Raw genomic sequence first — 57,671 nt, forward strand, 5'->3', positions numbered from 1 at the left:
GGAAACGCGAGTGCGCCAAGCGGACCGGCACCGGCGAAACCGCCGGCGACCGGAAGTGTGTACGGGGGAGACGCCGCAAGCTCACGCCCGAGCGCTGCGACGTACGGGGCACCGCAGTCGGCTCCGGAACAGGCGGGCGAGACGCCACCACCTCAGGCTCCCCCTAAAGGCGGGACGACCTACGGCAATCGGGGCAGTGGATCGGTATACGGCTCGGGATCACCGGGACGGGGCTCGGTCTACGGTTCCGGCGGTGGGCAACAGAATGCGCCCGGTTCGGTCTATGGAGGTCAGCGTCGGGATACCGACGACGAACGCTAATGGCAGGAGCGCCGGGTGCAGCTGAGACGTCAACGTGCACCCGGCGCCCTCCCACGGTGTCGGTGGATTCCCTGATTCGTTCAGAGGGTCTACACCTTACGCATGACCGCCACCACGCGTCCCAGAATTTCGGCGTGGGTGGCGTCAATGGGGTCGTAGAGGCGGTTGGCGGGAAGCAGCCACTGTTGTGCATTTTGTTTCTTCCAGGTCTTCACCGTCGCTTCCCCGTCGATCATCGCGGCCACGATTTCTCCGTTGAGCGCGTCGGGTTGTTGCCGAACCACCACCCAGTCACCGTCACAGATGGCTGCTTCGATCATGGAGTCGCCCTTGACCTTCAACAGAAAATGGACACCTTCGCCGACGAACTCGGCGGGAAGCGGCATGACGTCGTAGTCACGTTCTTCGGCGAGAATCGGCTGTCCGGCGGCGATCTCGCCCACCATGGGAATGTAGCGCGGGCGGGGGTGCTGGGAGCAGCTCTGGACTCCGCCCGGAGTGTTCTGGCGGACGCCCACCGCGCGGGGGCGACCTGCCATGCGGGAGAGATATCCCTTTCGTTCGAGCTGCTTCATTTGATAAGCGACCGATGAGGCGGAGGCGAGTCCGACTTCGGCCCCGATCTCTCGAACGCTCGGCGGGTAGCCGCGATTGTTGATGAACTCCTCGATGTATTCGAGAACTTGCTGTTGGCGTCGGGTCAGTTTGCGTTTCTTGGACGGAACGATCGTGGTCTCGTCAGCCACGTTGGACTCCTGTATGTGACATTATTGGACGGCATGTCTGATTTCGTGAATGTATCCCACTGGTGGGTTCAAGTCAAACATGAGTGCGAGATCGGCGTGTCGCGTTGGGTGACCCCTGTATGGCATGGCACGGTGCGAAGACATGGCGGTAGGGCGTATCGGCGACTGTATTGCCTGGCACCTCCGGGTGAGTGAGATATCCGGAGGGATGGCGTCTACGTTAAGGTGTGGGACGGTCGTCCCGCGGCTGACACGCCAGTGTTCCCTGGTCAGCCGATCGTCATTGCCTCGAAGGTTGGAAATCCGGGGCCTGTGAACGCACTCCTATCCGATCCGGCCCGCTGCGAGGCACGGGAATTTTCTGCGCTATTCTGGAAGATAGACACAACATCTTGTGGTTCGATGTATTATCATTCACTAGGTGTTGGGGTTTGGTCGGTTCACTCATTTGGGGGAGTCATACTGAAACACCCCGCTCCGGGAGGAAAACCGCACCATGATCTCAACCGGGCACTGCCCCGGGAGGGACGGGAACGGTGTTCCGGAGCGGCCGTCCAGACCAATCGCCGCAGAGGAGGGACTTCCGTGAGATGTCCATACTGTCGTCATCCCGATAACCGAGTGGTGGACTCGCGGGATGTTGAAGACGGCAAACAGATCCGCCGCCGTCGTATCTGTTTGAGCTGTGACAAGCGTTTCAACACCTTTGAGGAGTTCATCCTGGAGGTCGTCAAACGTTCGGGCACCACTGAGCCCTTCGATCGCGGACGGATCGCCCAAGGCGTACTGAAGGCATGTCAGGGCCGTCCTGTGGACAGCGACGACGTAGCCAAGCTCGCTCAGGCGGTGGAGGACGAAATCCGTTCCCGTGGTGTGGCGGTGGTGTCCAGTCACGATGTGGGTTTGGCGATCCTGAACCCGCTACGGGACTTGGACGAGGTCGCCTACCTGCGCTTCGCGAGTGTGTATCGTTCGTTCGAGTCGATCGAGGACTTCGAAACCGAGATAGCCCACCTGCGCGAACACAATCGGCCGTCCCACGCCGGATGACCGTCGATCCGCCTATGCCGTATCGCTGGGCGCTCCGACACACAACCGAATAGAACCGAAACACATTAAGCACAATCCCGCGATTGTTCTGCCACGTTTGAGAGGACCGAGGCTAAGTCTCATGGCGAAAACAGCGAAAGCTACCACTGGTAAGAACACCGAAAACGCCGGAAAAGGACTTCGAGTTCACCGCGTTTTCACCACCGAGGGTGTTCACCCTTATGACGAGGTCGACTGGGAGAAGCGCGATGTCGTCATGACCAATTGGCGCGACGGCTCGGTCAACTTCCAGCAGAACGGGGTGGAATTCCCCGTGACCTGGTCGCAGAACGCCACTCAAATCGTCGCCTCGAAATATTTCCGCGGCGCCGTCGGCACGCCCGAACGCGAATCCAGCCTCAAACAGCTCATTGATCGAGTGGTGAACGCGTATTACGTCGCCGGGAAGAAGAACGGTTATTTCGCCGGAGCGAAGGACGCGCGGATCTTCGCCGACGAATTGACCTGGTTGCTGCTCCACCAGTACTTCAGCTTTAACTCCCCCGTCTGGTTCAATGTCGGTACGAATGCCCCGCAACAGGTGTCGGCCTGCTTTATTCTCAGCGTGGACGATTCCATGGAGGACATCCTGGATTGGTACAAAGAAGAGGGATTGATCTTCAAAGGCGGCTCGGGTTCCGGCGTCAACCTCTCCAAGATCCGTGGATCGACCGAACTGTTGTCCTCCGGCGGCAACGCCTCGGGACCCGTCAGCTTCATGCGCGGAGCCGACGCCTCGGCCGGAACGATCAAGTCCGGCGGTGCCACGCGGCGGGCCGCCAAAATGGTCGTCCTCGACGTCGATCACCCTGACGTGGAGGAGTTCATCGACACCAAGTCCCGCGAGGAGGACAAGATCCGCGCACTGCGCGACGCCGGCTTCGACGTGGACTTGGGCGGTTCCGACGTGGTGTCCGTGCAGTATCAGAACGCGAACAACTCGGTACGCGTCTCCGACGAGTTCATGACCGCTGTGGAGAACGGTACCGAATTCGACCTGCGCAATCGTATCGATCGCAGTTCGGCCGACAAGCGCGACGCCCGCGACCTGTTCCACCGCATGGCCAAAGCCGCGTGGGAATGCGCCGATCCGGGTATTCAGTACGACGACACCATCAACGGTTGGCACACCAACCCCAACACCGATCGCATCAACGCGTCCAACCCGTGTTCCGAGTACATGTCGCTGGACAATTCCTCGTGCAACCTGGCCAGCCTCAACCTGATGAAGTTCCTGGCCGAGGACGGCTCCTTCGACGTCGACCACTTCGTCTCCGCGGTGGAAACGGTCATCACGGCCATGGAAATCTCGATCTCCTTCGCCGACTTCCCCACCGAGAAGATCGCCGAGACGACGCGAAACTTCCGTCAGCTGGGAATCGGCTACTCCAACCTGGGCGCCCTCCTCATGGCGAGTGGCTTCGCCTACGACTCTCCGGAAGGTCGCACACTCGCCGCCTCCATTACCGCGCTGATGACCGGGGTGTCCTATCGGCGCAGCGCTGAAATCGCCGGAGCGGTGGGACCGTACGTCGGATACGAGGTCAATGCCGAACCACATGCTCGCGTCATGCACAAGCATGCCAAGGCGGTGGAGGACATCAATACCTTCGGTGACATCGACGCCACCATCGTGCAGGCGGCACGCGGCGAATGGGGTAACGGCAACAAGATCGGCGCCCAGAACGGGTGGCGCAATGCTCAGGCCAGCGTGCTCGCACCCACGGGAACGATTTCGTTCATGATGGACAGCGACACCACCGGAATCGAACCCGATCTCGCCCTGGTCAAGCACAAGAAGCTGGTCGGCGGCGGCTCGATGGAGATCGTCAATCAGAGCATCCCGCGCGCCCTGGCTCGCCTTGGCTACAGCAGCGAGCAGGCCGATGAAATCATCGCTTTCATTGCCGACAAGGGGCACGTTATCGGTGCTCCGCACCTGTCCGAAGACCACTACTCGGTCTTCGACTGCGCGATGGGGGAGCGTTCCATCTCTCCGATGGGGCACGTCAACATGATGGCGGCGGTTCAGCCGTTCCTCTCCGGTGCGATCTCCAAGACCGTAAACGTTCCCGAATCGGCCACGGTCGAAGACATCGAAGAAATCTACTTCGAGGCCTGGAAACTCGGCCTGAAGGCCTTGGCGGTGTATCGCGACAACTGCAAGGTCGGTCAGCCTCTGTCGGCCAAGAAGGAGAAGAAGGAAGAGACGCCTGAAGTGGTCGTCTCCGAGGAGCCGGTGCGCAAGAAGCTGCCACAGCGCCGTTCCTCCCAGGTCACATCGTTCAACGTGGCGGGCGCGGACGGTTATATGACCGCCTCGACGTACCCCGATACCGGTAAGATCGGCGAAGTCTTCCTCAAGATGTCGAAGCAGGGGTCGACTCTGGCCGGGGTCATGGACGCGTTCTCCATCGCGATCTCCGTGGCCCTGCAGTACGGTGTTCCGCTGGAAGAATACGTTCGTAAGTTCACCAACATGCGATTCGAACCGGCCGGGATGACCGACGACCAAGACATTCGCATGGCGACGTCGTTGGTGGATTACATCTTCCGTCGTCTGGCGCTGGACTACCTTCCGTACGAAGAGCGTGCGGCACTGGGAATCCTCACGACCGCGGAGCGGACGGCGGAACTCAACGGGGAGGACCCGGCCGGCGTGTCGGAGAGCGACGCGGTCTCCGCCGAGACATCGGAGCCGAGCGGCAATGCGGCGACGTCCACCGCGAAGGGTAAGGACACCGGATCGAGCCTTCTGTACGCCGCACAGGCACGGGAGGCCGACGCGCCCCTATGCGTCAACTGCGGTAGCCGGATGCGGCCCTCCGGCGCCTGCTACGCCTGCGAAGGCTGCGGCGCCACCAGTGGTTGCAGCTAAGGCATGGTGACGGGGACACGAGTAGTGTCCCCATGCAGAAGGGGCCGCCCGAGACAACTCGGGCGGCCCCTTCTGCATGCTCTGCTACGGCTCATCAGCCTTCATAGTTGACCACAATGCGCGTCCAGGCACCCAGATTGATGGTGGCTCCATCGCTGACCGGAATTTCGGCGTGAGGAGCAAGTGGTTCGTCCGAACCGTTGAGGAAGGTTCCGTTCGACGAACCCACGTCGACCAGCACCCAGCTATTGTCCGGCTTGGCCATCAATTTCGCGTGCCGCGCGCTCACCCCGGGATCGGCGGTGTCGCTGGACAGGTCCACGTCCGGAGTCACTCCCCGCTTGGCGGAGTAACGTCCGATCGACACTTCCGGCTTGTCCAAGGGGAAACGTTTGGGTCCTCGGAACGAGGGGAACTGCAGTTGACCGGAGTCGTCTCCGGCGGTCACCTTGTTGAAGTAGCTCTGATCGGTGTTGATCGTCACCGCCCATCGCGAGGCAGACGGTTGTCCACCACCGGGATCACCCGCAGGTGGGGCATAGGCGGCGGCCACGTCGTTCGGTTGCTGGTTCGGCATGGAGAAGCCGCCTTCGGCTCCGCCCATGGGGGGAGCGGAGGAGGGAGGTGCACCGAATCCGGCTTGCGGTGGCTGTCCGCCGTACGGGTCGGCCTGCGGTTGGCCCGTATCGACCGGGGACGGAGGCGCGCCGAAGCCGCCTTGCGGTGCTCCGCCGTATGGATCGCCTTGGGGTTGACCGCCGTAGGGGTCGCCTTGGGGTTGGCTGGGCTGCGGTGGCGCACCGTAGGGATCGCCCATGGGAGGCTGCTGGCCGTACGGGTCCTGTCCCATACCCTGCCCGCCGTAGGGGTCACCCTGTGGCTGTCCGCCGTACGGGTCGGGCTGTTGGCCGTATCCGGGTTGTTGTCCGTAGGGGTCGGGTTGTCCACCCCAAGCACCACCGGGCGGTTGACCGCCGTACGGGTCGCCTTGGGGTTGACCGCCGTAGGGGTCGCCTTGGGGTTGGCTGGGCTGCGGTGGCGCACCGTAGGGATCGCCCATGGGAGGCTGCTGGCCGTACGGGTCCTGTCCCATACCCTGCCCGCCGTAGGGGTCACCCTGTGGCTGTCCGCCGTACGGGTCGGGCTGTTGGCCGTATCCGGGTTGTTGTCCGTAGGGGTCGGGTTGTCCACCCCAAGCACCACCGGGCGGTTGACCGCCGTAGGGGTCGCCTTGCGGCTGTCCACCGTATGGATCACCTTGCGGCTGGGAACCGGCCCATGCGGGATTCGGAGTCCCACACTGCTCACAGTTGGGTCCCTGCGGAAATGCGCCACACGTGCACTGGTATCCACCAGGCTGCGGGGCACCACCGGGATGATTCGGCTGGTATGTCACTATCGTCCCCCTCTTAGCAGTGTGGTTCCTTCAGCTTCGCTGTCCACACGCAGCTTTGTTGTACCTTCTTGTATGTCAACGACAGGCTCACCTTTCGGTTGCGGTGAAGAAAGCTCGATGACAGCAACGCTAATATTGTCATGCCCACCGTATTGCAGTGCTTTACCCATCAACGCTACAGTTTTAGCGCTCACATCACCGTTTGGCAACGGCACCAGATCCTGTGCCTGCCCTAGATATCGGGACAAACCGTCACTGCAGACGATGACGTGTCCGCCGTCCAGCTCCGTTCGAATGAGATTTGGATTCAATTGCGGTGCGTCGGCTCCCAACCATGCCAGTAGTGCTTTGGCGTACGGACTCCTATAACGCTCATCATTCGGGTCGGCGCCCTGATAGTCAAGTCGAGCGGCGATGGTGTCGTCCACGGTCAATTCATTGGCCCGCTGAGCTCCGGCCCAGTACACCCGGGAATCGCCGACCCAGCAGACGATCACCTCGTTTCCCTCGACGACGGCCGACACATAGGTGGACGACGGGGGTGAATCGGGGTATTGCTCTCCCACTTCGGCCACTTTTCGGTGCGCGGCCTCCACGGCTCGCTGGGACGCGGTTTCAGCCCGTTCGCCGGCATCGAGTGCGGTGCTCATTGCCTCGGCGGAAGCCTCCACTCCCGCCAATGCGGCCCGTTCGGAGTCGGTCGCTCCCGATACGCCGTCGCAGACGACGGCGAAGGCATGGCCCATGGCACTGTGACCGATGGCGACGGCGTCCTGATTGTAGTGATGCCGTTTGCCCACGTCGGTTCCGGCGGCGACGTTCCTCTGGACGAAGTCGATGTGGTCGTCGCTTCCTCCGGGGTGTTCGGGATTGTCCACACGTGGAGACGACGACTTCCACCCGGTCGGCGGCGTGGTGGGAAGAGCGGCGGTGGCGTCCGGAGGAGTGAACGGAGTCGCCTCGTTGACGAGGTCACCGCCGCATGCTTCGCAGTACCGCCCGATTTCAGCGGGAAGGTCGCATTGACTGCATTTCATGGGGGCGATGGTCGGCTGTGCTCCTGCTTTCGGTTGCGACATGTTGGGTTCCTCTGAAGCCGGCTACAAAAGGGTGCGGGGTCGGTTGGCGTTGGCGAGGTCGACGTAGTGGACCTGTTTGGCACGATCGCTCTGTGCGTGGGCGAGTTTGCGATAGGAGTCTTCCAGAGCGAATCGCAATTCCTTCTCATTCGGATTGGTGTTGAGGACGGGCGGTCCTTCGGAGTCGCCCATGTTGGTGACGTAATGCAGGGCGTATTGCAGCAGGCGCCCTGCCACGAGTTGATGGCGAGCCGGTTCCAGCTGTAGATCCACGAGGTTATTGCCCAGGTAGTGCAGCTCGTTAAGCCCTGGCGGCTGCGGGACACGCAGTGCGCCTTGGATGGCGGCCAATTGCGCCGTCTCGTACTGCGAGGAGGTGCTGGGTATCTGCTGTAGTACCGTGATGGCCTCGGCGGGATAGTGGGAGGCGGCCAGAAGACGAGCATGGCCGAAGGCCGCCGAAATGAAGCGGCGGTCGCAACTCCAGATGCGTTGGTAGTGGATGGCGGCGGCCGTGGTGAACCCGGCCAGTTCCGCGCAGGCGGCGACGGCCAGACGGGGTGCCAACTCTCCCGGCAGGTGCGAAAAGACGGAGTCGAAGGAGTGATAGGCGCCCTGCAGGTCGCTGTTGGCCAGCTGAAGCAGGCCACCCAACCAATTGGCCTGCCAGGTGTTGCCGTGTGTCTGGATCAAGTGATTGAGCGCCTGTACGGCGGTGGCGAGGTCCCCCATTTCGATGAGCGCTTCGATGCGACGGAGATTGACCTCGTGGCTTTGCTCGGGCGCGTTGGCCAATTCGGCGAGCACCAGGGCCGGCTGGGAGGCGGTGATGGTGCTGAGAAAGACGCTGGAAGGGTCGTCGGGATCGGGGAGCGGTCGAGGAAGCGCTCCCAACACTTCTTGTGGAGTGGCGACCCGGAAGGCGTCGGCCTCGATGTCGGGAACGCCGAATACGGCCGCCTCACCCGAAAACAGAGTGGACGGTTCGTACAGGGGACGCCCTTCGGTGACCGAGAGGACCTCTCCCAGAACCCCGCGAACCTGAGCCTTCATTTCGGAGCCGCTCTGGAAGCGGGCGGCCGGAGCCGGATGACAGGTACGCTCCAGTAGGCGGTGGAAGGAGGGGAACTGCTGAAAGAGCTCGGTCTCTTCCACCGGAGGGAAGGAATTGCGGAACTTCTTGGTGAAGCCCTTGAAATCGAGCGCCAGCACCGCCATGGAACGTCCGATGGTGTAAAGGTCGGAGGTGATGGACGGCCCGGCGTTGAGGATCTCCTCGTTGGGAACCGAATAACCCGGCGTCCCGTACACCGCCGACTCCGTGTCGTCGATGCGTCGCACGGCACCGAGGTCGATGAGCTTGAGCCAGGTTTCGACGTGGATCACGTTGTCCGGCTTGAAATCACAGAACAAGAGATTGTTGTTGTGTAGGTATTCGAAGGCGGGCAGGATCTCAAGCGTGTAGGTGAGGACATTGGCCACGGCCATGGGAGCCCGTTCCCCGTTTTCGTCGGTTTGCTCTCGTATGTCACGCAAGGATTTTCCGGCCAGGTACTCCATGACCAGATAGGACTGGATTTCCCCGGAGCGTTCGTCGACGGCGGTCACGAAGTCGATGATGTTGACGACGTTGGGGTGATCGATGCCGACCAGAAAACGCCGCTCGTTGATCGCCGATTCGATGGCGTCCTCGTCGTTGGTGGAGATGAGCCCCTTGATGACCACCCAGCGGTCCTGCAGGTCGTCCTGGAAGTTGGTGTCGTTCGCCAGGTAGATCCAACCGAGACCCCCGTGGGCGATCGTACCGAGCACCTCATAGCGCTCGGCGAGAAGATCGCCCGGGCCGAGCGACGGCGTGAACCAATACGGAGTGCGGCAATGTGGACAGTAACCGTCGGTGCGTCCGGGACGTCCGGCCTGCGCTCGTCCGGCCGGTTTTCCGCAGGACGAACAGGTCCTCTTGTTCTCCGCCACCATGGGTTCGGCCATGAGTGATTCGGCGGGGTTGGCCGGTTCGATCGGGGGCATGTCGGCCATGCCTCCGCGCGCGCCGCTGGAACGGGTGGAGACCCGAATGCTCCCGCCGGGGCCCGACACCGGGGCGGACATCGGACGTGACATTGGCCCGGTAATCGGCCCCGAGGCCGGACCTGCCAGGGGATTGGCCTGTGGGGAGGGGACGGGCTGTGCAGCCGCGGCGGGAGGCCCCTGCGACTGTAGGCGCCGTCGAATCGCCATGGTGTCGGACTGTTCCATGGGCGGTGGTTGCGCGGGCGGTGCGGGAGGAGGGCCGCCGGCGTTGGGTGCGGGAGGAACGGCCGCGCTGTCGGGACGGTACCGCTGCGTATGGTCTTCGTGCTGCGCCATGTTTCCGTACCTTAATCCTGGTAGCGTGCTTTGGGGGGTTGGGAGTCGCCCAAGGTGGACGACAGCCAATCGTCATAGACGTCGTCCCAGCGCCCGTCGGAACGCATGTTCTCAAGCGTCGCATTGATGAAGCGGACCAAATCCTCATTGCCCTTGGCGACGGCGACTCCATACGGCTCGTCCGCGATGGGGTCGCCGACGACTTCCAGGTTCGGGTCCTGGGTCGACAGTCCGGCCAGGATGACGTCGTCGGTCGTGAACGCGTCGACAGTGCCGCGCTGCAGGAGCGAAATGCAGTCGTTGAAGTCATCGAGCGTCACCGCTTGAGCGGGAGTTTCGGCGATGATTTGGGGGAGGGAGGTGGAACCGGCGGAGGAGCAGACTCGATGGTCTTCGGTCAGTGCGCTCAAGCCGGAGATTCCGGAGTTGACGTCCACGAGCAACCGTTGTGTCGCCGCGTAGTATTCCGAGGAGAAATCGACGCTCTCCCACCGCTGGCACGTCATGGTCATGGTGCGAACGACGAAGTCGACCTCGTTGTTCTCCAGAGCGGGAACACGATCTTGGGAAGTCATGGGGACCCAGCGGATATTGACGTCGTCGCCACCGATGGCCTTCGCCAATTCCCGGGCGATGTCGACATCGAAGCCGCCCAGTTCGCCGCTGGCGGGATCGCGATAGCCCATGAGGTTGGTCGTCTGGCTGACTCCGATGCGGATGACGTCGGAATCGTCCAATTCAGAGCGAGCGTCGGCCGCGGTGACGCCCCCGGGATCGAAGGACTCCGTACGGTTGAACCCGCCACAGTCTTCCTCGGTGGTCGCTTCGGTGAGGTCCGGGCTGAAGTCCGCCCCTTGCGGGAGCGGTTCCGGGATGTCGACCTCGTTTATTTCCAGGCCTCCGCTCGACGAGCAAGCGGTGGCGGCGAAGAGTAGTGCCAGTGACGTTGCGGTGACTTTAAGCGGTCTCATGCGTGATACTCCCGAATTCGTTGCTGCAGTCCTATGGAGACACTGGCGATGGCGAGCGCCGCCAGCACTCCGAGGCCGATAGCGGTACCGGACAGGGCACGTTGCGCATCGTGTAGACCGTTGTCGAAGCGAGCGCCGGCCGATTCGGACGCTTGAGTGAGGGCCTCATCGACCAGGTCGAAGGAATTGGCGACCGAGCCGTCGGCCGTACCCACCGATTTATCGAGGGCTTCGGTGTAGTCTCCTTCTCTCATGAGCGAAAGAACCTCATGGTGGCGGTCCTGCCAAGTGCGCGCCGCCAAGGCGGCGTTCTCCAGGTCACTGCGAATCGACTCGTTGGGAAACTCTTCCGCCAGTCTTTGGAGCTCGGCGTCGTCACCGGCGAGGACCTCCATGTTGTCGGCGAAGTCCTGTGCGGCCGTGTCGTCTTCACCTCGGGAGACGAACAACAGTGACTCGGAGGCACGGGCTTCCTGGGCCGAGATCTGAATCGACGATATTCGTTCGTAGGGGTCACCGCCGTTGGTCTGCGCCCGATCCAGGTGGGAGGCGGTGGCCAAGGACGACAGAATCAACCATCCGGCGAGCGCGATCATGGCGATCGTCGCCCCCGTCAGCCCGAGATTGAACACCCGGTTGGTTTTGGACTTGAGCCATACCGAGACGGCGATGAGAAACACGAGCGCTACGATCGCGGCGGCGAAGGCGATCCAGGGCGTCGCGCGCGCGGTTTCCTGATCATCGTCCAATTGCGATTGAGCACTGGATCGCAGGTCCGCCGCCAAGGGGAGGATGTCGTTGCGCATCATCGTAGAAGCGAGACGGAGGTGCGCCATGTTGACCGGCTGGTCCATACGGTGGTAGGTCCGGGCGGTTTCCACCAGTCCGGTATAGGTGGTCAGTGCGACGTTCAGTTCGGCGACGGTATTGGCGTCGGATTCGCTGGACACTTGGGTCGCCGCGGATGACAGCGCCTGGGAGGCGTCCCGAATCGAAGTCTCATAGGTATCCTGCATCGACGCTGGGACACTGCCCACGATAAGGAACGTGGCGGAGGCGGCCGCGTTGGCCTCTGAGAGTGATTGGTACAGCTCGGAGGAGGTGACGGCCAGCTTCCCTGACCCGAGACGGGTGGAGTCGATCGTGTCGCTTTTGGTCAACATGGCGGTCGCCGCGGTCGTACCGGCTGTGGCGATGAGGACGATGGCGATGACCATGGCGGTGACCAACTGCCCGGGGGTTTGCGACAACTTCGCGCGTAGGGCGGATGCCCGTACCGGCTCCGGACGGGGTGCCGTCGCGCCACTGTCGTCGGTCGGGGGCGGAGGAGGGCCGACTGGAGCCTGGGGAGGGCCTTGCACTGTCAAGATGACCTCACTGCTATTGAATTCGATGATGCGTGAACGACTCTCGTTACATGGTATAAGGCCCGTACAACCGCGTTCAGTGGAGGGGTTTGTTAGGGGTGGGGCGGAGGCGACCGTCCGGACGGGTCATGAGGTGGCGCGGAAACTCCTTGTAAATCCCTTGTCTCCCAAGTATATTCAGTGCATGTTGCAGATTATCGGAGCGGGACTTCCGCGCACGGGAACCATGACGTTGAAAACCGCCCTCGAACGCCTACTGGGACAGCCCTGTCACCATATGATCGAGGTTTTTGAAAACAGAGATCGTGATCTCCCCCGGTTCAATGCCGTTCTGCGCGGCGAAGAGGCGGACTGGAGCCGAATCTTCAGTGACTACGCCGCGGCGGTGGATTGGCCGTCGTCGGCATTCTGGCGGGAACTGCTCGACGCCTTTCCGGAGGCGCCGGTGGTGTTGTCGCAGCGTGATTCTCCCGCACAGTGGTTGCGGAGCATGCAGGGGACGATACTTCCCGGGCTCATCGAGCCGGATTGGGAAAACATGGATCCGCAGCACGCTGAAATGTTGACCGGGCTGTGGGACTTCGCGACCGGAGGCATCGATCCTACCGACGAACAGGCCCTGACCCGTTTCTACGAGCAGCATCTCGACACGGTCCGAAATACCGTGCCCGCTCACCGACTTCTCGAATTTCGCCCCGACGAGGGTTGGGGGCCACTGTGCGAGGTTCTCGGCGTCGCCGAACCCGACGAGCCGTTCCCGCACGTCAATACCACGGCGGAATTTCAGGCGCGGGCCGACGAGATACGGCGGGATCGCTAGATTCGAGCGGCAGCGGTCCGTTGTGGATTCCGCACGGGCACTCCATCATCGTTACCGGTCCGCTGCCACCGTATACGGCCAACGGGTTACTCGTCGCCGCCGATACCGGCGTTGATGCGGGCGGCGAGGTTCGTGGCCGTCTCGGAGTCAAGCCCGCCGACATCGAACCGGGAGTCGTGGGGCTGGAAGATCACCGGAGCTCCGACAACCACGCCGTCCACGACCGTCGCCAGTTGCAGGCCCTGGTTGTCGGCGGCGAGTTCCTGCCACTTGAGCGCACCGTCGTCCGAAAAGTGGAAGCGTAGCCTCTCTCCTTCGTTTTCGTCGTCGGCGACGACCTCGACGTCGACCAGATGATCGGTCGTCAACGGCGCGGCTTTCAGCAGGTATTTCGTCCGAGTATTTTCTTCGGTCGTGTTTCCGCAGGTTGTCAGTGGTTCATCGGAATCAGTCGCGGCGCGCCGGTCGTCCCTCAGATGAAAACACGAGATGGTCGGAACCGTGAACTGCATTCGTTCCGGAAGCAGGTCCACCTCCTTCGGAGTCAGGTCGCAAAAAGAGACCAGCTCCGATACCACCTTGGCATCAAAGGCGTAGCGCTCCAGCTCTTCAGCTTGGTCGGCCGCTTCGCGTCCCACCTTTTCAAATACTTGATTGATCGAGGACGCGCTCGGATCTCCCTCTGGCGGTCTACAATCGTCGAGGTCCAGGTGGTCGAAATCGTCCACGGTGACGACGTCGTAATCTTCCAGAGTCACCAGGCGGAATTCGACGGTCGCGGGTTCGACGTCCTCCTCGCCTCCGGAGCCTCCTTCCGCCGATTCGCTCGAGGTGCAGGACGCCAAGAGGACGGCGACGGTGAGGGCGGGGATGGATTTTCGCAGCGAGCGGGGCACGATGGTCCTTTCCTGGTCGGGACGGGCAAACTACTTTCAGTGTGCGTTAACAACGCAACCGTGTTCGCAGCGTATCCCCGGGCCTTCCCAACGCTCGCAGGCGGGTCGGTACCGTAATCGATTCGTGGTTCGCTGTACGAAGGCTAAACCAGGCTGTCCTGCCACTGACGATGCAGCTCGGCGTACTTGCCTTGGCCCGACAACGCCAGAGTCTCCGGGCTACCGTCCTCGACGATCTTTCCGTCCTCCACAATCACCACTCGATCGGCGATCTGCACCGTGGACAGCCGGTGAGCGATGATAATGGAGGTTCGATCGGCCAGGATCGTCTTCAGGGCCTTTTGAACGAGTCGCTCCGACGGGACGTCCAACGAGGAGGTCGCCTCATCCAAGATCAAGACCCTCGGATCTGCCAGCACCGCTCGCGCGAAGACCACCAACTGGCGCTGCCCGGCGGAGAGCCGGCCACCTCGCTTGCTGACCCGTGTGTCGAATCCGTCGGTCATCTGCGAGATGAACCCGGTGGCACCCACCAGGTCGGCGGCCGCGACGACTTCGGCGCGTTCCGCTCCGGGACGGCCCAATTCGATGTTTTCGGCGATGGTGCCGTCGAACAGGAAGTTCTCCTGCGTAATGAGTGTGACGTTTCTGCGCAGGTCGGCGTCGGCGATATGGCGTAGGTCGGTGTCGTCCAAGAGAATCGACCCCTCCACTGGATCGTGGAATCGGGCCACCAGTTTGGCGATCGTGGTCTTGCCCGCGCCCGTCGGTCCCAGCACGGCCACCGTCTGACCGGCGGGAATGTGGAGGTCCAGTTGTGGGAGAACCAATTCGCCATCGCGGTAGCGGAATTCCACCCGGTCGAACGTCAGGCTGCCCCGTACCGGCGCGACGTCACGCGGCCGATCCGGATCCTTGACCGCGTTGGGTTCGTCGAGAACCCCGGAGAGCTTCTCTAGAGCCGCGCCCCCGGACTGTAGCGAATTGTAGAACATGGCCAGTTCTTGAATCGGATCGAAGAAGCGTCGCAGATAGAGGACGAAGGCCGCCAGAACCCCTAGTTCGGTGGTTCCCTCCATGACCTGCCGGCCGCCGAACAGAACGATGGCGACGATGGCGGTATTCCCGATCGCCTTGGTTCCGGACCCGAAGCGAACGCTTTGCTGCTGCCCCTTGGCCTGTGCAAGTCGATTGCGGGTATTGAGATGAGAAAAGATGTCGCGGTCGCGTTCTTCGCGGCGATTGGCCTGGACGGCTTTGATGCGGCCCATGGACTCCACAAAGTAGACAATGAGGTCGGCGATCGTTTCGCGCGATCGGCGGTAGGCGATGGCCGAGACCCTGGAAAACCACCGGGCCAGGAAATACATGGCCGGCAAAGCGGTAAAGCTGACCAGAGCCAACAGGGGATCCATGATCAACATGTACACGGCGATGATGACGATGCTGAAGGCCGCGAGTACGAGATCCTCCACTCCGTTGGCGGTCATCTCCCGGATGGAATCCATGTCCGACGTCTGTCGCGACACCACTCGTCCGGAGGTGAAACGCTCGTGGAAGGAGATGGAGAGACGCTGAAACTTCTGAAAGACCCGACGACGCAGTCGTAGGAGCATCTCCTGACTGATGTGGGCCGAGCGCACGATGAACAGGCGGGTGGCCAGATAATCCACCACCGTGATCACCACGAACCCCGCCGCGATCCAGGTCAGATAGTCGTACGAACCGTCGTCCACGATCCGAGGTATGGCGTGATCGATAGCCAACATGACGAAAAAGGGAGCCGCGAGATTGGCGACCGCACCGGTCAGCAGGATGGCGGTCAGTATGACCAGACCGCGGAGGTGCGGTCGCAGCATCCAGCCGAGGAGATGGAAACCGCGTCGCCGGATTCGTCGCAGAGAGCGGTCGTCGGTGGACTCCGCCTGGGTCCGTTCGGAGTCGTCGGTTTCGGCCCGCCCTTTCCAAGCATCGGTATCGGTGGTCAACGTGCCTCCTCGGTGGCCGAAAGGACATCGGCGTACTCGGAATTGTTACGAAGAAGTTCGGAGTGCGTGCCGACCGCGGTGATGCGGCCGTCGTGCAAGAGAGCCACTCGGTCGGCCAGGGACACCGTCGAGGGGCGATGCACGACGATCAATGCCGTAGTGGAACCGAGGACACTGTGCAACGCCCGTTCCACCAGCTCTTCGGTATGAACGTCCAGCGCCGAGAGCGGATCGTCCAGCACCAGCACCGTGGGCCGTACGATGACGGCACGTGCCAATGCCAAGCGTTGTCGTTGTCCGCCTGAGAGAGTCAGCCCCTGTTCGCCGACTCGGGTATCCAGACCGTGTGGAAGGTCCCGCACGAAGTCCGCCTGGGCCACTCGTAGTGCCTGTTCGATATCGGCCTGGGACGCGTCGGGGCGCCCCAGAGTCAGGTTTTCCCGCACGCTCATGGAAAACAGCGTCGGCTCTTCGAACGCGGTGGTGACCACCGAACGCAGGCGCGACAAGCTGAAACGGCGGACGTCGACTCCATCCAAAGTCACCTGTCCACGGGTGGGATCGGCCAAACGTGACGGCAGCTGCGCCAAGGTGCTCTTCCCACTTCCGGTTTTGCCGGCCAACGCCAGGGTTTCACCGGGCTGGAGAGTCAGGTTGACCTCGGTGAGGACCTCCTGTGCCTTCGAAGCCCCCTCGGCCTCGCCGTAGGTGAATCCGACTCCTCGGAAGGACAGTTCTCCGCGTGGCTCGGTCACCGTGACCGGGTGGACGGGGTCGGTAATGGCCGGGGGAGTGTCCAGGATGTCGTAAATCCGGTCCGAAGCGGTGGCCGCTTCATTGAGGTGCGACAGAACCCAGCCGAGTGCCTCCATAGGCCATAGAAGCATCATCTGCAGCAGCATGAATGCGGTCAGTTCTCCCACCGACAGCTGCCCGTCGGTCACCAACAGGATCCCGATCACCAGAAGAATGCCCAGCATTCCGGTGCCAATGCCGTCAAAAATCGACCATGTCCGAGAGGCGATCCGTTCTTTTGTCAAGGCGATGTCACGAGCCGTCGTTGCCTCGCCGTCGAAGCGTTGCGCCATGAGTGGACCACGTCCCATCGCCTTAACGGCACGGATTCCGAACGCCGACTCTTCGGCCTTGGAAGCGATGTCCCCAAGCTTATTCTGCAGCTTTCTGCTTTGTGGAATGTAGTCTCGGAAGAAGGCGCGACCCACCAAATACAGTGGCACTACCGAAGTCATGCTCAATAGCGCCAAACGCCAGTCGATCCAGAGCAATTGCAGAAACACCAGCAATGTGATGAAGATGCCGTGAATCAGGAATGTCATCCCGCCCGAAAAGAACCGGCGAATCATTCCCAGATCGGAGGTGGCTCGCGCCAGTAGTTGTCCACTCTGGAATCTGTCGTGGAAGCCGGTATGCAATCCCTGCAACTTTTCATAGATACCTTGGCGCATGTCGGCTTCCACCGCGTACGACGTGGCGATCTGAAAGTGGCGACGCACCCATATGGTGGCGGCTTCCAGCAGGCCCACGGCAAACAACGCCGCGGCCCATTTCCACAGGCCCACGATGTCGCCGTCGGCGATCGGCCCGTCGATCGCGAACCCGATGAGTCGCGGCAGCGTGGTCGCGAGTATGACGGTGACGATCGTCAACAGCCACAAGGTATAGAAGCGATACCGATAGGGGCGGCAATAGCTCTTGATACGCCACAGATTCGCCAGAGGGCCATGGTGAATCCAGGAGGACTTGACATCGGTCGTCGACTCCTGCCGAGGAATCGACGTTTCACTGGGAGGAGAGGTCGAAGAAGTCACCGACCTACGGTAGAGCCGTGCCTCACTTCGTGCAACCGCATTTCTCTCCTGAGAGTTCCCCTTAGTACTCCACCAGTGCCTTTCGCAGGTCCTCACCGCGGTCGAAACCAATGACATCGGCATAGGTCGCGAGGGAGACGAATCGTTCCCGAATAAGTGCGAAGGTCTGGGGAATGACGTCGGGGAAGCATTCCAGGCCACGTTCCACCTCCGGTGCGCCGTACTTTTCGTTGCGGAAGCTCTGCCATCTCCGTAGGCCGATATTGCTCAAACAGTAATCGCGGGAAATATCCTCTTCGGACACACCCACGAGGGCCAGAGCCAGAGCGATCACTATGCCGGTGCGGTCCTTTCCGGCCATGCAATGGATCAGTGTCGTCTCACCGCGAGCGATGATCTCCAGAGCCTGGCGAATGGAGTGGTGACCCGACTCCAGCATCGAGGCGTAGCGTTGGGCGATAAAGCGCTCGCGTTGCCCGTGCACGAGGGGGTCGGCTGCGGTGTCTTCGAAGTACTGCCACCAGATGTGATCGAGGCCGAGCTGGTGAACCGTCTGATCGTCAGTGGCGGGGAAGATACCGAATTTGTCCCGTTCGATCGGACCGCGCAGATCGACGATATGGCGTAGCTTGGTGTCATTGCGGATGACGGCGAGGTCGTCGTCGGTGGCGTGCATCCAATTGTCGGACCGCAGCAGTACACCTTTTCGCAAACGCCCGCCGTCGTCGGTTTCCACTCCACCGACATCGCGGAAGTTGAATACCTTAGACGTCGGATAGAACTGTTCGGGGAGGGACGAGGACGGCATGGACATCACCTTTCACCGGCACAAGATTGACACCTGGAGATTTGAGCTTATGCTCTCGGAATAGTCGGGTCAACCGCAATATTCGTCCACGCCCATGCCGCACCTCGAAATCGCGAGGAATCCGGACGGCGGGATTCGCCGTTTTCTCTCGTCACGTCCTCAAACGCAGTCATGGGGTCGAGGGACCTTCTGTGGTCCTCGACCCCATGCGAAGCATGACCGGTCTGCCCGGTTACTTGGCCGCTTGCGCCAACTCGAGGAACTGGCGCTTTGAGGCTACGTCCTCCTCGGCTTTCTTGATGCGCTTGGCGTCGCCGTCGGCTTTGGCACGTTCCAGCTTCTCCTCGGCCTCTTCCACCTGTTGCTGCATCTGAATCAACAGTGGGTTTTCCTCAACGGGAACCTTGCGCCACGCCGAATCCATGGCCTCGCGGAGTTTGTCGTCGACCTTGCGGAGGCGCCGCTGGATTTTGGCGTGAGCCTTGCGCGGGACGGGGCCGATCTCGTTCCACGTGCCCTGGATTTCGCGGAACTTCTGCTGGGCCGCTTTGGGGTCTGCGTCGATGTCGAGAGCCTCGGCCTGTTCCAGAAGGATTTCCTTTTCCTTCAGGTTCTTCTCGTATTCGGCGTCACGGGCGCTGAACACCTCCGACCGGGCGTCGAAGAATTTATCGTTCGCGGCGCGGAAACGCTTCCAGGCCTTCTGCTCGGCTTCGGGAGCCAGGCGACCGACCTGCTTCCATTCGCTCATCAGACCCTTGAGCTTTTCCGCCGTCGGACCCCAGTCGGTGGAGTCGGCGAGCTCCTCGGCGCGTTTGATGAGTTCTTCCTTTTGCGCGGCATAGACCTTGCGTTCGGAATCGAGCTGAGAGAAGTAGGCTCCACGACGACGCGCGAACGCGTCGCGCGCGGCGGAGAACTTGCGCCACAGTTTCTGATCGGTCTTGCGGTCCACTCCGTGGATGGATTTCCACTCGGTCACCATGGCGTTGAAACGTTCGCCGGTGGCCTTCCAGTGTCCTTCCCGGCGTGAGAGCTCTTCCGCCTCGGTAACGAGGGCCTCTTTGGCGGCAGTGGCGGCGGCCTTCTCGGCTTCCTTGGCCTCTTTGAACTCGGCCACGCGACTGTCGGCGTGTTTGGCGAGTTCTTCGATGCGTTTGCCGAGGCTGTCCACGTCTCCGATGACGGCGGCCGCGTCGAGGCCGTCGCCGATCTTGCGAAGCTGCTGGGCGGCTTGCTCGACATCGGCGGATTCGGAATTCAGACGAGCCGCGATCAGGTCCACCTCGGTGACCAGATCGTCGTATTTGCGTGCGAAGTGGGCAAGTCCTTCCTCAGCCGAACCTGCCTGCCAGGAGCCGATCGCACGCTCTCCGGCAGAGGTTTTCAGGTAGACAGTTCCATCGGCATCGACCCGGCCGAAGCGGGTGAGGTCTCCAACGTCACTCATCGCGCTAATCTCAAATCCTTCACACGTGTTACAAGGGAGTTCAGACCGTACTTTACGGTGGGTAATACATAACCGCCGACCGGGGTCCAACGCACCCGGTCAGAAAACCGACAAGTCTCGTCGAACGGGACAACCATCGCGGACCGTCTACTCTTCAGACCGAAAGGGTAATGAGTTGAATCGATACGGCAGTGTTAATCCTAGCCTACCGGTGCCGATTGTCGTTCTTGTAGGGCCCACCGCCGCGGGTAAGACGGGGCTATCCGTACAATTGGCCGAATCCCTGGGCGGGGAAGTGGTGAACGCTGATTCGATGCAGCTCTACCAGGGAATGGACATTGGGACGGCCAAGGTCACCGCATCGGAAAAACGCGGTGTGCCGCACCATGTTTTCGACATCTGGGAGGTTTCGGAAACCGCGGACGTGGCGCGCTATCAAGCCGCCGCCCGTCGGGCCGTTGACGACATTCGGGCGCGCGGTAAGCGTCCCATAGTCGTCGGCGGATCGGGACTGTACGTACAGGCGGTCACCGACGAGATGAATTTCCCGGGTACCGACCCTGCGATCCGTCGCCGCCTGGAGTCGGAGTTGGCCCATGAGGGTCCGGGGGTGATGTGGCGTCGGCTCCAGGAAAAGGATAAGGCGGCGGCTGAGGCCATCCTTCCCAGTAACGGACGTCGTATCGTACGCGCGCTCGAAGTAATAGAGATCACGGGTCGTTTTCAGGCGCGACTCCCCGAGCCGGTGGCGCATTACGACGCCATACGCATCGGCATCGACATGGACACGCCTGCACTCGACGAACGCGTCGAACGTCGCGTAGAACGCATGTGGCAGCGCGGCCTGATCGACGAAACCCGAACTCTGGAGGCAGCCGGACTCCGCGACGGCCGAACCGCCTCCCGCGCACTCGGGTATCAACAGGTGTTGCGTTACCTGGCGGGGGAGTGGAGCGAAACCGAGGCCTTCGAACGTACCGTCTCAGGAACCCGCCGATTCGTACGACGACAGCGTTCCTGGTTTAAACGCGACCGGCGTCTGCACTGGTTGGACGCCGCCGATCCCGACCTTTTGGCCAGGGCCGAAGCCGAAATCGAACGCGCCTCGTGAGACCGGAGACGCGAAAAGGACCGGCCGACCTCATCGGTCGACCGGTCCCGTAAACCGTGCCGTGCTATGCGCGCGGCTTCGGCGATTTGGTCTTTCCCGGATCCGTAATGCTGACGGGCTCGAGAATCTCGTTGATCGTGTCGTATACGTCGTCGGTGAGCGTGACGTCCACGGCCTTCACATTGTCGCGAACCTGCTCGGGACGAGTCGCACCGATGATGGCGGCCGAAACCGCCGGGTTGTGCAGAACCCAGGCCAACGACAGCTGCGCCATGGAGATGTCGAGATCCTTGGCAATCGGCTCCAGCTTCTGAACGGCTTCCAGCAGTCCCGGAGTCTCCAGGAACGACTTGACGAACCCACCGGTCTTTTCATGACCGCCACGAGAGTCGGCCGGAGGCTCCTGACCCGGCTTGTACTTACCGGTCAGCACTCCCTGAGCCAGCGGCGACCATACGATCTGACCAATGCCGAGCTCCTGAGAAGCGGGAACCACTTCCTCCTCGATGACGCGCCACAGAGCCGAGTACTGCGGCTGGCTGGACACCAACTGAATATTCAGGTCCTCGGCCAAGGCGTGGGCGCGCCGGATCTGGTCGGCGGTCCACTCGCTCACCCCGATGTAGTGCGCCTTACCCGCGTGCACGATGTCGGCGAAAGCCTGCATGGTCTCTTCCAGCGGAGTTTCGTGGTCGAAACGGTGAGCCTGGTACAGGTCCACGTAATCCATCTGCAGGCGACGCAGCGAATCATCGATCGACGCCATGACGTGTTTGCGGGACAGGCCACGGTCGTTCTTACCTTCGCCCATCGGCCAGTAGACCTTGGTGAAGACCTCGAGGCCGTCACGACGCTGCCCCTTCAAGGCACGCCCCAGCACTTCCTCCGCCGCACCGCGCGCGTATATGTCCGCGGTGTCGAAGGTCGTGATCCCTTCATCGAGGGCGGCGTTCACACAGGCGATCGCGGCGTCCTCTTCGACCTGAGAACCGTGCGTGAGCCAGTTACCGTATGCGAGTTCTGTTATTACGAGGCCGGATCGGCCTAGGTGACGATACTCCATGAACCCCACCTTACCGAGCGGCTAGCGCTCGCGAAAGCGTTATGGCGGGTGCTGTTAATTTCGCACGATCGGGAATAAATTCAGATCGGTCCGTCGTCAATCACAATGAGCGAATCCAATAGCCGCATCGCTTCATCCTGAGTGGACAACATGGTGGCGATATCCTGACCCTCCAGTGAAAGCGCCGCCCAGGAAAAGGAATCCACCGTGGCGATGTAACCCATGGCATGGGCGATCACATGCTGATAGTGAAACGGCACGAGCACTCTGCCGGTACGTCCGACGACCCCCAAGCGGCCGTCCTTGGCCGCCACCGCGGCACCCGCGACGAAACCGGTGATCACATCCCCACCGACCGTCGGGGTGTGCAGAGCGTCGTACATCAAGGGAACCACCACGTTGCCGGCCCGGTCGATCGCGCCCCACGCCTCCGTTTTCACCGCCGCGATACCGCCCCGAAACGGCCCTACGGCGGTAAACTGCGCCGCCAGCTTGACGGCCGTGCCGTCAGCGGTCAGAAAGCCCCACAGGCCGCTCTGCGGATCCTGAAAAGCCTCCGGAGCCGGAAAACCCGCGCGCTCCGGCCAGCTGCGCGGCAGCGGACCGAAACCGTCGGTGGGAAGCGCCTTCTCGATCACCTCAATACCGGTCTCGGCGATGTGCAGGATGAAATCGTGCGGATTGTCGTCCACCGCCTGCTCGAACAACACCAGCGCCTCGGTCATGCGTTTCTGCTGTGCCGAACAGACACCCGCATAAGCCCGCACGCCCCCCACCAAGGTCAGCGGTATCTCGCCGCGCTCGGCGAGTGCGAAAAGCCTTTCCGCCTCGCTGAATCTCCCCTTGACTCGCAGCACCTGCGCCAGACGAGCGCGTGCCGGGGAAAGCAGAAAGTCCGTCCCCACCGTCTCGGCCGACGTCAGCGAGGTAATGGCATCGGTTTCGGCCGCATCCAGATTCTCCAGCATCCTCTCGGCCACTGAACGCACCCCGTACAGCCGTGACTGCTCGGCCTCCTCGACGAAACGATCCAGCCGTGCGGTCGCTTCGTCGCGAATCTTCTGAACGGTCGAGAGATCGTGGACAGCATGAACGAAGGTATCGGGATCGAGCGGCCCGGTCTGCTGAGCCAAGCCCGCACGCAAGTCGGAGGCGACATCGGCCACGGCTGCTACTTTCGCTCTTTAGATAGGAATCTCCCACGTACAACACAGAGAGTCGACCGTTCACGACCGGCCACGGCGAGGATAATCGTTCCCATGCGCCGAGGCGGCCCACCACCAAGGGCATCGTGTCCAGCGGAGGTGCCCAGCCCAACCCCTTGTGAGCAATACTACGAGATGCGGCGCGGCCGTGTCCATGCGTACCACCGCTAAACGCGTGCGATGAATGCCGCGAACCACTGGAAACGGCGGTCTCGATCCGACTGCACCGCAACGGATCGGGGATCAGTCCTGAACGAACTTACCCAAATCGTCTTCTTTGGCCTTGTAGGTCATGCGAACCCGAGGTTGCCGCATCGAACGGAACATGATGGACCGCGAAATGACATACCAGTACAACGACCGCTTGCGCTCCTGGGTGTTCGGGAACCGCTTGGTGACCAGTCGCCACGTCTTCTTAGCCAGAACAGTCGAATCGATGACGACGGAGATGAGCAAAACCAGCCAGACCGCATTGACCGCCAGGGATCCAGCAGCGCCGAACTCGACTTGGAACACGGGCGACAGCACCAGCAAGATAATCGCGACGAAAAACAGATACTGGGCGACGTTACGGCGCGAATCGACGATGTCTCGCGCCAACAGACGTTCCTTACCTCGGTCACGTGGCAAATGATACTGGTCGTAGAGCGGATCACCGCGCCACTGTCCCTCGGCCACCTTCTGGCGCTCTTCCCGACGTTTGGCCCGCAGCGCCTTCTTTTCCTCCTTGGACACCGGCTTCGAAGCCTTGCGCTGCTCCCGCATCTCCCGCAAGTTCTTGGGCGGATTGGCAGGCGGACGCGGTTTATGGTTCTTGGGGCGTTTCGGGGTGGCCTTCCCCTTTTTCTCGGTCGCGCGTCTCTTCGCCGAGTCTCCGTTCGCGTCCGCACTGTCACGGTCGCGGTGGGTGGCACTATCGGGCTTTTTTGCCACTGGACCATTGCCCTTTCTGCGTAAATACGGGTAATTTCCGGGTATTCGTCCCGGTACTGCTGATGTCGCGCTCGCCGCCGGAGTCGGCCATGCCGAGGTTCGGCCGGAGCAGAGGTCTCCAGCATAGCCAAGAGTCGGCGGCGAGCGAAATTCGAGTCGGCGGGAGCGGAGGCTCACGTGGTTCGCGGCGATTTGAACGGAACCGCCGCGACAAACCCTATTCCTCTTCTGTTCCGGGACGCACGATGTGGGCGCCCAGCCCGCGAAGCTTCGTTTCGAAGTCCTCGTAGCCACGGGTGATGAACTTGTCCACGCCGTAGATGCGCGAGGTTCCCTCGGCGGCCAGCGCGGCGATGAGATGGCTGAATCCGGCCCGGAGATCGGGAATCTGTATGTCGGTGCCGTGGAGTTTCGTAGGACCGGCGATGACGGCGGAGTGCAGGAAGTTGCGGCGTCCCCAGCGGCAGTGTGATCCCCCGAGACACTGCGAGTACAGCTCGATGTTGGCGCCCATCTGACTGAGTTCGCTGGTGTAGCCGAAGCGACTCTCATAGACCGTTTCGTGCATGATCGAGAGGCCGTTGGCCTGGGTCAGGGCTACCACGATGGGCTGCTGCCAGTCGGTCATGAGGCCGGGGTGCACGTTCGTTTCCAGGGCGACGGGGCTGAGGTCACCTCCGGGGTGCCAGAAGCGGATTCCACCTTCGATGGGATCGTCGTCGACCTCGTAGGCACCACCGATGGAGCGAAAGACGTTGAGGAAGGTCATCATGTCGGCCTGGCGGGCACCTTTGACGAATACGTTTCCGCCGGTGGCGAGGGCCGCTGAGGCCCACGAGGCGGCTTCGATGCGGTCGGGAACGGCGCGGTGCGAATAGCCGTGCAGTTCGTCCACTCCGACGATCTCGATGACTCGGTTGGTGTGAACCTGAATGATGGCGCCCATTTGCTGTAGGACACAGATCAGGTCGATGATCTCGGGTTCGATGGCCGCATTGCGCAGCTCGGTTGTACCTTCGGCGAGCACGGCGGTCAGAAGGATCTGTTCGGTGGCTCCGACCGAAGGGTAGTCGAGCTCGTACTGGATTCCCTTGAGGCGCTGTGGTGCGGAGAGGTGCATGCCTTTATCGGTCTTGTCCACGACGGCGCCGAATTTCCGGAGCGCTTCGATGTGGTAGTCGATCGGACGTCCACCGATGTTGCAACCGCCGAGGTCGGGGATGAACGCTTTGCCGAGTCGGTGCAGGAGTGGGCCGCAGAACAGGATCGGGATGCGGCTCGAACCGGCGTGTACATTGATCTCTTCGGTTCCGGCGGACTCGACGTGGCTCGGGTCCATGTAGAGCGTGTCGCCGTTCAGCTCGACCTCGACACCGTGAACACGCAACAGTCCGGTGACGATGTCGACGTCGCTAATGCGTGGAACGCTTTTCAACGTAGAGGACGACGTTCCCAGTAGGGCGGCGACCATGGCCTTAGAGACGAGATTCTTAGCGCCTCTGACCTGTACTTCGCCTTCCAGTGGGGTGCCGCCGTGCACGACTAGAACATCATCGAGGTCTGCACCTTTGTTGCTCAAGAGATCTCCTTGACGCCAGTGAAATGATAGAGAAGCGTTTTCACGATAACCGATACGGAAATTGGGAAACGCCCCACCCGGCATAAAACGGACAGTGATTGTCGATACCGATAATTGTATGGAACAAATATTCGAAATATCATTGCATCGGTCTTCCAGCAGGGAAAAGTCCGATGATTAAACGGAACGGCAACCGTTTAATACAGTTTTGGAATTCAATGTATCTATAGTGGCGATACGGTCGACAGAACAATGTCGGCAATACGATCGCAACGTCGAGACCACCCGAAGGATGGCCTCGACGCCAAGTCATGATTGAATTCACGGTAGGGTCAGCATACGATCCAGTGCGCTACGAGCGGCCTTTGCTTCGTCCGCTTCCACCACGATCTGATTGGGAACTCGTCCTGCGACGAGCTCTTCCAAAGCCCAAACGAGGTGTGGAAGATCGATGCGATTCATCGTGGAACAATAGCACACCGTTCGGTCCAGGAACGATACGTCTTTGTCCGGATGCTGATGGGCCAAACGGCGGACCAGGTTCAATTCGGTGCCCACCGCCCAGGAACTTCCCGGTTCGGCGGCGTCGAGAGCCTTGATGATGTATTCGGTGGATCCGACGTAGTCGGCCGCCTCCACAACTTCGTGCGTGCATTCGGGGTGGACCAGGACGTTGACGTCCGGCTTGCGTTCCCGGATTTCGTTCACGCAGTCGACGGTGAAACGCCCGTGGACCGAACAGTGCCCCTTCCAGAGGATGATCTTGGCGTTCCGCAATTCCTGTGCGGTTACGCCTCCGTTGGGGCGCAAAGGATTGTATACGACGCAGTCGTCGAGATCGAATCCCATTTCACGTACGACGGTATTGCGTCCGAGGTGTTGATCCGGGAGGAAGAGTACCTTTTCACCTCGTTCGTAGGCCCAGTCCAGCGCGCGCTTGGCATTGGAGGACGTGCATACGACTCCGTCATGGCGTCCTACGAAGGCCTTGATGGCGGCCGACGAGTTCATGTAGGTCATCGGCACCACCTGCTCGGCAACGCCCGCTTCCGTCAGATCGGTCCAGCACTGCTCCACCTGCGGACCGGTGGCCATATCGGCCATGGAACATCCCGCCGCCAGGTCGGGCAGGATTACTCGCTGAGATTCGGAGGTGAGGATATCGGCGGATTCGGCCATGAAGTGGACTCCGCAGAAGACGATGAATTCGGCTTCGGGGCGGGCGGCCGCTTGTTGGGCCAGCTTGAAGGAGTCTCCGGTTACATCGGCGAACTGAATGACTTCATCGCGCTGATAGTGGTGTCCGAGAACGAAGAGACGATCGCCGAGGGACTCCTTGGCGACACGCGCCCGTTCCAGGAGGCTGGGGTCGGACGCCGGAGGAAGGTCACCTGGACAGTCAACGCCCCGTTCGCTACCGGAATCCGATCCACGTCCCAGGAGCAACAGAGCGGTCTGTGTAGGTGAAGGTTCATCAAAACCAGTCATGCGCCAAGTCTGCCACACCCCGCTGAGAATCAGCCCGGCGAAGTTCCCTTCGCCACTGTTTTCGGGCGCGGGTGGAGAATCGGGACGGTGTGAGCCTACGAATGTGGGCACTGTCGCTAGACGCGGAATACCGTGCCCACACACAAAACCGCACCGGGGACAGTACTCTAGAGTGATGCGAATTCTGGTCGCCAATGACAAATGGGCACACAGTCTCACCGCACCTCAAGCCACCAAAGCCGTTCTCGCAGGTTGGCAACAGGTGCGCCCGAACGATTCGATCGACTGTCTTCCGTTGTCCGACGGGGGTCCGGGGTTTCTGACCGCGATCGGGTCCACGCGTCCCGACCTGCACATCATCGACCATCGGGCGCCGGACGCACTCGGTCGCGAGTCGACGACCTACTACCTGTCGGACGGGACCACCGCCTATATCGAATCCGCGCATACGACCGCCGTCGGCGATCTCAATGAGCTCGACCCTTTTCAGACCGATTCGGCGGGATTGGGACACAGTATCCGTCATGCGGTGGATCGTGGTCACACCGAAATCGTCGTGGGTCTAGGAGGCACGGCCACCAACGACGCGGGGATGGGCATGCTGTCGGCGCTGGGGTGGCAGCTCCAGGACGCCAATGGAGAACTATTGCCCCCGTCTCCACGCCATTTCACGGCGGCGGCGGACCTCAAACGTCCGGCGGAGGCGACGCTGCGGACTCCGGAAGGGAAGGCGGTCGCCATCACGGCCGCGTGCGACGTCAACACCTCGCTGCTGGGCGACAACGGCACCACCTATATCTACGGCCCGCGTAAGGGCGCGGCCGCGGACGATCTACCTCGTTTGGAAGGGGCGATGACCTATATAACCAACCTGGTGGAGAGTATTCTCGGCTGCCATAATCTGCATAAACGCAGTAGCACCGGTGCCGCGGGTGGAATCGGATTCGCCCTGGCGACGCTCGGTGCCGAGTTGGTGCCCGGAGCGAAATACATCGCGGATCGAGTGGATCTGGACGCGCATATTCGTGACGCCGATCTGGTCATTACGGGTGAAGGATCGTTTGATCAGCGCAGCCTACAGGGAAAACTACCTGTTCATCTGCTGAACCAGTCCGCCAAACATGATAAGCCCGCTCTCGTGGTGGCAGGGCAGACACCGTTGACACAGCACCCCGAAGCTGAAGCTGTTCATTCACTCACCGCTTTCCTGGGCTCTCGCGAGGCGGCCCTGGACGACGCGGCGATTGGCCTGGAAAAACTGGCCGCCGCCATAGCCGATGAATGGAGTGGGAAGACAGGTGGCGAGGAATAGTGCAGAACCTGGACGTGTTAGATAATGTTGAAGAGTCATATTACTGAACTGACGAGGAGCCAGACGTGAGCCAACAGACTGCCGAAGCTGCTACCGGCGTAGTTTTGACCGACGAAGCAGCCGAGAAAGTGAAAGCCCTGATCGAGAAGGATGGCGAAGAGGGCCTGCACCTCCGGGTGGAAGTGTCCCCTGGCGGTTGTTCCGGTCTGCGTTATGGTCTGTTCTTTGACACCGATCGTCGTGAAGACGACAAGGTGTTCTCGTATGACGGCTTTGACGTGGTGGTCGACAAGATGAGCCATCCGTACCTGATCGGCGCGTCCATCGACTACGCCGACACGATTCAGCAGCAGGGTTTCACCATTGACAACCCGAACGCACAGGGTTCCTGCGCCTGTGGCGACTCCTTCCACTAGGAGCTATACGACTTGCCGTGGTTGAGCGCGCGTCAGCGCGCCGACCACGGCTTTTTTAGGTCTGCGACCTCATGGCATCCCGCTTTGGCGCGATCCCGTACCATAGGAATATACAAAGCTCGATATGTGATTCCTGCGATGAGGGCCCGGCTTGGAACCGTGAATTGATACGTCGGTTAGGGAAGTATCGCTTGGATCCCGGCATGGTGGAGAGGTGTTCGTGAGTATTGTCGCGCGGGGCGGAAGATACGGCCGACACACCGGTGGAACCACCCACTGGTCGATCGTGGCACTGTGTATCGGTGTCGTTCTTATGGTCGCCGTCGTGATGACGGCCGATCGAGCACCGGCGGCGGAGGCGACTCCGGACGTTGTCGACGACGGGGCGGTGACTCTTTCCGGCTGTGGGGAATCGAAAACGGTGACATTGGGGTATTGGCCCCGAACGGCCGGCAAGGCATCGTGGTACGTCAGCTGTTCCAACGGGCGGGTGCGAATATCCGGTTGGCACAAGGATCTGCGCTCGGACGGGAAATGCGTGCAAGTGTACGGTTCGGTGTCCGGCTCGTGGTTTTCCACCCCTAAAGCCTGTCCCGAAGGGGAAAGGGAGTCGTGGAGCCGTTATCGATACGGGACCGGCACCATCAAGGTCTATGCGCGTCTGGTGTGATTCGGCTTGGAAAACGAGGGTAAACAGAAACGGTTGTGGACCGGCGACGTCATCGCCGGTCCACAACCGATCAATACGAAATCGGGTCCTTGTCCCGCCACTTAGGATTGGCGCGGAATCGCAGGTGCCTTTCGTTTCTTTTTCTTCTTTTTGGACGTCATCTTTTGATTGGGATCAAAAGCGTCGCGTAGTCCGTCACCGATGTAGTTGAAGGTGACACAGAGAAGTACCAAGGTCAGACCCGGGATATAGAACATCCAAGGCTTGGGGCGCATGAAGTCCACTCCGCGGTCGACCAAATAGCCGAGCGACACGTTGGGGAACGTCAGACCCAGACCCAGGAACGACAGCGTCGCCTCCACCAGGATCGCGATGACGATGGCCAGGGTGGCGGACACGAGGACGATACCGGTGACGTTGGGGAGAAGGTGGCGCAGAATGATGCGGGTATTCGATGCTCCCATGGCACGGGCCGCCTCGATGTACTCCCGTTCCCGGAGCGACAGAACCTCCGCGCGAACCAGACGCGCGGTCGTGCCCCAACCGGCCAGTCCGATGACGAGAGCGATCTGCCACCACTCCGGGCTACCGAAGGCGGTGACCACCGTTGCCGCGATGACGAGGAACGGAACGATGAAGACCACGTCGACGACGCGCATCATCATCGCGTCGATGAGACCGCCGGTGAGGCCGGCGGTAGCACCCCATAGGGATCCGATGAGGATGTCGAAGAAGGCGACGACGATCGCGATCTTCAGCGAAACGGCGACACCGGCCATGAGCATGGCCATCAGATCGCTACTACCGGTCAGAGTGCCGAAAGGATGTTCGGCGCTGGGGGGAGCGCCGTTCGGAATCGTTCCGGCCTGGACGGTCGGTTCCCACCAATAGACCAGTGGGCCGACGAAAGCAAAGATGATGAACAAGACGAGGACGATGAGGGAGGCCATGGCCATCTTGTGGCGTACGAACCGAGTCAAGACCATACGGGTCATCGAAACGCCTTCGCCGCCGATGGCCTCGTCTTCGTAATTCTTGTCTTGAGGTTGAAGCGAAATAGAACTCATAGTCGAATCCTTGGGTCCAGAACGGCGTAAAGAATATCGGAGATGAGGATTCCCACCACCGTCAAGACACCGGTGAAGATGACGAATGCCTGTATTGCGAAGGTGTCCTTCTGCAACAGCGCGGTGGAAAAGAAGCGTCCCATACCGTCCCAGTTGAAGATGACCTCAACCAGAATCGAGCCGGTCAAGGCGAGAATGATCGTGGTGGGAGCCAACGTAGCCATCGGCATCAACGCCGTACGTAGGGCATGGCGTCGGATGACGGTCCGGTGCCGCAATCCCTTGGAACGTGCGAGGCGAACGTAGTCCGAATGCATGACTTCCAGCATCGCGGCTCGCTGATAACGGCTGGCGGCCGCAAAACCGGTCAGTGCCAACACGATGGTCGGCAGAATCAAGTGTCCGAACTGGTCTATGACATGGTCGAACGCCGTGAAGTCCGACGTCCCGGAAGTGCTGGAATCTCCAACGGTCCCAAAGAAGCTGGTTTCGGTGGAGCGGTTGAACGACACGCCCATTCCCTTAACCAGGGCCGCGAACCAGAAGGTGGGCATGGCCAAACAAATAAAACCAATTGTGGTCAAGACGTAATCGATGAGCTTATATTGGCGTACTGCGGAGACGACGCCGGTGACGATCGCCAAACCTAGGGAGAAGATGACGCCGGCCATGACCAGTTTAAGTGTCGGGAGTATCCGCTTGGCGATCTCTTCGTCGATGTCAAAGTTGTCGCTACGAGTGGAAGGGCCGAAGTTTCCCTGCAGCACTCCCATGTCGCCGTTTTGTTCACCGATCCCGGTGAGCCAGAGCCAGTACCGTTCTACGAAGCTCCGGTCGTAGTAATAACGTTCCTCGAACCGATCGACCATCACCTCGATGTCTTCCGGCTCGTAGTCATTGGTTGCCGCGGTCTGCTGCAAATTGAATTCGTAGTTCTGTACAGGATTACTGGACAGACTTACCAAGGTGAAGGTCAAAAAGGAAGCTACCAGCAAAACCGGAACCATCACCATCATACGCCGTAGGCTGTATTTGATCATAAGCGAGGTACTTTCTGCAATAGTGGTGGGGCCGACGGATCGACCCCACCGCTAAGATCGGACGGTTAAACGGGATTACTCCGCTGCCCAACCCCACTCGGCAATGTTGTAGAGCGAGTTCAGCGAGTTGCTTCCGTTCGGACGAACGTTCACCAGGTCCTCATTGAAGACCACGATGCCCGGCTGAGTCAGAACGGGGAGCACCGCGTACTCGTCAACGGCCAGCTTGTAAGCTTCGTTCTCAAGCGCGGCAGCCTCGTCGATATCGAACGTGGTTGCTGAGTTCTCAGCCGCCTCATCGATTTCCGGGTTGTCGATTCCGGCGTAGTTACCGCCACTGTCGCTGTGCCAGTAGAACTCGGCCGATCCGACGAACGACGGCGTTCCGCTCCAGCCGAAGTACGTGATGTCGAACTTGCCTTCCGCCAGGTTGGAACCGAAGGCGTCGGGGGCGTCGGCGATCACTTCGGCACCGATACCCATTTCCTCCAGCGTGGACTGGACGGTGCTCTGGGTAATGGCACGCAGCTCGGCATTGGCGCCGTGCGTCAGGCGGAGGCCCTCGACCGGGTCACCGTCGGGCGTCATGAGCTGGTCACCGAAGCCGGTGTAGCCGGCGTCCTTCAGGATCTCCTCGGCCGCGTCCAGGTCACCGGTGCCGGAGCCGGTCTCGGTCAGGTAGTCCTCGTGGTACTCACTCTTCTCGGAGAAGATGTGGTTGGTACGGGGCTCCATGTCATCGACGTAGGGACCGAAGGTCGCGTCGATGATGTCCTGGGTGTTGATGGCGTTGAAGATCGCCCGACGTAGCTCCTTGTCGGCAAGGAACTCGTTGCTGGTGTTGAAGTTCAAGTGCTCCCACACGCTGGCCTCGTAGATGGTGGAGACGGCGTTCGGAATGTCGCCGACCTTTTCCACGAAGGCGCTGTCGAAACGCGGCAGGATGGCGTCGACCTCGCCGTTCTCCAGGGCCGTCAGTGCGGCGCCCTCTTCACCGATCACTTCGATGTGGAGCTTGTCCAAGGTCGGTTCGACTTCGCCGTACCAGTTCTCGTTCGGAACCATGGTTACCGTACCGGCGTCGCCCATCTCGACCGAGTCCGGCTCGATCTTGTAGGGGCCACCCGACCAGGTGGGAATGGTCTCGTCCATCCACACGACCGCGTCGGACATTTCCTCAGGGTCGTTCTTCCAGTCGAAGCCCGCCTCGGTGGCCGCATGGCCGGGAACGCTGAACGGGGCACCGATGTGCCATTCGGCGTCGGCATAGCCCTCTATGTAGGTGATTTCGATTCCACCGTCGACCTCTTCGATGGATTCGACCTTGTCACCGTACGAGGTTCCACGCGGGTCACACTTCTCCTGGTCCGCGCACAGGTCGGTGTCGGTGGTGCTGGAGTACCAGTAGAACAGGAAGTCGTCCAGGCTACCGATCTGTTCACCGGTGTCCCAAACGGCGGTTTCCTTGAACTCGTAGCGAACCTTGAGGGGCTCGTCGTCCTCGTTCAAACGTTCGGGCTCTTCAGCAAACACGTCCTGGTTGTACTCGTACGTCTGGTCGGGCTGATACCCGCCATCCTGTACCTGGGGAATAATCCCGGACGTGGCGTACATGTTGTACACCGAACCGGACCCGGCACGACGCTCGTACCAGCCTTCCCACGCCTGCGGGATGGCTACGACGGCTTCACCGCCGTCCTTGCGGTCGCCGGAGTTGCATTCGTTCGGGTGTTCTTTGCAGTCTTCGAGGCCACCGACGTTCGCGGCGCCGTTTTCTCCGTCGTCACTGCCGCAGGCGGCGAGCAGCATCATGCCCACCGCACCGACAGCTACAGCGGATTTCGCTGAAGTTTTCACTTTACCCTCCGTGGGACAGTGTTTTTCGTGTCTGATGTGTAAACATTGCAGCAGTGTGATGGAAAACAGAAGACGGTTTGTCAAATCGTTATTCTGCAGTTGGTAATTAGATACAGAGAGATCACAATTATGAGAAACGAGTGTATTTCCCATTCAGGTGAGCTAAATGTTTCTGATGTTACTGATGTTTCTAGAGTGATTACAGTGACTGTCGTAGTGAAATCCCTTGCGGCAACACGGTCCCCATACGCTGTTTGACGAGCGCTTGCGCTCTTCCCCTCTCGAGGGGAAGGGTCGTGAAGCGGCGGCGGCGATAATGGGAATTCACGATATCGGCCCAAAGAAAAAGCGGTATAGAATTGCCTGTAGATGTGAGTACAAATAATTCGAGTTCCATTTAATGTGAATCTACAGATACCGTTATGGATAGATGATTCGAATTATTCTGAATTCTGCGGAATGAGAATGCGGTGCATTCAAGTGACCGACACACCGGCAGAATCCGCGATTTTAATCCCGCCCCAGAGCCCGGAGCCGGTTCACTACCTTCGGGAGCGTGTTGAGAAATTGGTCGATTTCGGCTTCGGTCGTGTCGTAGTGGAGTGAAAGACGGACGTTACCGTGGCTGAGTACCCCCATGGCGGAAAGGACATGTGAGGGCCGGAACCGGTTTGACGCACACGCCGATCCCGAGGAGACGGAGAAGCCCTCTCGATTCAATTCGGTCAGCAACACCTCCCCGTCAACGCCGAGACAGGAGAACGTCACAATATTCGGTAGGCAGTCGTCAGGGTCACCTGGCATTTCGACCTCGGTAACCGTCTCGGATATCTCGTTTCGCAATTGCTCGGCCAGCGCTCTCACTCGATCGGCCTGTGCGCGACGTTGTTCCACCGCGTGACGCAAGCCCGCCGCGGCGGCCACCGCAGCGGGTACATTGACCTCCCCGACCGCTTCCTGTGGCGAGGCGTCGTCGCCGGGGAACGGCAGTCGCCAGCGTGAACCGGTGCGCACCACCATAATCCCGCATCCCGCCAGGCCACCCCACTTACGGGCCGAGCCGGTCAGTACGGACCAGCCGTCTTCTACCGGCTCCCACGGTAGGCTCGCCGCCGCGTCACAGACCCAGGGGCGACCGTCGAGTCGGTGTCGCAGGGTGGACAGCGGTTGCCGGGTTCCCACTTCGTGGTTGGCGCTTTGGACGGCGACGACGGACGGATCGTCACCTAGAGGGGGAAGGACTCCAAGGTCGATGCGTCCCAGTCGGTCGACCGGGATCGAGTCTGTGGTGCCCCCGCGATCGGCGTACCAGGCGGCGGCGTGCAGAACGGCGGAGTGTTCCACTTGACTGGAGAGGATTTCGGCATCGCGACCCAGGCCATGGGCCATTCCCAATAGGCCGTAATGCACGGCCTGCGATCCGGAAGATGTGAAAGTGACCTCATCGGCGCGGACGTTCAGCGATTCGGCCACGGATTGACGCGCCGCGTCCAGTAGCATCCGCGAGCGCCGACCCAATGTGTACAGTCGCCCGGGGCCCGCCCAGCCTTCGTTCAAAGCCGCAGCGTAAGCTTCGCGTGCGGCCCGGCTCGGCGGCATGGCGGTGGCCGCGTCAAAGTAGAATTCGTCCACGGCTCCAATGTATAGGACATGGCCACATTTCACCCAACCCCTTTGCACCGTGATCTAGACTTAACCGATAGGCTCTAACGCGACACAACCGTCGGCCCGATGTCGTGACGCCGACTCGCCAGATCGATTCGCCCGGGAGAGATCGGCACGCCGATGGCACGACGGTCCCAAACCCAAACGCCCAGAAAGGCTTGAGCAGGTGGTCGGAAAACCGTTCCGCATAGCTCGCGGCCGTACCCGCCGCACTGTCGGTCTCGTCGCCATTGCGGCGACGCTGCCCGTGGTGCTCTCCGGATGCAGCCTCGTAGACATGTTTCATTTGGGTTGGCCCACTTCACAGCCAACAGATCAATCAGAGATGATGATGGACCTGTGGATCGGAGCGGTCATAGCCTCGCTCGCCGTGGGTGTCATCGTATGGGGATTGACCTTCTGGTGTTGTGTCGCTTATAAGAAGAAGAGCGATGACATTCCCCCGCAGACGAAGTACAACATGCCCTCGGAGATCCTCTTTACGGGTCTTCCGGTCGTCATCATCGCCGTGCTCTTCTACTTCACGGCCGTCATTCAAACCGACGTCACCGAGGTCTCCGAGGACCCCGAATACGTCGTGGAAGTGACGGCGTTGAAGTGGAACTGGCAGTTCTCCTATCAGGATGACAATGGAGAACCGGTGACCGGACCGGACGGACAACCTTACGTGGAGAAGGGCGACAGCGACTACATTCCGATTCTGGTCGTTCCCAAATCCGAGAAGGTCCAGTTCCAGAGCCATTCTGAGGACGTCATCCACTCCTTCTGGGTTCCCGACACCTTGTTCAAGCGGGACGTGATTCCCGGAGAGGACAGCGCGTGGGAGTACGACTTCAAGAGCACCGGTAGCTTTGTCGGTCGCTGCGCCGAACTGTGCGGTGCCTACCACGCGTTTATGAACTTCGAAATGCGCGTGGTCGAGGAAGACGACTACGCGACGTTCATTTCCGCCATCGAGTCCGGTGCGTCGACGCCGGAGGCCTTGGAAGAGATCGGCCAAGACCCGTACGCTGAGACGACGGATGTCTTCGAGACTTCGCGCGATGGCGCGGAAGGTTAGGAAGGCGGCAGGCAATGAAAACCGAGAACAAGATCTTCCTGTCGGTCACAGTGTCGATGTTCCTGTTCGCGGGAATCTACGGGTACTGGACCCACACCAATACCAATCCCGCCTACGGCAGCGCCGACGGCATCGAATGGGTGGGAACGGTCGCGCTGGTGATGTCGGGGCTTTTGACCGGAATGATCTGGCTGGCCTTCCTCATCATCGCCAACCGCATCGATCCTCGTCCGGAAGACCGCGAGGACGGCGAGATCTCCGACGTATCGGGCAATGTGGGGTTCTTCAGCCCCGGATCGTATTGGCCGCTGGGTCTGGCCCTGGCCTCGACCTTGGCCGGTCTGGGTTTGGTTTACATGGTCACCTGGGTGATCGTGGCCGGGGGAATCGCCTTGCTGTTCACCATTGGCGGACTGTTGTTCGAGTACTACACGGGCACACGACGGACCGGTGTCGAGTAAACCCGGCAACGTAACGACATGATGTCAGCGGCGGTGAGTCAGACGGGCTCACCGCCGCTTTTTGCTGAAACGACGTCGTTCAGTGTCGCGTCCGAAACGAACGGTCGGAATCCAGGAAACAGCGCAGCAGCTTAGCCGTGGGTCGGGTCATGACGGGAAGGTCGTCGATCGGATGCCAGGCCGCGTCCCACACTTCGGCGCCGTCGACGGTCAGCTGAGTATCGCGTGGCTCGCGCACCAGCCAGTAGACGTTGTCCACCCAACGCCCGTCGGTATGTACGACCGCACACGGGTCGGCCGGCCGCAGTTCGTCGGTGTCGGCGTTGATGCCGGTCTCCTCCCACAGCTCTCTCTGCGCGGCGTTGACCGGTTGTTCGCGTCGATCCAGAAGCCCCGCCGGAAGACTCCATTTGCGTCCGGGAGGTTGCCGCAGCATGAGCAATTGCCGCTTTTGCGGGTCGGTGACCAGAACGACCGATCCCAGAGTGTAGGTCGGAGTGGCAATACGGACGATTCGCCGTCGCAGTGGATGCGGGAGCTGATAGAAAACCCATCCGACAGTGCGGCGCCAGAACGGCGCTCGGCGTCGTTGTACCGAAGGTTGATTCACGCCGACACCTTAACTCTTGCCGGACAACGTCTGTCAGAGTCCCGAACGCTCTTACGTCAGGAAATCGACTCCCGACCTTCTGCCTCAAGGTCGGAGAGGATGAGTCGGCCGATACGCCGGATCCTGTCGTGGACGGTCATCTATCTAGGTCCGCCATTGCTGACGGACTCAAGCGGCCTACCCGCGAAGGTAGCCACGAATCGTGACAATCAGCGGGCAACTGTCCTTCGCACAGAACCGCGACTGCTTGAGCCGCCGCCCCTCTTGGCCTTGCTCCGGGTGGGGTTTACCGAGCCGCCACCGTCACCGATGGCGCTGGTGAGCTCTTACCTCACCTTTTCACCCTTACCTGCGCGGGGAATGACTCCTCGCCAGGCGGTTTGTTTTCTGTGGCACTTTCCCGCAGGTCGCCCCGGGTCGCTGTTAACGACCACCCTGCCCTATGGAGTCCGGACGTTCCTCGGCGGAGTGGGTCGCAAAAAGCGAGCCTTTTCACCGCCGCGACCGTCTAGCCGACTCATCCTGCAATACAAGCGTACGCTAATTCTACTGTGAGTGTTCTCGAGGTTGTCGCGTTGTTGTTCGCCGGACTTGGCGCTGGAGTGCTGAACTCCATCGCCGGTGGCGGCTCCCTCATTACCTATCCGACGCTGATCGCGGTCGGTGTCCCACCGTTGTGGGCCAATACCTCGAACTCGGTTGCGGTGGCTCCCGCATATTTCGCGGCCACGGCGGGAGCACGCGGACAGCTGGTCGGGCAAGGCAATCGGGTACGGCAACTGATCCCCACCGCCGCCGTATTCTCGGCGTTGGGAACGATCATCCTGCTCAACACCTCGCACGAAGTGTTCGAAAACATCGTTCCACTCCTGGTGTTGATATCGGCGATCCTCATGGCGCTCGGACCCTTGATCCAACGCTTTGTGCAGTCGCATGCCCAGGGCGAACCGCATATCGTCTGGCTGCATCTACTGGTAGGTATCGGCTGTCTCTACGGTTCGTACTTCAACGCCGGACTCGGGCTGGTCCTGCTGGCGGTCTTGGGAGCGACGCTACCGGAATCGCTGGCTCGCATCGGGGCGTTGAAGAACGCCATGACCGCCGTCGTCGGGGTGGTAACGACGGTCATTTACTCGATCTGGACACCCGTATCCTGGTGGGCGATCGCCGTCATCGTGCCGACCGCGCTGCTGGGAGGCTGGTTGGGAAGTCATTACCTTCAGAAACTGCCCGACCGGCCGGTGCGAGTCGGAGTGGTGGTCTACGGATTCGTGCTCAGCGCCATTCTCTGGCTCGAACCGGCGTGGTAGTCCGCCAGGTTCCCATTGGGCGAGACGATGTCCTCGGCTTCGGCGACACTCGACGTAATGACGCCCCACACAGTACAAAATAGGACCATGCCGACTCTACGTATCGCATTGGCCCAAGACAATCCCACCGTCGGGGACCTCGACGGCAACGCCGAACTCATTCGCTCGTCCGCCGCGACCGCTCACAAAGCCGGTGTCGACCTGCTCGTGACCGGGGAACTTTCGCTCTGTGGCTATCCGGTGGAAGATCTGGCCCTTCGGCACACCTTCATTCAACAAAGTCGTGAACTACTCATGCGACTGGCCGGTGACCTCCAAGCGGACGGGTACGGAGATCTTCCGGTAACGGTAGGTTATCTGGACGCCGATGGACCGATCGGGGAAGTGGATAACCCGACGGAGGGGTCGCGGGGGATTCGTAACGCCCTTGCCCTGCTATATCACGGTAAAGTTGTTTTTCAGTACTTCAAACATCATCTTCCCAACTACGGAGTCTTTGACGAGGACCGCTACTTTGTCGCCGGAAACAACCTGCACATTGCCCGCATAAGTGGGGTAGACATCGCCTTCACCATCTGTGAGGACCTCTGGCAGGAAGGTGTCCCCTTCCAAACCGCACAACAGGCCCACGCCGGGCTCGTCATCAGCTCCAACGCCTCACCCTACGAAAAGGGAAAGATGGAGCAACGCTTCGACCTCCTGCGTCGACGCGCCGTTTCCACCGACTGCCCGATCGCTTACCTCAACATCGTCGGCGGGCAGGACGAGCTGGTCTTCGATGGTGGCAGCATGATCGTCGACCAGCACGGCGAACTGGTGGCCAACGCGACACGGTTCGACACCGATATGATTATCACCGACCTGGACCTGCCACCAGCCGACGACACCGAAGACGTCTCCAACCAAAGCACCAATGTGCCGATGAGCGTCACACGTCATTACCTCAGCACCGAACCGCGCGACGACAAACCCGCCAATACAGCGTCCAACCTCCGCCCCAGCATGCTGGCCCACCACGAAATCTGGGAAGCACTACGACTGGGACTCGGCGACTATGTACGGAAGAACGGCTTCGAAAGTGTCCTGCTCGGTCTGTCCGGCGGAATCGATTCGGCCGTCACGGCGGCACTCGCCCGTGACGCCCTCGGCCCGGACAATGTGTGGGCCATAGCCATGCCCAGCCAAAACTCGTCTCAGCACTCCCTCGACGATGCCGCCGACCTGGCCGATCGCACCGGTATCAACTACACCGTCGAACCGATACAGGCGACCGTGGACGCGGTCCTATCCCAGTTGGCCCTCTCAGGGCTGGCGTTGGAAAACCTACAGGCGCGTATACGCGGCGTCCTCCTGATGTCGCTGTCCAACCAGCACGGACATCTGGTCCTCGCGCCCGGTAACAAGAGCGAATACGCCGTCGGCTACTCGACGCTGTACGGCGATTCCGTCGGCGGATTCGCCCCCATCAAGGACGTGCCCAAGACACTGATCTACGACCTGGCCACCTGGCGCAACGAACACGCCCGCAACCACCGCCAGACCGAACCCGTCCCCGACAACATCATCACCAAGGCCCCCTCGGCGGAACTGCGCCCCGACCAGGTCGACCAGGACTCCCTGCCGAACTACGATGTGCTGGATGCCGTGCTGGACCTTTACGTCGATCAGGACGTGGGGCGCTCCGAACTGGTCGACAAAGGCTACGACGCCGAACTGGTCACCAAAATAACCAAGCTGGTGGACGGGTCCGAGTACAAAAGAAGGCAGACGCCACCCGGTACCAAGATCTCCGCCAAATCCTTCGGCAAAGACCGGAGGTTGCCCATCACCAACCGTTTTAGGGGGTAGGTAGGTGACCGCTGGGATTGGCTGAGGCACTACGCCTTCGCGCTGCGGGGGCCTCTTGCGGCCATGAGGCCGCTACGAGTCCTCCTCGCGCGAATTCGCAGCACCTCAGCCAATCCCAGCTCCTTTCCAGCTCTACCGCTTCTGCGCTTCGCTGGAAGCTCGCCAGTCCAGTAAGGAATTTACGTGGTGGTCGAGTTCCTCGTGAAGGTACGGCCAGCTCTACCATCCCCGTACTTTCTGCCGCCGATTACGTCAGGGGTTTGAGCGGTGGTCTAGCATTCCTGAAGGTATCTGCTGCTCTACCGCTTCTGCGCTTCGCTGGAAGCTTGTCGGTTGGATAAACCAGAGGGGATGCAGTCGTTGCCTTCGTCTTGGCTACGCGGCTAGCCGTTTGTGCAGTGCCATGTCAGTGGCTTTTGTTTGAGGTTTTGGCTGGGTCAATAGTCAGGTCGGTTCCGGGGTTCGGTTGTGCGCATGGAGAAACTCCCTTGCGTCAATGTGAAATACTCCTCAGGCGATGCGAGTCGGCTTGCTTGGGCGCAAACGACATAGAGGTAATCTATTGAGGCGAGCCAACGCTATCGGAGGTGGGGTTGCCCCCGATTCGTGTGGCTAGGCGTTACAGTTCAAACTCGCTGGAACGCACGGTTGTTCCGGCACCGGGGACCGATCTGATCGGCCACGAGTTCTGAAGGAGAACATATGTCAGACAGTGATATTGGCAGCGTTTACGGTTCACAGTCGCGTATTAAGCGCGTTCGCGTTCGGCATCTGCAGGAAGCCAAGGAACGTGGTGAGAAGTGGCCGATGTTGACCGCCTATGACACCGTGACCGCTCGTATCTTCGATGCGGAAGGCATTCCAGCGTTGTTGGTCGGCGACTCCGCCGCCAACGTGGTCTACGGTTACGAGTCCTCCCTGCGGGTCGAGGTAGACGAACTACTTCCGCTGGTCAAAGCGGTAGTACGGTCCGCTCAGCGTGCTCTGGTGGTGGCGGATCTGCCGTTCGGCTCCTATGAGGCGAGTCCCTCTCAGGCCGTGGAGACGGCATCGCGATTCATGAAGGCCGGAGCTCAAGCGGTGAAGCTTGAGGGCGGGCGTCGCATGGCGGACACGATCCGGGCACTGACCAACGCCGGAATCCCGGTTATGGCACACGTCGGGTTCACTCCGCAGGCCGAACATGCCCTGGGCGGTTTTCGAGTTCAGGGGCGTGACGCCAAAGCCGCAGAAGTGCTTGCCGATGCGCAGGCGGTCGTCGATGCCGGGGCGTTCTCGGTGGTGCTGGAAATGGTCACTTCTTCGATCGCCGAGGAGATCACTAAACAGATTCCGGTCCCGACGATCGGTATCGGTGCCGGGAACTCCACGGATGCACAGGTGTTGGTCTGGCAGGACATGGCCGGCTTTACCGACGGACGCACTCCTAAATTCGTCAAGCGTTTCGCTGAGCTGGGCGATGGTTTGGCGCAGGCGGCAAGGGATTACGCCGCCGAGGTTCGTAGTGGGGAATTCCCCGCCAAGGAACACGGCTTCGAATAGAACCTTTGTTGCTGGGGGCGGAATGTCGCGCCCCCAGGGTCCGGCACGGCGGTGAAAACGTAATGGAATTGTGAACGTGTCGTTCGTCGCCTCTCCCTTAAATGCCAGTGTGAAAACGGGTACTGTCGCCACTTGTGACTACTACAGCAACTCTCGTTCTAGATTTTGACGGTACCTTGTGCCTGGGTAATGAACCGGTATTGGACTATGCTCGCCAACTGACCGCTCGTTTGGACAATGAAGCGGCCGCGGAGTTCATGCGGGAACTGACTGCCTTCTTGAATGGAAAACCCACGTCAGCGTCGACTTTTGACGCCCTCGACCCGTACCATGTGGTGAAAATTCTGTCGCGTGAGGCCGGAATCGCAGATGCGGAGCGTGACGAGGCCTTTGAACAGGTCAGGGAGAACCTGGGATACGGAAAATACAACATGTCCGTCCCCGCCAAATTCGACCAGTTGATCTTCTCGCTGCCGCGTGAGGTCGAGGTCGTTTTGATGACCAACGCCCCCGAGACCGGTATGGCCGGGATCTTGGATCACCTGCGTCTCGATGGATTGTTCGACGAAGTGATCACCGGCGCTCGCAAACCGACCGGCTTGGAGGAAGTGCTCGACACCCGCTTGGAGAGCCGGCAGCCGTCGTCGATTCTTTCCATTGGTGACATTCCGAAAAACGACCTGGCTCCGGCGGCCGAGCGTGGGTGCGTGACCGGGTACATCGACCACTTCAGCCGTCCGTGGTCCAAGGCGACCGTTTCCGCCAACGACTTGACCGAGCTGTACCGGTTCATTGACGAATGGGCGATCAAAGCCACGTCGTAAACGCCCGTTTTCTCCCGGATACACCGCTCACCCTCGGATTAATATCTCGGTAACATGAGCGTGCCAGACTAGCCCAAGGACAACCACGGTCAGCGAGGAGTTGCCATGAGCCAAACCGAGCGTCAGCAGGAATTCGTTCTTCGTACTTTGGAAGAACGCGATATTCGATTCGTGCGGTTGTGGTTCACCGATGTCTTGGGGACCTTGAAGTCGGTTTCGGTCGCCCCGGCGGAACTGGAACAGGCCTTCGAAGGCGGTATCGGTTTTGACGGGTCGGCCATTGAAGGCTTCGCTCGAGTACACGAGTCCGACATGGTCGCGATGCCCGACCCCAATACCTTCCAGATCTTTCCGTTCGAAGGGCGGGGCATCGGGGAGTCCGCTCGCATGTTCTGTGACATTCTGACTCCCGACGGAACTCCGTCCTGGGCTGATCCTCGGCACGTCCTGCGGCGTACTTTGGCGCGTGCCGCGGATTCGGGATTCACTTTTTATGTACACCCCGAAATCGAGTTCTTCCTCTTCAAGGACTCGATCGCGGACGGTGCCGATCCGGTCCCGGTGGACGATGGCGGCTACTTCGACCACACCACCCACTCGCTGGCCCGCGACTTCCGGCGACAGGCGATTCTGGCCTTGGAACGTTCCGGTATCAGCGTGGAGTTCAGCCACCACGAGGTCGCTCCCGGGCAGCAGGAGATCGATCTGCGTTATGCCGACGCCCTGACGACCTCGGACAACATCATGACGTTCCGGCACATCATCAAGGAAGTGGCTACCTCCAACGGTGTTGTCGCGTCGTTCATGCCCAAACCGTTCGCCGACCAACCGGGTTCGGGGATGCACTCCCACATGTCGTTGTTCGAGGGTGAAGACAACGCCTTCCACGATCCCACCGATGAAGCACGACTGTCGGCGAACGCCAAGTCGTTTTTGGCGGGCCTGCTGCACCACGCTCCGGAGTTCACCGCCATCACCTGCCAGTGGGTGAACTCCTACAAGCGCCTGTACGCCCGTCATACGCCGGGAAAGATTTCCGAAGCGCCCGCGTACGTGTCGTGGGGCCGCTCGAACCGTTCGGCTCTGGTGCGGGTTCCCGCATACGGTAAACCGAACTCCGCGCGGGTGGAGATCCGTTCGCTGGACTCGGCGACGAACCCTTACTTGACATATGCCGTGCTTCTGGGGGCCGGTCTGAAAGGCATTGAAAACGGCTATGAATTGCCTGCGGGGTCCGAGGACGACCTCTGGGCGCTCACGGGAGCCGAACGGACCGCGGCCGGTTATCGACCGCTCCCGGCTTCCTTGGCCGAGGCTCTCGACGAGATGGAAAAGAGCGAACTGATTCCCGAAGTTCTCGGAGAACACGTATTCGACTACTTCCTCATGAACAAGCGTGCCGAGTGGGAGGACTACCGTACTCAGGTGTCGGCGTACGAACGCGAGCGCTACGGCAACCTCTAAACGCATCGGACCGGTAGGCTTCGAGAGCGCCGTTGCCATGTCGTATTTCGGCTAGCGATGGCGTTCCACGTCGGTCATGCTGGAATCATGCGATTGGATCGGAACTATTGTCTGCGGGCCGTGCGTAGCAAGGACGCGCGCTTCGACGGATGGTTCTGCCTGGCCGTCTCGACCACAGGAATCTACTGTCGTCCTTCCTGTCCGGCACGTACCCCGAAACCCGCCAATATCACGTTCTATCCCACGGCGGCGGCCGCGCAGCAGGCCGGATATCGGGCCTGCAAACGATGCCGACCCGACGCGACCCCCGGGTCTCCCGACTGGGACTACCGCACCGACATCGCCGCTCGCGCGCTCCGGCTGATTCGTGAAGGGGTGGTCGATCGGCATGGAATCACCGGCTTGGCGCGAGAAGTGGGATACAGCGTCCGTCAATTGGAACGTCATTTCCTGGAGGAATTCGGTGCCGGGCCGCAGGCGATGGCGCGCACGCAACGTGCTCAGACAGCACGACTGCTCATTGAGAACACGACCTTGACCATTGGCGACATAGCGTTCGCCGCCGGATTTTCCAGCATTCGAGCGTTCAATAAGACGGTGTCGGACGTATTCAATTCGACCCCGAGCGAACTGCGCGAAAAGTCGTCAAGCGCGTCGGTGAGCCATCCGTTGGCATTGCGTCTGCCGTTCAGACGGCCCCTGTGCCCGGATAATCTCTTCGGCCATCTGGTCGCCACGGCGATCGACGGCGTCGAAGAGTGGCGTGGCGGATACTATCGGCGCACCGTCCGCCTGCCGTATGGAGTCGGAACGGTGGCGGTGGCGCCGGGGACGGATTATATCGACTGCGTCCTACGGCTGAACGATCTCCGCGACATCTCCACCGCCATTAACCGACTGCGCTGGATGTTGGATCTTGACGCCGATCCGGTGGCCATCGACGAGTCGTTGTCAATCGATGAGCGTCTGGCCCCATTGGTGGCGACAGCGCCTGGTCGACGCGTCCCGCGTAGCTTTGACAGCGTCGAAATGCTGATGCGAGCCGTTATCGGCCAACAGGTTTCCACTCGAGCGGCTCGAACACACGCGCAGCGTCTGGTCAGCGAGCTAGGGGAGAAGACCGACGATCGTGACGGTGAACTGAGCCGAATCTTTCCCAACCCAGAGGCCATCGCCGAATCCTCACTCGATTTCCTGGCGATGCCGGAAGCGAGGAAGAATACGATTCGTCAAGCCGCACAGGCCATCGTGGCGGGAGATCTCGATCTGTCTCCCGGGTGCGACTGGCGCGACACCCGCCGACGGCTCCTGCGGATACGTGGAATAGGCCCCTGGACGGCGGATGTCGTCTCCATGCGTGCGCTTGGAGATCCCGACGTGTCCATGGCCGGTGATCTGGGGGCACGGAAGGGGGCACGGCGTGTGGGCCTGCCTGACACGGCGGAGGGTCTGGCCCGGTATGGCAAAGCCTGGTCTCCATGGCGATCCTATGCCGTCCAGTACCTCTGGGCCGCCACCGATCACGACATCAACCGACTACCGGAAAGCAGCGAGAGATAATGTACTACACCTATATGGACAGCCCCATTGGAATCGTCAATCTCACCGCAAACGATCAGGGCGTGACCCGACTGCACCTCAACGAGGAACCCACCGTTCCCAAGGAAGCCGGTAATACAGTCCTGGCTCAAACGATGGAACAACTGAAGGCGTACTTCGCCGGTGAACTCCAGGAGTTCACCGTGCCGCTCGACCCCGATGGAACCGAGTTTCAAAGACAAGTCTGGAGCGGCCTGCAAGACATTCCCTACGGCCACACCTGGTCATACGGGGAATTGGCGCAGCATATAGGCCGGCCGAGTGCGGTTCGGGCCGTAGGGCTGGCCAATGGACGCAACCCCGTATCCCTCATCGTCCCGTGCCACCGAGTGATTGGAGCCGACGGAAGCCTCACCGGTTACGCCGGTGGAATCGAGCGGAAGAAATTCCTTCTTGACCACGAAAAACACATCCTCAATCCAGCATTGTTCTAAAGCAAGCACAACACCTTCCCCTTCACGGGAACAAGCCGTTACCATGTACCACGTGGCAGCAACCGCTCTAGTAATCGAGAACAATCCGAAGCAGGGAATCGGACGCGCCGGAGACTGGCTTACCGAGGTGGGCCTGGATCTTGAGACGCTCCGACCGCACGCAGGAGACCTCATCCCTCGCACCGTCGGAGGATACGACTCCCTCATCGCCCTTGGCGGCGGGCGAGGCGTCGAATGGTCCGAGGAACTCGGGGCTCTCATGGAAACGGCGGTTGCCGACGGCACGCCCCTGTTCGCCATCTGCTCCTCCGCCCGACAACTAGGCGAAAACCTTGGGGGAGAACTCGAAGACACGAAGGTCGCGGAAGCCCGTATGCTGGGCAAACGCGATGCCGCAGGTCGTGACCCCGTATTCGGACCCGCCCCGCTCACCATCGACGTCGTCGCTTGGAGAAGACAGGAACTGGTGCGGCTTCCCGAAGACGCGACCCTACTGGCCGCCTCGCCCCACGGCAGCCAGGACGTGTTCCGCATCGGCGACCACGCCTGGGCCAGCCAGTCCCACTTCGAACTCGACCCCGACCAACTCGCCGAACTCGGCGGCTTCGAACCCGATGCCCTGGACAAGGCCGCAAGTGTCGACACCCACATCGTCGAAACCTGGAAACCCATCATTCAACGCTTCGGACGACTGGTCACCGGACGACGCAAACCCCTCGACCTCATCGATGGCTGACACCGACCTCACGGCTCTGAACGCCGTATCCGACACCCTCAGCGACTTCATCGAACGCCACCCCTCGTACCGCGACGCGCTCGATGACGCCGATCCCACCACCCACATCCGCACCGCCAACGCGGACAACCTCGGCGAAGCATGGAAAATCAACCTCTCCCGCATCGCCATCGACGACTTTCGCGGGACCAGTGACCTCAAAACCACCGTGTCCGCGCTGAGCCGACTCGCCGACACCGTGCTACAGCGCGCCTACGAACTCGCCGTCGACGAGCACCCAGGCGACGCCGAACTGGCCATCGTGGCCATGGGAAAAACCGGAGCGAAAGAACTCAACTACATCTCCGACGTCGACGTCGTATTCGTCGCGACCGGAGACATCGACATCGCCACCCGCCGCGCCGAATACGTCTGTCGCGTCGTCTCCGCCCAAACCTGGCAGGTGGACCCCAATCTCCGCCCCGAAGGACGCAACGGGCCGCTCGTGCGCTCGCTGGAATCCTACCTTCACTACCTACGCGAATGGGCGCACCCATGGGAATTCCAAGCGCTGATCAAAGCCCGCCCGGCCGCCGGAAACCTCGCGCTCGGAGACGAATGGCGGCGCACCGTCGAACCCATGATCTGGGAAACCATCGACCAACCCAGCCTGGTCAACGACGTCCGAGACATGCGGCGACGAGTCGAACGATCCGTACCACCGGCCAAACGCAAACGCGAATTGAAACTCGGTCCCGGAGGCCTGCGGGACATCGAATTCGCGGTACAGCTCCTGCAACTCGTACACGGCCGCGCCGACGCCGCCCTGCGGGTATCCTCAACCTTCACCGCCCTGGAATCCCTCGTCGACGGCGGATACCTGGCCCGAAAAGACGGAGCCGACCTGACCGACACCTACGCCTTTCTCCGCTCCACCGAACACCGCTTGCAACTGCGACGGCTCAAACGCACCCATCAAATTCCCGAGCCCGGCCCGGCCCTGACACAACTGCGACAGAGCCTCGGCTACGTCGCCGACGAAGACTTCGAGCGCGACTGGCGCTTCCACGCCGCCACCGCGCGCCGACTACACGAAAAACTACTGTACAAACCCCTATTGGACGCGGTCGCCTCCATTCCCACCGAGAACCTGCGACTCACCACGGCAGCGGCCTCCGATCGATTGGCGGCACTCGGATTCACCGACCCCGCGACCGCTCTGACACATATACGCCGCCTCACCAGCGGACTCAACCGTACGGCCGTATTGCAACGCAACCTCCTCCCCGTGGTCCTCGACGAACTCGCCGACGTACCGGAACCCGATCACGGACTACTGGCCTATCGCAAAGTCTCCGAATCCCTGGGATCGACCCCGTGGTACCTGCGTTTCCTGCGCGACGCCGGTTCAGTCGACGGACCCAACTCGGTACCGCCGGCCGTGACCCGATTGGCGCGGTTGCTGGGAACCTCCCGATACTTCACCGGACTCCTACAACGCAGCCCACAGGCCCTGCGATACCTCGCCGACGACGCCGACCTGCGACCGCGGGAACGGCAAACCCTCGAAGCAGGTATGCGGGCCGCAGCGTCACGCCACCGTAAACCCGCCGCGGCCATGGCCGCCGTACGCGCGATCCGACGTCAAGAACTACTACGCATCGCCGCCGGCGACCTTCTCGAAGTCATCGACATGACGCAGGTCGCCACCGCGTTGACCGAATTGACCGAGGCCGTCATCGCCACGGCGATGTCCATAGTCAAACGCGATCTGGAAGAGCCGTTGCCCCTAGCGATCATCGCCATGGGCCGGTTCGGCGGAATGGAAATGTCATACGGATCGGACGCCGACATCGTAGCCATACACAATGGAAACCCCCGGCGAGCCATCGAAGTCGTCTCCCAAATGCGGGACCTACTCAGCGCACCCTCCAACGAACCACCACTGGAACTCGACTTCGGGCTTCGTCCCGAAGGCAAGGGCGGAGCCCTGGCGGCCTCCTGGGAATCCTATCGACGATACTTTGATCGGGGACGTGCTCAGCTGTGGGAACGCCAAGCACTGCTGCGCTCGCGAGTCGTGATAGGCGAAGCGCAGCTCCAGGAGGATTTGCGTAAATTCGTCGATTCAGTGCGCTATCGGCCTGGAGGACTGAGCACCGAGGAGTTGACCGAATTCCGTCGGCTTAAAGCCCGAGTCGATACCGAACGGCTGCCCCGGGGCGCCGATCGCTCCACGCACACCAAACTGGGTCGCGGTGGTCTGGTCGATATCGAGTGGGCCGTCCAGCTCCTTCAAATGCGATATGCGACGGTCGCAGAGTTGCACACACCGTCGACGCTGCGAGCCTTGCGTGCGGCTTGGGACGCGGAGATTGTCGACGAAGAGCAGTATTCCACCTTGGCGGACGCGTGGATTCTGGTGTCGCGCGTAAGAAACGCCATGATGCTGACCCAAGGCGCCCCACGCGATCAGATTCCGCCACTCGGGAAACAGCTCAATACCCTCTCGCAGTATCTGGGATACGGGTCCGACTCCGAGGAATTCCTGAACGACTATCGTGCTCTGACCAGGCGAGCCCATAATGTCGCGGTCGATGTCATCAACCGCGAGGCGGAACTGTAAGGTATGTGAGGTATTATCTCATATCGCGTTCCATTTTCTGGGAGAGATGCACAATGAACACCAATCCCCAGCTACCGATCTATGCGTACTTCCCCGAGTGGGGAGCCGCGAACGGATTCTTCGCCAAAAACCTCGATGAATCAGGCGCCGCAGCGCAGATCACCCACATCCTTTACGGTTTCGGCAATGTGGTTGACGGAGAGGCCGTCATGCACGATCCGTTCGAGACCTACCAACGCCCGTACACGGAGAGCGAGGCAGTCGACGGAAAGGCGGACGGCGACGGTGACGACCTGAAAGGGCACCTGGGGCAGCTCCGTAAACTCAAAGCTCGCTACCCACATGTGAAAGTGTTGTACTCCTTTGGAGGGTGGGTACTGTCGCCCGGGTTTTCCGACGCGGCAAGTGATCCGGAAAAGTTCGCCGAGAGCGCCTACCGGCTTCTGCACGACTCACGCTGGGCGGACGTATTCGACGGAATCGACATCGACTGGGAATACCCCAATGCCACGGGGATCGCAGCCGATACGTCGGGGCCGCACGCCTATCCCGACCTCATCAAGACATTGCGCCGCCGCTTCGGGGGCGAACTGGTCACCAGCGCTATCGGTGCCGACGCTTCGTCGGGAGGTATCCTCGACGTCGGCGGCTACGACGAAGCGGCCCCCTATATCGACGCCTACCTGTTGATGACCTACGACTATATGAACGGAAACGACACGGCCGTGGCACCGCATTCGGCCTTGTACGACTTTGACGGCAATCCCAAATCTCCGGCTTGCACCGAGACCTCGGTCGACAAGCTCATCGCACTAGGTGTTCCGCCGGAAAAGATCTACCTCGGGGTTGGGCTGTACGGGCGCGGCTGGAAGGGTGTGCCGACTGGTACTCCCGGTAGTGTCGCCACCGGGCCCGCGGACAGCGACGGTGAACCGGGAGCCGCGACGTACCGGTGGCTGCGGGAAGCGGCCCCCGCCACCAATATCGTCGGAGGTACGGCGTACGCCTATGACGGCGACGCCTGGTGGGGCTACGACACTCCGGAGACGGTGAAGGCCAAAATGGCGTACGCTCGCGAAAAAGGGCTTGGTGGGGCGTTTTACTGGGAATCCAGCGGCGACACCGATAATGCGGACATGGCTCGCGCGATGCGCAGTGGGATCGACGGTGCCCCCGAATAGCCTCTTACCGTTTGCCGGTTCGGAACAGTCGGCCGGGTCACCACCTCCCGGCTCGAGGTCGAAGCAGGTGGTAAGGTACCATGGTTTCTGGTTCGCCGCAATGCACTCGCAACGGCGACTTCGATACGGATATCAGTCGATATCCACGGGAAGTGGCGCAGCTTGGTAGCGCACCCGCTTTGGGAGCGGGGGGTCGCAGGTTCAAATCCTGTCTTCCCGACCGCAAATGCCGAGTTCAGGAGATAATCCTGGCCTCGGCTCCAAAATTTGGACGGTTCCACGGTTAGCATTTGGTTAGTTGGATTCTACGGCATCTGTCAACGCGATCCAATACGGTCCGGCACGATTCTGGGGCCATCAATCCCATGTTCTTGACATTCTGAAACCTGTTTAGGTGCGTTTGATTAGAGTGATGATGAGGTTGTTTCTCATACAGCTGTAGTCACCCACATAGCTATGGAAACCAGGATTATCGTTGAAACGCTCGTCATTGTCGCCCCCGCAGAGGTAAACAGAGGCACCGCGTCGCCCTTAAATTCAGCTGAATATGACTTGGGCATCGACACTTTGGCCTATCAGGTGTTGATTATACCTGGAAGATAGGTGTTTCCATAGGATCAAAAATGTCATATTATGAACCTCATTCGAGAATCTTTGCGCCCCAATACACTCCAAATCCCGGTGAACATTAATCAGGAGAGTCTATGAGGTCGGACATATCGTATCCCCCTTCCGCGACACCACGCTCGAATAAGGTTCCATTGTTGTGGATTGCAGCTGGTTGCACAGTACTGGTGCTCGCATCTCTGGTAATCGTGGTCTTGGATAATGGGTTTGAGGGTAGCACCGGAGTGATCGAGGATGACCCGGCTGCCGTTTTCGTCGACGCTCCGGCCGTCTCCTTCGCCTACACCTACCGCGCTCCCGACGGGGTAGAGTCCACCGGTTGGTTCATCGTCACCGACGACGGCCACGCTATCGGTTCCGTCTCCGACTCCCATTCCGGCTCAGCAGATCTCCAGATAACTCCTGACGGCACCGTTGCCTGGGGCGACGAGTCATGGTGGGGTCGACGCTCGCCCGGCGAAGCCACTGCCCTAGCCGACAAGTGGGTTCGCCCAGACGACGGTGCCGCTTTCCCCATCGACGTCACCGAAGACCTCAGCCCAGGCGCCATCGCCACCCTAATCTCGACGATCGTGCAACATGGTGAGGACCTTCCAAATATCACGTCGGTCGGCGGGATTCCAGCCCGCGCCCTCACCTATCAGGATTGGACGCTTGTCCTGTCTGACACGATGCCTACAGAGGTTCTTCGGCTCGAGGGGCCACTAGCCAATAGCCTTTTTCAGACCGTCGGAAGCAACGAACCTGCGGCGAGGTCCGTCCCCGCAGGTGGCGGCGTAGACGGCTACAGTACCCAACCCGCCTTCAGAGCCCCCGGTAGTGGAGAAGGCCATGCGACCTTGGAAAAGCCCAGCCGGGCCCCATCCTCCACCGCTGACCACGTCAGCCGGATGTCGAACGACACGTACTCGGGAAAGAACACGTCCCGAAACCCCGACCCCAACACCAACCCTTCCGCAGAAACCGATGAACCGACCCCACCTCCAGCCCAGGCTGAAATGATGGTGGACAAGCCTAAGTTGACGCCCTCCCTCAATATCTCCACCACCTGTAGTTCGCCGACCTGTTCTTGGTCAGTCACCGTCACCAATTCTGGTCAAGGCCCGGGCAAAGCCGTGGTGTATGCCAGCGCCACCCCAGGGATGGGGTCTCGTACACACGACCTTGGCACAATTCAGCCAGGAGACAGCAAAACGACCCCGACGATGAATTTCTCCAATCCGGCACCGACTCCGCGTCCCGGGGAGACGACCAGGGTAACAATCAATTACTCGGCTTTTATATATTCGCCGACGGTCCACGGCGCTAGCGAAGAAAAGTATCGGAAACTAGCCAAACGGCTCGATAACCCCATTGACCGAGCGAAGCTCGATACGGCACTCGAAAACGTATCCGACGGTTTCAAGTCCACTGTGATCGGCTCCGTCTCACATATGCTTGACGAAAACGTTGATCCTACCGGAGCTGTGAGAGCAACGGATTCGGCTGTGGATATCGACGTCGGCGACAACGATTTCAGTCCTCTTCCACAGCAGCAACGGTTGGCCGAGGCAGGCGACCGGTTCAACGGATGGTCGACCATAGCTTCACACCAGAACAACACTTTTGCCGATGACTACCCGATTTATCAAGAAGCCCTCGACACCGTTCTGACCGAACTGGCGAACCCCGCTCAACCGACCGTCACTCTTACCACTACCACCGACTCCGACAGGCAGATCACTGCGGCCCGGGTTCTCAGCGACCGGGAAAACCCGAAGGATTCCAAGTGCTACCTGATTGTTGGTGACGGTGGAAAAGACCTGAACACCGTCGTGGACGATGCCATGACGGTGCTGTCAGCCAAACCTGACAGCCGGTTCGGCAAGTCACTCAACAACGACTGCCGGTCGGTCGTCACAATCGTTGCGGGCAAGAACGACACGGCTCTACAACCGGAGAGGATTGCTCCGGATGCTCAATCCGATCGCAAGACGCTAACTCAGAGATTGCGGAAAAACCGCGACAAATCCACAGCCTGTAGGGGCACTGGCCCGAAACCCTCCCGGCTTCGGATCCAAAACCGCACCGGTGATTTCGAATGGACCAGCGAGGAGCTGTGCGCAGCCACCGTGCCTACCACACCACAGCAGGATCTGGACCAGCTAAATTCTGCCGACATTGACCAATCTGTGTGGGAAGACCTGAAAAAGGAAAACATTGTCGTGGTCAATGACGCCGGGAAAGTTGAGGAAATTAAGTTCTCTAAAGAGGGAAACTGCAAGACTGTCCGATCATACGGGAATACTGATAGGAGAAGGGAGGGCAGTGACGACAGCCGCAAAGGCGGGACAATAGCGTCGGGGGCCGCCGCACATCTGTGCGCCCCTGTGCCTGAGGGTGAACCAGCGAAGCGCTACAAACCGTGGGATTGGCCCAAAAACAACGAGGTGACGGAAAAAGGCCAATATACGTACGCTCGGTGTCATCTGCTTGGCAAACAGCTCAGTGGGTATGGAAAATTGGATAACCTGGTGACGTGTCTGCATGAACCCACTAATAACACGGCGATGAGGCCGTTTGAAACTGACGTGAAACGGCTCATCAACGAAGGCGCTGAAGCACTATATGTGTCCGTCCCTGTCTTCCGTGGCGAGACACAGGACGACTCTCGACATCCGCCGCTCTATGGCATCCGAGTTCTCGTCATCTATAAAGGAGGCGGAATGCAGGATTATTGTTTCCGTAACATTTACGAAGCTTACAGCGGTTTTCCCGGAAGCTACTGTTGAACAGGAACTTTGAGGATATACGAATCGTGGTGCAGCCTTGAAAATGTGACTGTCAGATGGCGGTCCTCTTGATTAGAGAACTTAAGCCCGGGGACAGAGTTAGAGGTAGGAACGAGATGATATTTCGGTTTTCGGTGAAGATACGTCTCGAATTCACTCGCGTGGCAATCGATGGAGTCACAGAGAATGGTCGAGCGGTCAAATGAGTGCTAAGAACATGAAACTGCTGCCCCTCCTCCACCGTCGATTGGTGAAGGACCGTACGTAGCTCAATTGGGCGTCTTCCTGGGTAAAAGCCCGAACAAAGGACTGTGGCTCTCTTCGATGGACCTGGCGACAATATCTACTACACTTTGAGGACAAACCCATGCTGCGAGACTTCGTCACCCTTGTGGGTGAACCCGAGATTGATCCGGGTCCTCCCCAATACGAAAAATTCAGCAATGAGACCGGTATCAATTTGCCCGATGACTATTGCGCGTGGGCGGCTCACTATTCAGCCCTGGAAGTCTGTAATGAACTTTTGGTGGCCAACTTTCTCTCCCACCGGGAGCGATGGACTACACGTAACAACCATATGTCCGTTCTGAGGGGGCTACGGGCCGCACGGGACGCGACTCCTGAAGCCCGCGTCTGCGTATTCGACGCCGCCAACAGGCCGATTGGGCCACAACCTTGGCCACCGCTCTACCCGGAAAAAGGTGGGCTCTTTTACTGGGGTGGCGATCAAAACGGTGCCATGTATCTCTGGGATACCCGCAATCAAGACCCGAACCGGTGGACGGTGGTGGTGTACGACGGCACGTGGCAAGAGTTCGAATGTGGATTCCTTTCGTTTCTGGTGAAGCTCCTGCAGGGAGAATTTCGTGAATCGCCCATGTTTATAGAAGGTTGGCCATGGATTCCGGCAATCAAAGAGGCCAGGCCTCTTCCTCATGGCGAAATCGACTGGCACGTGCCTGCCCGGTGGGCTTCCTATTTCGAGGAGTATGAAGAACGCCAAAACGACGTATTCGACGACTGGGAAGACTTGTCGTGGGTCGACCGCTATCGGTAGATCCGAGACGCTTGATCGGGCTGTCTAAAGGGATACGCAGCGGTGTCATCCACGTCCTGCGCGGAAGTGCTTTCCAACTCTTGCGGAAGGAAGCGGATACAACGGAAGATCAGGCCCAGAGCCATTGAGTCTGATTTGCTACTAACCGGCAGACTTTCGAATGGAGTCGATGACGATGAGCCTATCATTCGCATTTTTCCAAGAGTCCAGTCATCATTGCGGGAACGGATATTGGGCTCTCAGTATATTCGATCGAACCCTGTGTCGCTTAGTTTCTCCAGTTCCAGCACTTTTTTGGGGGTGTCTCCAGGGCGTGTTGGAGTTCCGGGATCGTCCTGAAGTGACAGAGCGTGATCGGTTGGGGTGCCAATAAAAGCAGGCACGGTCCCCTGCTAGGGCGGTTGGAGTTTCGGTTATGGGGTGATTCCGAGTGCGGGGAGGGCTCGTTCGGGGTTCTTGGCGTTGTGGCGGCAGGCTTTGGCGATGTTGATAGCTCCGTTGAGTCGGAGGGCGCCGATGGCGAGGTTGCGGAGTCCGGCCATGGCGCGTGGGGCGTTTCCGGTTGAGACGGTGGAAGCGTCTTCCCGGAAGGTGCGGTCGCGGACGTGGTGGGAGCGGTTTTCAATGGTCCAGTGTCGTCTCATGTAGTGGTTGATGTGTTCGGGTATGGCCAGGTGGGCGGGGAGGTTGGAGACGGTTTCGCGGGTTTCTTTTGTTCGGCCTGCTGTGCGGCGTCGGTGTAGCTGAATGGCGAGGTTGGCTCCGGGTAGGCGTAGCGCTTTGATGGTCTCGTCGACGCAGGTGACTTTGACCGACCGGGTTTCTTTCCGGCCGTGTTGGTTGTCTGAGGTGGTGTGGCCGATGGGGGTCGTGTTCCATGGCAGGGCCTTGAGCGCTTGGTATTGCAGCTTCTGATTGTTTTTACGACGGCGATATAGTAGGTGTTCTTTTCTTCGTGGACCCACCGCAGTAGCTTTTTGACGGTGTGGAGGGCGTCGAAGGTGAGAACGGAGCCGGTCAGATCAAAGGACTCGAGGAGTGGTATAAATCCGGTCGTTTCGTTGGTTTTTGTCCCGACATCGTGTTGGGCGTAGGTGATCCCGTCGTCGTGGGTGACCAGGGACAAAAGGTGGCGGCGTTGGTTGCCTCGGGCGGTGGAACCTCTGAGGCTTTTGCCATCCAGGGCCTTCGCGGCCAGGAGGTGTCGTGTGCCGAAAGGCGGAGGGGAGTTGTCCTGGTCGACGTTTTGGTTCAGGGAGATCTGGTGGCGGTCGATCAGCCACTGGCCTATGGCCTGATCCAGGGCGTCGGCGTCGATGCGGGTGAGGATGGTGGTGATGCAAGCGCGCGAGGGTGACGTGCGCAGTTGGAACGGATGATACCGGAATCCCAGCTGTTGAAGGAGGTCGTCACCCAACTCGTCGGCTCATTCGGCGATCTCTGCGATGGTCGCGGCCCCGCAGGAGACAGCGACGGCGGTGACGGCCAGGACCGAAGCTAGCGGATACTACCGGCCTCGTCGCGAACGGGGATCAGGCACAAACTCGAGATAATCGCGCAAGTCGGGGAGATCGTCACGCTAGAGGTCACCCGCATGCGACAAGACAGCAGAAACTTGGGACGATGAGAATGAGGGCACGGTTTCTCCTTGAGCATCATACGATTTCGACACTCATATGATGAGGGAGACCGTGCCTGCTTTTATTGGCACCCCAACCGATCACGTTCTGTCACTTCAGGACGATCCCGGAACTCCAACACGCCCTGCCGGCCCAGCCCGATCAGGTGTCCCCACCAAAGGGGGAAGCTCCCATACTTTTAGAGAAAGCATGTCCGATACACACTAAGAACCATCTAGTTCCGGTTCAATAACTCGTTAACTACAGTTTCATCACTTTCATAGAAGGTCTCTTCTGCGCCCGGCCAACCAAATGTAAACCGAACAAAAATACAAACTTGTACAACGAAAATTATTCCAGCAATCCAATAGAGAACTCGTACGACCTTTGGCCGGTTTTCAAGCCCATTCTTAGACAGAATATAAGCAGCTATAAATCCACCCATTGGCAACATATATGCAAGAAAAACTACCGCTACAATTCCAAGTAGAGAGATAAATGCCTTCGATTCA

The 57,671-nt window shown here is 60.3% G+C and carries 47 protein-coding genes, 1 tRNA gene, 1 other RNA gene and 1 pseudogene (2 of these 50 only partly in view); 24 read left to right on the plus strand and 26 right to left on the minus strand.

The window, feature by feature from the left end; translation table 11 throughout:
- Nucleotides 1–321, plus strand: partial view of a hypothetical protein gene (locus HALAL_RS0111270; protein ID WP_156937711.1) — the 3' end only. Its footprint begins 1,284 nt before the window's first position; the window shows 321 of its 1,605 coding nt (coding positions 1,285–1,605); its start codon lies beyond the left edge, outside the window; the stop codon is at nucleotides 319–321.
- Nucleotides 322–410: 89 nt separating this feature from the next.
- On the opposite strand, the gene lexA is transcribed toward HALAL_RS0111270, so the two are convergent.
- Entirely contained in the window at nucleotides 411–1,067 is a 657-nt protein-coding gene (gene lexA, locus HALAL_RS0111275; RefSeq protein ID WP_025274109.1) for a transcriptional repressor LexA, read from the minus strand.
- Nucleotides 1,068–1,652: 585 nt separating this feature from the next.
- Between lexA and nrdR the strand changes: the two genes are divergently transcribed.
- Entirely contained in the window at nucleotides 1,653–2,117 is a 465-nt protein-coding gene (gene nrdR / locus HALAL_RS0111280) for a transcriptional regulator NrdR (RefSeq protein WP_025274110.1), read from the plus strand.
- A 121-nt stretch (nucleotides 2,118–2,238) separates the two neighbouring features.
- On the plus strand, nucleotides 2,239–5,034 hold the full coding sequence (locus HALAL_RS0111285) for a vitamin B12-dependent ribonucleotide reductase (RefSeq protein WP_025274111.1): 2,796 nt from the start codon (nucleotides 2,239–2,241) through the stop codon (nucleotides 5,032–5,034).
- 94 nt (nucleotides 5,035–5,128) lie between these two features.
- Here the strand turns inward: HALAL_RS0111285 and HALAL_RS16905 are convergent, their stop codons facing one another.
- Genes HALAL_RS16905 through HALAL_RS0111310 form a run of 5 tightly spaced genes read right to left on the minus strand, consistent with a single transcriptional unit; the run spans nucleotide 5,129 to nucleotide 12,214 of the window.
- Nucleotides 5,129–6,430 (minus strand): FHA domain-containing protein, encoded by a 1,302-nt coding sequence (locus HALAL_RS16905; RefSeq protein ID WP_035534509.1) that lies wholly within the window; start codon nucleotides 6,428–6,430, stop codon nucleotides 5,129–5,131.
- Nucleotides 6,430–7,509 (minus strand): PP2C family protein-serine/threonine phosphatase, encoded by a 1,080-nt coding sequence (locus HALAL_RS0111295; protein ID WP_025274113.1) that lies wholly within the window; start codon nucleotides 7,507–7,509, stop codon nucleotides 6,430–6,432. Before HALAL_RS0111295 ends, HALAL_RS16905 begins: the two co-directional genes overlap by 1 nt.
- A gap of 21 nt (nucleotides 7,510–7,530) precedes the next feature.
- The gene (locus HALAL_RS0111300) at nucleotides 7,531–9,876 is read right to left on the minus strand and encodes a serine/threonine-protein kinase (protein ID WP_025274114.1); all 2,346 of its coding nucleotides are present in this window, start codon (nucleotides 9,874–9,876) and stop codon (nucleotides 7,531–7,533) included.
- Between the two features lie 11 nt (nucleotides 9,877–9,887).
- Nucleotides 9,888–10,847 carry a glutamate ABC transporter substrate-binding protein gene (locus HALAL_RS0111305; protein ID WP_025274115.1) on the minus strand — a complete coding sequence of 320 codons (960 nt, stop codon included), beginning with the start codon at nucleotides 10,845–10,847 and terminating at the stop codon, nucleotides 9,888–9,890.
- The gene (locus HALAL_RS0111310; RefSeq protein WP_156937712.1) at nucleotides 10,844–12,214 is read right to left on the minus strand and encodes a hypothetical protein; all 1,371 of its coding nucleotides are present in this window, start codon (nucleotides 12,212–12,214) and stop codon (nucleotides 10,844–10,846) included. The genes HALAL_RS0111305 and HALAL_RS0111310 overlap by 4 nt, the downstream gene beginning before the upstream one ends.
- 184 nt (nucleotides 12,215–12,398) lie before the next feature.
- Between HALAL_RS0111310 and HALAL_RS0111315 the strand changes: the two genes are divergently transcribed.
- Nucleotides 12,399–13,034, plus strand: a complete 636-nt coding sequence (locus tag HALAL_RS0111315; protein WP_025274117.1) for a sulfotransferase family protein — start codon at nucleotides 12,399–12,401, stop codon at nucleotides 13,032–13,034.
- A gap of 86 nt (nucleotides 13,035–13,120) precedes the next feature.
- On the opposite strand, the gene HALAL_RS0111320 is transcribed toward HALAL_RS0111315, so the two are convergent.
- The 5 genes from HALAL_RS0111320 to HALAL_RS0111340 form a co-directional block, all read right to left on the minus strand.
- The gene (locus HALAL_RS0111320) at nucleotides 13,121–13,930 is read right to left on the minus strand and encodes a SecDF P1 head subdomain-containing protein (RefSeq protein WP_025274118.1); all 810 of its coding nucleotides are present in this window, start codon (nucleotides 13,928–13,930) and stop codon (nucleotides 13,121–13,123) included.
- A gap of 143 nt (nucleotides 13,931–14,073) precedes the next feature.
- The gene (locus HALAL_RS0111325; protein ID WP_035534510.1) at nucleotides 14,074–15,918 is read right to left on the minus strand and encodes an ABC transporter ATP-binding protein; all 1,845 of its coding nucleotides are present in this window, start codon (nucleotides 15,916–15,918) and stop codon (nucleotides 14,074–14,076) included.
- Nucleotides 15,915–17,711, minus strand: coding sequence for an ABC transporter ATP-binding protein (locus tag HALAL_RS0111330; RefSeq protein WP_051463075.1), 1,797 nt, complete (start codon nucleotides 17,709–17,711; stop codon nucleotides 15,915–15,917). The genes HALAL_RS0111325 and HALAL_RS0111330 overlap by 4 nt, the downstream gene beginning before the upstream one ends.
- 97 nt (nucleotides 17,712–17,808) lie before the next feature.
- On the minus strand, nucleotides 17,809–18,555 hold the full coding sequence (locus HALAL_RS0111335; RefSeq protein ID WP_025274120.1) for a tyrosine-protein phosphatase: 747 nt from the start codon (nucleotides 18,553–18,555) through the stop codon (nucleotides 17,809–17,811).
- Between the two features lie 232 nt (nucleotides 18,556–18,787).
- Nucleotides 18,788–20,005 carry a DUF349 domain-containing protein gene (locus HALAL_RS0111340; RefSeq protein ID WP_025274121.1) on the minus strand — a complete coding sequence of 406 codons (1,218 nt, stop codon included), beginning with the start codon at nucleotides 20,003–20,005 and terminating at the stop codon, nucleotides 18,788–18,790.
- 211 nt (nucleotides 20,006–20,216) lie between these two features.
- On the opposite strand from HALAL_RS0111340, the gene miaA reads away from it, so the two are divergent.
- On the plus strand, nucleotides 20,217–21,116 hold the full coding sequence (gene miaA, locus HALAL_RS0111345; RefSeq protein WP_025274122.1) for a tRNA (adenosine(37)-N6)-dimethylallyltransferase MiaA: 900 nt from the start codon (nucleotides 20,217–20,219) through the stop codon (nucleotides 21,114–21,116).
- 64 nt (nucleotides 21,117–21,180) lie between these two features.
- Here miaA and HALAL_RS0111350 read toward each other — a convergent pair whose 3' ends face one another.
- The 5 genes from HALAL_RS0111350 to nadA all read right to left on the minus strand — a co-directional run bounded on the left by HALAL_RS0111350 (nucleotide 21,181) and on the right by nadA (nucleotide 27,384).
- Nucleotides 21,181–22,179 (minus strand): aldo/keto reductase family protein, encoded by a 999-nt coding sequence (locus tag HALAL_RS0111350; RefSeq protein ID WP_025274123.1) that lies wholly within the window; start codon nucleotides 22,177–22,179, stop codon nucleotides 21,181–21,183.
- Between the two features lie 80 nt (nucleotides 22,180–22,259).
- Entirely contained in the window at nucleotides 22,260–23,345 is a 1,086-nt protein-coding gene (locus HALAL_RS0111355; RefSeq protein ID WP_025274124.1) for a WG repeat-containing protein, read from the minus strand.
- A gap of 282 nt (nucleotides 23,346–23,627) precedes the next feature.
- Complete coding sequence (locus tag HALAL_RS16910) at nucleotides 23,628–24,317, minus strand: DUF3043 domain-containing protein (protein WP_025274125.1); 690 nt, start codon at nucleotides 24,315–24,317, stop codon at nucleotides 23,628–23,630.
- Nucleotides 24,318–24,534: 217 nt separating this feature from the next.
- Nucleotides 24,535–25,896 (minus strand): UDP-N-acetylglucosamine 1-carboxyvinyltransferase, encoded by a 1,362-nt coding sequence (gene murA / locus HALAL_RS0111365; protein ID WP_025274126.1) that lies wholly within the window; start codon nucleotides 25,894–25,896, stop codon nucleotides 24,535–24,537.
- A 321-nt stretch (nucleotides 25,897–26,217) separates the two neighbouring features.
- Entirely contained in the window at nucleotides 26,218–27,384 is a 1,167-nt protein-coding gene (gene nadA, locus HALAL_RS0111370) for a quinolinate synthase NadA (RefSeq protein ID WP_025274127.1), read from the minus strand.
- A 175-nt stretch (nucleotides 27,385–27,559) separates the two neighbouring features.
- Here nadA and HALAL_RS0111375 point away from each other — a divergent pair, with 175 nt between their 5' ends.
- The 3 genes from HALAL_RS0111375 to HALAL_RS17690 all read left to right on the plus strand — a co-directional run bounded on the left by HALAL_RS0111375 (nucleotide 27,560) and on the right by HALAL_RS17690 (nucleotide 29,782).
- Nucleotides 27,560–28,696, plus strand: a complete 1,137-nt coding sequence (locus tag HALAL_RS0111375) for a glycerate kinase (protein WP_025274128.1) — start codon at nucleotides 27,560–27,562, stop codon at nucleotides 28,694–28,696.
- A 65-nt stretch (nucleotides 28,697–28,761) separates the two neighbouring features.
- Nucleotides 28,762–29,112, plus strand: a complete 351-nt coding sequence (gene erpA, locus HALAL_RS0111380) for an iron-sulfur cluster insertion protein ErpA (RefSeq protein WP_025274129.1) — start codon at nucleotides 28,762–28,764, stop codon at nucleotides 29,110–29,112.
- A gap of 220 nt (nucleotides 29,113–29,332) precedes the next feature.
- On the plus strand, nucleotides 29,333–29,782 hold the full coding sequence (locus HALAL_RS17690; protein ID WP_156937714.1) for a hypothetical protein: 450 nt from the start codon (nucleotides 29,333–29,335) through the stop codon (nucleotides 29,780–29,782).
- A gap of 101 nt (nucleotides 29,783–29,883) precedes the next feature.
- On the opposite strand, the gene HALAL_RS0111390 is transcribed toward HALAL_RS17690, so the two are convergent.
- The 4 genes from HALAL_RS0111390 to HALAL_RS0111405 all read right to left on the minus strand — a co-directional run bounded on the left by HALAL_RS0111390 (nucleotide 29,884) and on the right by HALAL_RS0111405 (nucleotide 35,378).
- Nucleotides 29,884–30,849, minus strand: a complete 966-nt coding sequence (locus tag HALAL_RS0111390; RefSeq protein ID WP_025274131.1) for an ABC transporter permease — start codon at nucleotides 30,847–30,849, stop codon at nucleotides 29,884–29,886.
- Entirely contained in the window at nucleotides 30,846–31,889 is a 1,044-nt protein-coding gene (locus HALAL_RS0111395; protein ID WP_025274132.1) for an ABC transporter permease, read from the minus strand. Before HALAL_RS0111395 ends, HALAL_RS0111390 begins: the two co-directional genes overlap by 4 nt.
- A gap of 75 nt (nucleotides 31,890–31,964) precedes the next feature.
- On the minus strand, nucleotides 31,965–33,746 hold the full coding sequence (locus HALAL_RS0111400; protein ID WP_169732442.1) for an ABC transporter family substrate-binding protein: 1,782 nt from the start codon (nucleotides 33,744–33,746) through the stop codon (nucleotides 31,965–31,967).
- Between the two features lie 510 nt (nucleotides 33,747–34,256).
- The gene (locus HALAL_RS0111405; protein WP_029767817.1) at nucleotides 34,257–35,378 is read right to left on the minus strand and encodes a cysteine desulfurase family protein; all 1,122 of its coding nucleotides are present in this window, start codon (nucleotides 35,376–35,378) and stop codon (nucleotides 34,257–34,259) included.
- A 199-nt stretch (nucleotides 35,379–35,577) separates the two neighbouring features.
- On the opposite strand from HALAL_RS0111405, the gene ctaC reads away from it, so the two are divergent.
- Nucleotides 35,578–36,471 carry an aa3-type cytochrome oxidase subunit II gene (gene ctaC, locus HALAL_RS0111410; RefSeq protein ID WP_025274134.1) on the plus strand — a complete coding sequence of 298 codons (894 nt, stop codon included), beginning with the start codon at nucleotides 35,578–35,580 and terminating at the stop codon, nucleotides 36,469–36,471.
- 14 nt (nucleotides 36,472–36,485) lie between these two features.
- Nucleotides 36,486–36,932 (plus strand): cytochrome c oxidase subunit 4, encoded by a 447-nt coding sequence (locus HALAL_RS0111415; RefSeq protein ID WP_025274135.1) that lies wholly within the window; start codon nucleotides 36,486–36,488, stop codon nucleotides 36,930–36,932.
- A 79-nt stretch (nucleotides 36,933–37,011) separates the two neighbouring features.
- Here the strand turns inward: HALAL_RS0111415 and HALAL_RS0111420 are convergent, their stop codons facing one another.
- Entirely contained in the window at nucleotides 37,012–37,542 is a 531-nt protein-coding gene (locus tag HALAL_RS0111420; protein ID WP_025274136.1) for an NUDIX hydrolase, read from the minus strand.
- A 96-nt stretch (nucleotides 37,543–37,638) separates the two neighbouring features.
- Nucleotides 37,639–38,062, minus strand: an RNA gene (rnpB, locus tag HALAL_RS17905) — RNase P RNA component class A.
- Between the two features lie 31 nt (nucleotides 38,063–38,093).
- Here rnpB and HALAL_RS0111425 point away from each other — a divergent pair.
- The 11 genes from HALAL_RS0111425 (at nucleotide 38,094) to HALAL_RS0111475 (ending at nucleotide 51,305) form a co-directional block, all read left to right on the plus strand.
- Nucleotides 38,094–38,852 (plus strand): sulfite exporter TauE/SafE family protein, encoded by a 759-nt coding sequence (locus HALAL_RS0111425; RefSeq protein WP_025274137.1) that lies wholly within the window; start codon nucleotides 38,094–38,096, stop codon nucleotides 38,850–38,852.
- 87 nt (nucleotides 38,853–38,939) lie between these two features.
- Entirely contained in the window at nucleotides 38,940–40,700 is a 1,761-nt protein-coding gene (locus tag HALAL_RS0111430) for an NAD+ synthase (protein ID WP_025274138.1), read from the plus strand.
- Nucleotides 40,701–41,402: 702 nt separating this feature from the next.
- Nucleotides 41,403–42,242 carry a 3-methyl-2-oxobutanoate hydroxymethyltransferase gene (gene panB, locus HALAL_RS0111435; protein WP_025274139.1) on the plus strand — a complete coding sequence of 280 codons (840 nt, stop codon included), beginning with the start codon at nucleotides 41,403–41,405 and terminating at the stop codon, nucleotides 42,240–42,242.
- A gap of 134 nt (nucleotides 42,243–42,376) precedes the next feature.
- Nucleotides 42,377–43,066: an HAD family hydrolase gene (locus HALAL_RS0111440; protein WP_156937715.1), complete on the plus strand. Its 690-nt coding sequence runs from the start codon at nucleotides 42,377–42,379 to the stop codon at nucleotides 43,064–43,066.
- A 105-nt stretch (nucleotides 43,067–43,171) separates the two neighbouring features.
- A complete protein-coding gene (locus HALAL_RS0111445; protein WP_025274141.1) occupies nucleotides 43,172–44,530 on the plus strand; it encodes a glutamine synthetase family protein in 1,359 nt (452 codons plus the stop codon).
- Between the two features lie 87 nt (nucleotides 44,531–44,617).
- Complete coding sequence (locus HALAL_RS0111450) at nucleotides 44,618–46,090, plus strand: AlkA N-terminal domain-containing protein (protein ID WP_025274142.1); 1,473 nt, start codon at nucleotides 44,618–44,620, stop codon at nucleotides 46,088–46,090.
- Nucleotides 46,090–46,563, plus strand: coding sequence for a methylated-DNA--[protein]-cysteine S-methyltransferase (locus tag HALAL_RS0111455; protein WP_029767819.1), 474 nt, complete (start codon nucleotides 46,090–46,092; stop codon nucleotides 46,561–46,563). The genes HALAL_RS0111450 and HALAL_RS0111455 overlap by 1 nt, the downstream gene beginning before the upstream one ends.
- Nucleotides 46,564–46,615: 52 nt before the next feature.
- On the plus strand, nucleotides 46,616–47,299 hold the full coding sequence (locus HALAL_RS18830; RefSeq protein ID WP_169732443.1) for a type 1 glutamine amidotransferase: 684 nt from the start codon (nucleotides 46,616–46,618) through the stop codon (nucleotides 47,297–47,299).
- The gene (locus HALAL_RS0111465; RefSeq protein WP_025274145.1) at nucleotides 47,292–49,904 is read left to right on the plus strand and encodes a bifunctional [glutamine synthetase] adenylyltransferase/[glutamine synthetase]-adenylyl-L-tyrosine phosphorylase; all 2,613 of its coding nucleotides are present in this window, start codon (nucleotides 47,292–47,294) and stop codon (nucleotides 49,902–49,904) included. The genes HALAL_RS18830 and HALAL_RS0111465 overlap by 8 nt, the downstream gene beginning before the upstream one ends.
- Before the next feature lie 53 nt (nucleotides 49,905–49,957).
- The gene (locus HALAL_RS0111470; RefSeq protein WP_025274146.1) at nucleotides 49,958–51,085 is read left to right on the plus strand and encodes a glycoside hydrolase family 18 protein; all 1,128 of its coding nucleotides are present in this window, start codon (nucleotides 49,958–49,960) and stop codon (nucleotides 51,083–51,085) included.
- A 146-nt stretch (nucleotides 51,086–51,231) separates the two neighbouring features.
- Nucleotides 51,232–51,305: transfer RNA gene (locus HALAL_RS0111475), tRNA-Pro, on the plus strand.
- 1,191 nt (nucleotides 51,306–52,496) lie between these two features.
- Here HALAL_RS0111475 and HALAL_RS18835 read toward each other — a convergent pair.
- Complete coding sequence (locus HALAL_RS18835) at nucleotides 52,497–52,793, minus strand: hypothetical protein (protein ID WP_169732444.1); 297 nt, start codon at nucleotides 52,791–52,793, stop codon at nucleotides 52,497–52,499.
- Nucleotides 52,794–52,917: 124 nt separating this feature from the next.
- On the opposite strand from HALAL_RS18835, the gene HALAL_RS18840 reads away from it, so the two are divergent.
- Together HALAL_RS18840 and HALAL_RS0111490 are read left to right on the plus strand one after the other, a co-directional pair.
- Nucleotides 52,918–54,483: a DNA/RNA non-specific endonuclease gene (locus HALAL_RS18840; RefSeq protein ID WP_169732445.1), complete on the plus strand. Its 1,566-nt coding sequence runs from the start codon at nucleotides 52,918–52,920 to the stop codon at nucleotides 54,481–54,483.
- Nucleotides 54,484–54,850: 367 nt separating this feature from the next.
- A complete protein-coding gene (locus tag HALAL_RS0111490; RefSeq protein ID WP_025274148.1) occupies nucleotides 54,851–55,540 on the plus strand; it encodes a hypothetical protein in 690 nt (229 codons plus the stop codon).
- Nucleotides 55,541–55,953: 413 nt separating this feature from the next.
- Here the strand turns inward: HALAL_RS0111490 and HALAL_RS18920 are convergent, their stop codons facing one another.
- Nucleotides 55,954–56,505 carry a transposase gene (locus tag HALAL_RS18920; protein ID WP_051462918.1) on the minus strand — a complete coding sequence of 184 codons (552 nt, stop codon included), beginning with the start codon at nucleotides 56,503–56,505 and terminating at the stop codon, nucleotides 55,954–55,956.
- Nucleotides 56,506–56,519: 14 nt separating this feature from the next.
- A pseudogene (locus HALAL_RS19335) lies at nucleotides 56,520–56,957 on the minus strand (ISAs1 family transposase); the annotation flags it as partial.
- On the opposite strand from HALAL_RS19335, the gene HALAL_RS19220 reads away from it, so the two are divergent.
- On the plus strand, nucleotides 56,916–57,041 hold the full coding sequence (locus HALAL_RS19220) for a hypothetical protein (RefSeq protein ID WP_281171620.1): 126 nt from the start codon (nucleotides 56,916–56,918) through the stop codon (nucleotides 57,039–57,041). The pseudogene HALAL_RS19335 and the gene HALAL_RS19220 overlap by 42 nt on opposite strands.
- 353 nt (nucleotides 57,042–57,394) lie before the next feature.
- On the opposite strand, the gene HALAL_RS18630 is transcribed toward HALAL_RS19220, so the two are convergent.
- Nucleotides 57,395–57,671, minus strand: partial view of a hypothetical protein gene (locus HALAL_RS18630; protein ID WP_156937717.1) — the 3' portion only. The gene runs 32 nt beyond the window's last position; the window shows 277 of its 309 coding nt (coding positions 33–309); the start codon falls outside the window, past its right edge; it ends in the stop codon at nucleotides 57,395–57,397.

The sequence above is a fragment of the Haloglycomyces albus DSM 45210 genome (assembly GCF_000527155.1).
Taxonomy (GTDB): domain Bacteria; phylum Actinomycetota; class Actinomycetes; order Mycobacteriales; family Micromonosporaceae; genus Haloglycomyces; species Haloglycomyces albus.

Bases quoted from the DNA above. Each gene is read 5' to 3' on its own strand.
- HALAL_RS0111465 (WP_025274145.1), top strand. From the start codon at position 47,292: ATGGCTGACACCGACCTCACGGCTCTGAACGCCGTATCCGACACCCTC.
- HALAL_RS0111430 (WP_025274138.1), top strand. From the start codon at position 38,940: ATGCCGACTCTACGTATCGCATTGGCCCAAGACAATCCCACCGTCGGG.
- HALAL_RS0111415 (WP_025274135.1), top strand. From the start codon at position 36,486: ATGAAAACCGAGAACAAGATCTTCCTGTCGGTCACAGTGTCGATGTTC.
- HALAL_RS0111300 (WP_025274114.1), bottom strand. From the start codon at position 9,876: ATGGCGCAGCACGAAGACCATACGCAGCGGTACCGTCCCGACAGCGCG.
- HALAL_RS18840 (WP_169732445.1), top strand. From the start codon at position 52,918: ATGAATTTCTCCAATCCGGCACCGACTCCGCGTCCCGGGGAGACGACC.
- HALAL_RS19220 (WP_281171620.1), top strand. From the start codon at position 56,916: ATGATACCGGAATCCCAGCTGTTGAAGGAGGTCGTCACCCAACTCGTC.
- HALAL_RS0111350 (WP_025274123.1), bottom strand. From the start codon at position 22,179: ATGGAGTATCGTCACCTAGGCCGATCCGGCCTCGTAATAACAGAACTC.
- HALAL_RS0111390 (WP_025274131.1), bottom strand. From the start codon at position 30,849: ATGAGTTCTATTTCGCTTCAACCTCAAGACAAGAATTACGAAGACGAG.
- HALAL_RS0111295 (WP_025274113.1), bottom strand. From the start codon at position 7,509: ATGTCGCAACCGAAAGCAGGAGCACAGCCGACCATCGCCCCCATGAAA.
- HALAL_RS0111335 (WP_025274120.1), bottom strand. From the start codon at position 18,555: ATGCCGTCCTCGTCCCTCCCCGAACAGTTCTATCCGACGTCTAAGGTA.
- panB (WP_025274139.1), top strand. From the start codon at position 41,403: ATGTCAGACAGTGATATTGGCAGCGTTTACGGTTCACAGTCGCGTATT.
- HALAL_RS0111490 (WP_025274148.1), top strand. From the start codon at position 54,851: ATGCTGCGAGACTTCGTCACCCTTGTGGGTGAACCCGAGATTGATCCG.
- HALAL_RS0111450 (WP_025274142.1), top strand. From the start codon at position 44,618: ATGCGATTGGATCGGAACTATTGTCTGCGGGCCGTGCGTAGCAAGGAC.
- HALAL_RS0111470 (WP_025274146.1), top strand. From the start codon at position 49,958: ATGAACACCAATCCCCAGCTACCGATCTATGCGTACTTCCCCGAGTGG.
- HALAL_RS0111315 (WP_025274117.1), top strand. From the start codon at position 12,399: ATGTTGCAGATTATCGGAGCGGGACTTCCGCGCACGGGAACCATGACG.
- HALAL_RS0111340 (WP_025274121.1), bottom strand. From the start codon at position 20,005: ATGAGTGACGTTGGAGACCTCACCCGCTTCGGCCGGGTCGATGCCGAT.
- HALAL_RS0111395 (WP_025274132.1), bottom strand. From the start codon at position 31,889: ATGATCAAATACAGCCTACGGCGTATGATGGTGATGGTTCCGGTTTTG.
- nadA (WP_025274127.1), bottom strand. From the start codon at position 27,384: ATGACTGGTTTTGATGAACCTTCACCTACACAGACCGCTCTGTTGCTC.
- HALAL_RS0111305 (WP_025274115.1), bottom strand. From the start codon at position 10,847: ATGAGACCGCTTAAAGTCACCGCAACGTCACTGGCACTACTCTTCGCC.
- HALAL_RS0111445 (WP_025274141.1), top strand. From the start codon at position 43,172: ATGAGCCAAACCGAGCGTCAGCAGGAATTCGTTCTTCGTACTTTGGAA.
- HALAL_RS0111285 (WP_025274111.1), top strand. From the start codon at position 2,239: ATGGCGAAAACAGCGAAAGCTACCACTGGTAAGAACACCGAAAACGCC.
- HALAL_RS0111375 (WP_025274128.1), top strand. From the start codon at position 27,560: ATGCGAATTCTGGTCGCCAATGACAAATGGGCACACAGTCTCACCGCA.
- HALAL_RS0111455 (WP_029767819.1), top strand. From the start codon at position 46,090: ATGTACTACACCTATATGGACAGCCCCATTGGAATCGTCAATCTCACC.